At 57.7% G+C, this 57671-nt stretch carries 48 protein-coding genes and 1 pseudogene (2 of these 49 only partly in view); 16 read left to right on the plus strand and 33 right to left on the minus strand.

Features of this window, described 5'->3' with window-relative positions; genetic code table 11:
* From AC07U5_RS17075 to AC07U5_RS17145, 15 genes are all read right to left on the minus strand, one after another.
* Window positions 1–1287, minus strand: the 5' portion of a protein-coding gene (locus AC07U5_RS17075; protein WP_062443612.1) for an ABC transporter substrate-binding protein. Its footprint begins 27 nt before the window's first position; 1287 of the gene's 1314 nt are visible here — the first part of the coding sequence; its start codon is at window positions 1285–1287; its stop codon lies beyond the left edge, outside the window.
* A gap of 141 nt (window positions 1288–1428) precedes the next feature.
* Window positions 1429–2382, minus strand: a complete 954-nt coding sequence (locus AC07U5_RS17080; protein ID WP_062443615.1) for a sugar-binding transcriptional regulator — start codon at window positions 2380–2382, stop codon at window positions 1429–1431.
* 101 nt (window positions 2383–2483) lie between these two features.
* Window positions 2484–4334, minus strand: a complete 1851-nt coding sequence (locus tag AC07U5_RS17085) for an ABC transporter ATP-binding protein (protein WP_494723727.1) — start codon at window positions 4332–4334, stop codon at window positions 2484–2486.
* Window positions 4335–4462: 128 nt separating this feature from the next.
* Window positions 4463–5860: an amidase gene (locus tag AC07U5_RS17090; protein ID WP_494723728.1), complete on the minus strand. Its 1398-nt coding sequence runs from the start codon at window positions 5858–5860 to the stop codon at window positions 4463–4465.
* A 54-nt stretch (window positions 5861–5914) separates the two neighbouring features.
* On the minus strand, window positions 5915–6736 hold the full coding sequence (locus tag AC07U5_RS17095; protein ID WP_494723729.1) for an ABC transporter permease: 822 nt from the start codon (window positions 6734–6736) through the stop codon (window positions 5915–5917).
* Window positions 6733–7683, minus strand: coding sequence for an ABC transporter permease (locus tag AC07U5_RS17100; RefSeq protein ID WP_111849929.1), 951 nt, complete (start codon window positions 7681–7683; stop codon window positions 6733–6735). The genes AC07U5_RS17095 and AC07U5_RS17100 overlap by 4 nt, the downstream gene beginning before the upstream one ends.
* Window positions 7684–7900: 217 nt before the next feature.
* Window positions 7901–9436, minus strand: a complete 1536-nt coding sequence (locus AC07U5_RS17105; protein WP_494723730.1) for an ABC transporter substrate-binding protein — start codon at window positions 9434–9436, stop codon at window positions 7901–7903.
* A gap of 236 nt (window positions 9437–9672) precedes the next feature.
* The gene (locus AC07U5_RS17110) at window positions 9673–10578 is read right to left on the minus strand and encodes a LysR family transcriptional regulator (RefSeq protein ID WP_062443625.1); all 906 of its coding nucleotides are present in this window, start codon (window positions 10576–10578) and stop codon (window positions 9673–9675) included.
* Between the two features lie 95 nt (window positions 10579–10673).
* Window positions 10674–11423 (minus strand): ABC transporter ATP-binding protein, encoded by a 750-nt coding sequence (locus AC07U5_RS17115; protein WP_494723731.1) that lies wholly within the window; start codon window positions 11421–11423, stop codon window positions 10674–10676.
* Window positions 11420–12268, minus strand: a complete 849-nt coding sequence (locus tag AC07U5_RS17120) for an ABC transporter ATP-binding protein (RefSeq protein WP_062443627.1) — start codon at window positions 12266–12268, stop codon at window positions 11420–11422. Before AC07U5_RS17120 ends, AC07U5_RS17115 begins: the two co-directional genes overlap by 4 nt.
* Entirely contained in the window at window positions 12265–13197 is a 933-nt protein-coding gene (gene nikC, locus AC07U5_RS17125) for a nickel transporter permease (protein WP_062443630.1), read from the minus strand. The genes AC07U5_RS17120 and nikC overlap by 4 nt, the downstream gene beginning before the upstream one ends.
* Window positions 13194–14261, minus strand: coding sequence for an ABC transporter permease (locus tag AC07U5_RS17130; protein ID WP_112952865.1), 1068 nt, complete (start codon window positions 14259–14261; stop codon window positions 13194–13196). Before AC07U5_RS17130 ends, nikC begins: the two co-directional genes overlap by 4 nt.
* An 18-nt stretch (window positions 14262–14279) precedes the next feature.
* Window positions 14280–15920: an ABC transporter substrate-binding protein gene (locus AC07U5_RS17135; protein ID WP_112520580.1), complete on the minus strand. Its 1641-nt coding sequence runs from the start codon at window positions 15918–15920 to the stop codon at window positions 14280–14282.
* 34 nt (window positions 15921–15954) lie between these two features.
* The gene (locus AC07U5_RS17140) at window positions 15955–17010 is read right to left on the minus strand and encodes a dipeptidase (RefSeq protein WP_494723732.1); all 1056 of its coding nucleotides are present in this window, start codon (window positions 17008–17010) and stop codon (window positions 15955–15957) included.
* A gap of 232 nt (window positions 17011–17242) precedes the next feature.
* Entirely contained in the window at window positions 17243–18157 is a 915-nt protein-coding gene (locus tag AC07U5_RS17145) for a LysR family transcriptional regulator (RefSeq protein ID WP_494723733.1), read from the minus strand.
* 97 nt (window positions 18158–18254) lie between these two features.
* On the opposite strand from AC07U5_RS17145, the gene AC07U5_RS17150 reads away from it, so the two are divergent.
* Window positions 18255–19442, plus strand: coding sequence for an acyl-CoA dehydrogenase (locus AC07U5_RS17150; RefSeq protein ID WP_062423597.1), 1188 nt, complete (start codon window positions 18255–18257; stop codon window positions 19440–19442).
* Between the two features lie 235 nt (window positions 19443–19677).
* The gene (locus AC07U5_RS17155) at window positions 19678–21114 is read left to right on the plus strand and encodes an NAD-dependent succinate-semialdehyde dehydrogenase (protein WP_153310945.1); all 1437 of its coding nucleotides are present in this window, start codon (window positions 19678–19680) and stop codon (window positions 21112–21114) included.
* 47 nt (window positions 21115–21161) lie between these two features.
* On the opposite strand, the gene AC07U5_RS17160 is transcribed toward AC07U5_RS17155, so the two are convergent.
* Window positions 21162–21884 carry a response regulator transcription factor gene (locus AC07U5_RS17160; protein ID WP_062443644.1) on the minus strand — a complete coding sequence of 241 codons (723 nt, stop codon included), beginning with the start codon at window positions 21882–21884 and terminating at the stop codon, window positions 21162–21164.
* Between the two features lies 1 nt (window position 21885).
* Entirely contained in the window at window positions 21886–23124 is a 1239-nt protein-coding gene (locus AC07U5_RS17165; protein ID WP_494723734.1) for a GAF domain-containing sensor histidine kinase, read from the minus strand.
* Between the two features lie 292 nt (window positions 23125–23416).
* Between AC07U5_RS17165 and AC07U5_RS17170 the strand changes: the two genes are divergently transcribed.
* The 6 genes from AC07U5_RS17170 (at window position 23417) to AC07U5_RS17195 (ending at window position 31387) form a co-directional block, all read left to right on the plus strand.
* Window positions 23417–24430 (plus strand): ABC transporter substrate-binding protein, encoded by a 1014-nt coding sequence (locus AC07U5_RS17170; RefSeq protein ID WP_062423601.1) that lies wholly within the window; start codon window positions 23417–23419, stop codon window positions 24428–24430.
* Between the two features lie 91 nt (window positions 24431–24521).
* Window positions 24522–25985, plus strand: a complete 1464-nt coding sequence (locus tag AC07U5_RS17175; protein WP_494723735.1) for an ATP-binding cassette domain-containing protein — start codon at window positions 24522–24524, stop codon at window positions 25983–25985.
* Window positions 25982–26923: an ABC transporter permease gene (locus AC07U5_RS17180; RefSeq protein ID WP_440598781.1), complete on the plus strand. Its 942-nt coding sequence runs from the start codon at window positions 25982–25984 to the stop codon at window positions 26921–26923. The genes AC07U5_RS17175 and AC07U5_RS17180 overlap by 4 nt, the downstream gene beginning before the upstream one ends.
* Complete coding sequence (locus AC07U5_RS17185; RefSeq protein ID WP_440598782.1) at window positions 26920–27867, plus strand: ABC transporter permease; 948 nt, start codon at window positions 26920–26922, stop codon at window positions 27865–27867. The genes AC07U5_RS17180 and AC07U5_RS17185 overlap by 4 nt, the downstream gene beginning before the upstream one ends.
* A gap of 33 nt (window positions 27868–27900) precedes the next feature.
* Complete coding sequence (locus AC07U5_RS17190; protein ID WP_440598783.1) at window positions 27901–28821, plus strand: SMP-30/gluconolactonase/LRE family protein; 921 nt, start codon at window positions 27901–27903, stop codon at window positions 28819–28821.
* Window positions 28822–29455: 634 nt separating this feature from the next.
* Window positions 29456–31387 carry a methyl-accepting chemotaxis protein gene (locus AC07U5_RS17195; protein WP_494723736.1) on the plus strand — a complete coding sequence of 644 codons (1932 nt, stop codon included), beginning with the start codon at window positions 29456–29458 and terminating at the stop codon, window positions 31385–31387.
* 191 nt (window positions 31388–31578) lie between these two features.
* Here AC07U5_RS17195 and AC07U5_RS17200 read toward each other — a convergent pair whose 3' ends face one another.
* A complete protein-coding gene (locus tag AC07U5_RS17200) occupies window positions 31579–32316 on the minus strand; it encodes an SDR family oxidoreductase (protein WP_494723737.1) in 738 nt (245 codons plus the stop codon).
* Window positions 32317–32418: 102 nt separating this feature from the next.
* Between AC07U5_RS17200 and AC07U5_RS17205 the strand changes: the two genes are divergently transcribed.
* Together AC07U5_RS17205 and AC07U5_RS17210 are read left to right on the plus strand one after the other, a co-directional pair.
* A complete protein-coding gene (locus AC07U5_RS17205; RefSeq protein WP_494723738.1) occupies window positions 32419–33306 on the plus strand; it encodes an AraC family transcriptional regulator in 888 nt (295 codons plus the stop codon).
* Between the two features lie 186 nt (window positions 33307–33492).
* Window positions 33493–33696, plus strand: coding sequence for a hypothetical protein (locus AC07U5_RS17210; protein WP_062423609.1), 204 nt, complete (start codon window positions 33493–33495; stop codon window positions 33694–33696).
* 62 nt (window positions 33697–33758) lie between these two features.
* On the opposite strand, the gene gshB is transcribed toward AC07U5_RS17210, so the two are convergent.
* The 4 genes and pseudogenes from gshB to AC07U5_RS17230 all read right to left on the minus strand — a co-directional run.
* A complete protein-coding gene (gshB, locus tag AC07U5_RS17215) occupies window positions 33759–34715 on the minus strand; it encodes a glutathione synthase (protein WP_062423610.1) in 957 nt (318 codons plus the stop codon).
* Between the two features lie 151 nt (window positions 34716–34866).
* Entirely contained in the window at window positions 34867–35481 is a 615-nt protein-coding gene (locus tag AC07U5_RS17220) for a biliverdin-producing heme oxygenase (RefSeq protein WP_113227101.1), read from the minus strand.
* Window positions 35482–35853: 372 nt separating this feature from the next.
* Window positions 35854–37617 (minus strand): methyl-accepting chemotaxis protein, encoded by a 1764-nt coding sequence (locus AC07U5_RS17225; RefSeq protein WP_443266767.1) that lies wholly within the window; start codon window positions 37615–37617, stop codon window positions 35854–35856.
* A gap of 501 nt (window positions 37618–38118) precedes the next feature.
* Window positions 38119–39144, minus strand: a pseudogene (locus AC07U5_RS17230) (methyl-accepting chemotaxis protein); the annotation flags it as partial.
* 84 nt (window positions 39145–39228) lie between these two features.
* On the opposite strand from AC07U5_RS17230, the gene AC07U5_RS17235 reads away from it, so the two are divergent.
* Window positions 39229–40331, plus strand: a protein-coding gene (locus tag AC07U5_RS17235) for an IS3 family transposase (RefSeq protein WP_113181014.1) whose coding sequence is annotated in 2 segments (ribosomal slippage) — window positions 39229–39490 and window positions 39490–40331 — 1104 coding nt in all. Because the reading frame shifts where the segments join, the coding sequence is not laid out codon by codon here.
* 15 nt (window positions 40332–40346) lie between these two features.
* On the opposite strand, the gene AC07U5_RS17240 is transcribed toward AC07U5_RS17235, so the two are convergent.
* Together AC07U5_RS17240 and AC07U5_RS17245 are read right to left on the minus strand one after the other, a co-directional pair.
* A complete protein-coding gene (locus AC07U5_RS17240) occupies window positions 40347–41792 on the minus strand; it encodes a PDC sensor domain-containing protein (RefSeq protein WP_494723739.1) in 1446 nt (481 codons plus the stop codon).
* A 360-nt stretch (window positions 41793–42152) separates the two neighbouring features.
* Window positions 42153–42596, minus strand: coding sequence for a PPC domain-containing DNA-binding protein (locus AC07U5_RS17245; protein ID WP_494723740.1), 444 nt, complete (start codon window positions 42594–42596; stop codon window positions 42153–42155).
* Between the two features lie 122 nt (window positions 42597–42718).
* Between AC07U5_RS17245 and AC07U5_RS17250 the strand changes: the two genes are divergently transcribed.
* Window positions 42719–43201, plus strand: coding sequence for a pyridoxamine 5'-phosphate oxidase family protein (locus AC07U5_RS17250; protein WP_062423616.1), 483 nt, complete (start codon window positions 42719–42721; stop codon window positions 43199–43201).
* 69 nt (window positions 43202–43270) lie between these two features.
* On the opposite strand, the gene AC07U5_RS17255 is transcribed toward AC07U5_RS17250, so the two are convergent.
* From AC07U5_RS17255 to repA, 4 genes are all read right to left on the minus strand, one after another.
* Window positions 43271–44644, minus strand: coding sequence for a cytochrome P450 (locus tag AC07U5_RS17255; RefSeq protein ID WP_494723741.1), 1374 nt, complete (start codon window positions 44642–44644; stop codon window positions 43271–43273).
* Between the two features lie 138 nt (window positions 44645–44782).
* Window positions 44783–46048, minus strand: a complete 1266-nt coding sequence (gene repC / locus AC07U5_RS17260) for a plasmid replication protein RepC (protein WP_494723742.1) — start codon at window positions 46046–46048, stop codon at window positions 44783–44785.
* A gap of 295 nt (window positions 46049–46343) precedes the next feature.
* Window positions 46344–47357: a plasmid partitioning protein RepB gene (gene repB, locus AC07U5_RS17265; RefSeq protein WP_494723743.1), complete on the minus strand. Its 1014-nt coding sequence runs from the start codon at window positions 47355–47357 to the stop codon at window positions 46344–46346.
* A complete protein-coding gene (gene repA, locus AC07U5_RS17270) occupies window positions 47354–48568 on the minus strand; it encodes a plasmid partitioning protein RepA (protein WP_448745725.1) in 1215 nt (404 codons plus the stop codon). Before repA ends, repB begins: the two co-directional genes overlap by 4 nt.
* A 339-nt stretch (window positions 48569–48907) precedes the next feature.
* Here repA and AC07U5_RS17275 point away from each other — a divergent pair, with 339 nt between their 5' ends.
* Window positions 48908–50332, plus strand: coding sequence for an FAD/NAD(P)-binding protein (locus AC07U5_RS17275; RefSeq protein WP_494723744.1), 1425 nt, complete (start codon window positions 48908–48910; stop codon window positions 50330–50332).
* A 130-nt stretch (window positions 50333–50462) separates the two neighbouring features.
* On the opposite strand, the gene aptA is transcribed toward AC07U5_RS17275, so the two are convergent.
* The gene (aptA, locus tag AC07U5_RS17280) at window positions 50463–51797 is read right to left on the minus strand and encodes an omega-aminotransferase AptA (RefSeq protein WP_494723745.1); all 1335 of its coding nucleotides are present in this window, start codon (window positions 51795–51797) and stop codon (window positions 50463–50465) included.
* 148 nt (window positions 51798–51945) lie between these two features.
* Between aptA and AC07U5_RS17285 the strand changes: the two genes are divergently transcribed.
* A complete protein-coding gene (locus AC07U5_RS17285) occupies window positions 51946–52494 on the plus strand; it encodes a cupin domain-containing protein (RefSeq protein WP_494723746.1) in 549 nt (182 codons plus the stop codon).
* 61 nt (window positions 52495–52555) lie between these two features.
* Here the strand turns inward: AC07U5_RS17285 and AC07U5_RS17290 are convergent, their stop codons facing one another.
* Together AC07U5_RS17290 and AC07U5_RS17295 are read right to left on the minus strand one after the other, a co-directional pair.
* Window positions 52556–53203: a flavodoxin family protein gene (locus tag AC07U5_RS17290; protein ID WP_494723747.1), complete on the minus strand. Its 648-nt coding sequence runs from the start codon at window positions 53201–53203 to the stop codon at window positions 52556–52558.
* Between the two features lie 102 nt (window positions 53204–53305).
* Complete coding sequence (locus AC07U5_RS17295; RefSeq protein ID WP_494723748.1) at window positions 53306–54421, minus strand: Gfo/Idh/MocA family protein; 1116 nt, start codon at window positions 54419–54421, stop codon at window positions 53306–53308.
* A 390-nt stretch (window positions 54422–54811) separates the two neighbouring features.
* Between AC07U5_RS17295 and mbfA the strand changes: the two genes are divergently transcribed.
* Window positions 54812–55795: an iron exporter MbfA gene (mbfA, locus tag AC07U5_RS17300; protein ID WP_494723749.1), complete on the plus strand. Its 984-nt coding sequence runs from the start codon at window positions 54812–54814 to the stop codon at window positions 55793–55795.
* Window positions 55796–55798: 3 nt separating this feature from the next.
* On the opposite strand, the gene AC07U5_RS17305 is transcribed toward mbfA, so the two are convergent.
* Entirely contained in the window at window positions 55799–56236 is a 438-nt protein-coding gene (locus AC07U5_RS17305; protein WP_111847257.1) for an Lrp/AsnC family transcriptional regulator, read from the minus strand.
* Between the two features lie 134 nt (window positions 56237–56370).
* Between AC07U5_RS17305 and AC07U5_RS17310 the strand changes: the two genes are divergently transcribed.
* Window positions 56371–57270, plus strand: coding sequence for a DMT family transporter (locus AC07U5_RS17310; RefSeq protein WP_494723750.1), 900 nt, complete (start codon window positions 56371–56373; stop codon window positions 57268–57270).
* A 61-nt stretch (window positions 57271–57331) separates the two neighbouring features.
* Here AC07U5_RS17310 and AC07U5_RS17315 read toward each other — a convergent pair whose 3' ends face one another.
* Window positions 57332–57671: the 3' portion of a transglutaminase-like cysteine peptidase gene (locus tag AC07U5_RS17315; RefSeq protein ID WP_062423626.1), read on the minus strand. Its footprint extends 275 nt past the window's final position; only the last 340 of its 615 coding nucleotides appear in the window; the start codon falls outside the window, past its right edge; the stop codon is at window positions 57332–57334.

Raw genomic sequence — 57671 nt, forward strand, 5'->3', positions numbered from 1 at the left:
TTCGCGCGTCGCGGTGGACTGAGCGCCTGCGAGCGCATCATCAACCGAAGACTGACCTGCAACGACTGCCGAGAAGAGCTGGCCGACCGTGGTACCGAGCGACTGGAACTCGGGGATCGCCACGAACTGGCCGCCGGTGTAAGGCACAGGCTTGACCGTTGGCTTGGTGATGTCGGCTGCATTCATGGCTGCAAGCGTCGTCTTGGCGAACGGTGCCGCCTTCTCGTAGTCAGCGTTCTTGTAGAGCGAGGTACGCGTGCCCGGAGGGACGTTGGCCCAGCCTTCCTTGGAGGCGACGAGATCGGAATAGTCCTTGCTGGTTGCCCAGGCGATGAACTTCTCTGCCGATTCAGCCTTCTGCGAGCTCTTCGGGATCGCAAGGTTCCAGGACCACAGCCAGTTGCCATGGTTCTTCAATTCGCCATGCGTCGGGAAGAGCGCGTAGCCAACCTTGTCCGCAACCTTGGAGTCCTTCGGGTTCGACACGAAGGAAGCAGCAACGGTAGCGTCGATCCACATGCCGCACTTGCCTTGCTGGAAGAGCGTCAGGTTTTCGTTGAAGCCGTTGGACGCAGCGCCCGATGGACCGGCATCCTTCATCAGATCGACGTAGAACTGCAGGGAGTTCTTCCACTCGGGCTGATCGAATTGCGGTTTCCAGTTTTCATCGAACCAGCGGCCACCGAAGGAGTTGGTGAGCGCGGTGATGAAGGCCATGTTTTCGCCCCAACCAGCCTTGCCGCGCAGGCAAATGCCGTTGACGTCGGCCTTACGGTCGGTGATCTTGCGGGCCGCATCGCCGATGAATTCCCAGGTCGGGTTTTCAGGCATTTTCAGGCCGGCTTTTTCAAACAGGTCCTTGCGATACATGATCATGGCAGATTCGCCATAGAAGGGCGCCGCATAGAGCTTGCCTTCAACCGTCAAGCCACCACGAATGGATGGCAGCATGTCGTTGACATCATACTTGTCGCCGAGCTTTTCCAGCGGCAGAAGCCAGCCTTGCTTGGCCCAGATCGGAACTTCGTAGTTGCCGATGGTCATGATGTCGTACTGGCCGCCATTGGTGGCGATATCCGTCGTGACGCGTTCGCGCAGGACGTTCTCTTCCAGTGTGACCCACTCGATCTGGATGTCCGGGTTCTTGTCGGTAAATTCCTTTGTCAGTCCCTGCATGCGGATCATGTCACCGTTGTTGACGGTGGCAATGGTCAATGTTTCTGCAGACGCGAGGCCGGAAAGGGCGAGAGCCGAGCATGCGCCCAGCAGAAGTGTCTTCAATGTCATGATCTTCCTCCCAGAAGAAAAATGAGCATTCGCTTTGCTCGAGGGCAATTACTCACTTATCCCGACACAAAGTCAAGCATCCTCCTGCGCTGCAGCGCAAAAGAAGGAGCTAATATACTGATTTAAATGAGATATTTTTGCTCAGTGCGTGAGCAGATATTCAGCCGATTGCTCATCGGTGATGACGCCGTTGAGCAACCCACCGCGCAAAGCGGCCAAAATGGCGGGCGATTTCTTTCGTCCCTGAGCGATACCGACCACGGTGCAAGTCTCCCTCGGCGGCACGGGAACGGAGGCGACGCGATCATTGATGGGATTGTTCATGATCTGCCCATCCCCATCGAAGAACCAGCCGCAGATTTCGCCTGCGGCACCCTCGGCGATCAGTTTTTTCATCTCGTCAACGGCGAGAAACCCGTCGAGACAGAGCGGCGCGTTTTCTCCCAACTCGCCAACCCCTACGAAGGTCACATTTGCGGCAGCACCCAAAGCCAGCGTTGAGCGAACCATGGGTTGGTCATGCAGCAAGAGGCGCTCTTCAGACGATGAGCAAAGAACCGGCAGCGGCATGGGAAAGTGGCGAGCCTTGATCGCATCCGCCATGGAGAAGATGACGTTGTAATAGGCGGCTGATCCGTCGGGGCCGATATTGCCGGTGAGTGAGACGATGCGATGCTGCGGACAGTCCATCGGCGGCAGTTGATCCACCGCCGCTTTCAGTGTGCGCCCCGTTCCGACGGCCAGCACGATCGGATCTGGCTGGCGCAACCAGCGCTCGATTTCCGCCGCACCCGCCTCGGCAATTCCAACGGTGGAGGAGGTTCCTGCCGGATCGCTCGGGACGACCTCGACATGCTTTAGCGAAAAGCGTTCGCGCAGCGCCTCTGCCTTCTCCAGACAGGCGGCAATCGGGTGATCGAGCCGCACCTTGATCAGACGCTCGGCCACCGCCAGCGAGACGAGACGCTGCGCAGACTGGCGCGAAATTCCCATGGCAGCGGCGATCTCGTCCTGCGTGCGACCGGCCACATAATAGAGCCAGCCGGCGCGCGCCGCATCGTCTAACCGTCCACCGCTATCGGATCGCCTGGCCATGTCTCTGCCCTAACTTGTCTGCTCCCCAAGTGCTGGCATTTTTTGCAGTAAAAAGTCAAACCATGAGACACGACAGACGGCTGTTGAGCCGCGGCGAGCCCTTAGCTTGCTTCCTGTACGAGATGACCGGCGGAGACCTCGCGGTAATGGCGCGGCGGCGGCACGTAACCGACAGGGCGGATCGGGCTTTTGATCTCGTCGGTCGCCATGTTGCGCCGAATATGCCGTCGTGAAGGATCCGGCACCGGAACGGCAGACATCAGCTTCTTCGTGTAAGAATGCTGAGGATTATCGAAGACGGCGGCGCGCGGACCAATCTCGACAATCTCACCGAGATACATCACAGCCACACGATGGCTGACCCGCTCCACCACGGCCATATCATGCGAGATGAACAGGAAGGCCAGATTGAGGCTCTGTTGCAGATCGAGGAGAAGGTTGCACACCTGCGCCTTGATCGAGACATCGAGCGCCGAGACCGCCTCGTCGGCGACAATCACCTTTGGGTCGAGCATCAAGGACCGGGCAATGGCGACGCGCTGACGCTGACCGCCCGAAAATTCATGCGGGAAACGCCGCATCATATCCGGGTTAAGGCCCACTTTCTCCAGCAGATCCGCAGCCTTGTCACGCGCCTGCTGCTTGCTGCCGAGGCGGTGCTCGATGAAGGGTTCCATGATTGCCGCACCGACGCTCATGCGCGGGTCGAGACTGGCGAAAGGGTCCTGGAAAATCATTTGCACACTGCGGCGCATGGCGCGCAACGTGACCTTGTCGAGCTGCATCACCTCATAGCCATCGAGCATTACATTGCCGGATGTTGGCTCGATCAGTCGGGTGATCGAGCGGCCGGTGGTGGACTTACCGCAACCCGACTCGCCAACGAGTGAAAGCGTTTCTCCTTCGGAAAGATCGAATGATACTTTTTCCACTGCGTGCACGGCACCGGATTTACGACCAAGAAGACCAGAGTGGATATCGAAGCGGGTCGTCAGATCCTTGACCGACAGAATGGGCGTCTTGCTACCCGAAACCGTGTCCTTGACCTCCACCGCAGGCTGGCTCTCGCCTGTCTTGATATCAATGATTGGGAAACGGGCGGGAAGTACACGCTCCTTCATCGAACCGAGCTTCGGGACCGCAGAAAGAAGCGCACGCGTATAGGGGTGCTGTCCGCGGTGGAAAATATCATCCGTGGTGCCGGTCTCCACCACATCGCCGCGGAACATGACGATGGTGCGATCCGCCACTTCGGCCACGACACCCATATCATGGGTGATGAACAGAACCGACATGCCCTCCTCTTCCTGCAACTGCTTGATGAGGTCGAGGATCTGGCCTTGAATCGTGACATCGAGTGCCGTCGTCGGCTCGTCGGCAATCAGGAGCTTCGGCCGGGAGGCAAGTGCCATGGCAATCATCACGCGCTGGCGCATGCCGCCGGAAAACTGATGCGGATAATCATTAAAGCGGCTTGTCGAATTGGGAATGCGCACCTTTTCCAGAAGGCGGATGACCTCTGCTTTTGCGGACGATGAGGAGATATTCTGATGCACGGTCAGCGCTTCGGCGATCTGCTTACCGATCGGAAAGATCGGATTGAGGCTGGTCATCGGCTCCTGGAAGATCATCGAGATCTCCTTGCCGCGAACCTTGCGCATCTCCTCCTCCGGCAGGCTCAAAAGATTGCGCCCGCCGAGCATGACCTCCCCTTCGATGCGGCTCATCTTCTTATCGAGAAGCCGCATGATGGAGAGCGACGTCACGCTCTTGCCCGAACCGCTTTCCCCAACGATTGCCACCGTTTCGCGCGGCGCTATCTCGAAACTCATATTTCGCACCACGGATTTCCATCCGCCATCGACGCGGAAGGATGTGGTGAGATTTTGAACCGATAGGACCGGGGTCACAGACCCGCCGGCTTCTTCCATGGACGTTCCGGCCAAAAGCATGCTGATCTCCTTAAAGTTCGACCGCACAATCGCATGTCGGCATCATGGTATTCCTCGTTTAGGGTGCCACGGCTCGGCTTGAAGCATCGCCCAGCACGCTAACGCTTGCAACCTCGTCACACGCGTGATCAGCCTCGCGCTTTTGGCTGCGGCCACTTTTTCACACCGCCGCTCCAGTCCTCGAACGCCTTGGACAACTTCAAAACAAAGAGATCCTCAAAGCGCGGGCCAACGATCTGCAGGCCGATCGGCATGCCGGATTTCGAGAAGCCGCAATTGATCGAGGAGGCCGGTTGTTCCGACATGTTCCACGGCACCGTGAAGGCAATGTGTTCGAAGGGCAGTTGCGGGTCATTGGTGGGAGAGGCCCAGTCTGCCGGATAGGACACGATCGGATTGGTCGGCGAGATGACGGCATCGACCGTCTGCATCAGCCGCCCGCAGCTCTTGCGCATTTCCATGGTCTGGTTGAAGCCGAAGACCGCGCGCGACCCTGACACGTCCGCACCCTTTCTTGCCCATTCCAGAATATAGGGCAGGATCAAGTCCCGGCGTTCCTCGCTGAGCGCCACCATGTCGCCCCAGAATTTCGCCCGCCAGAAATCATCCAGCCCATCCAGCATGTCGCGCGTCAGCACCGGCTCGACCGGAACGATGATGGCGCCCGCCGCTTCGAAGAGCTTGGCAGCAGAGATGACAGCATCACGCACCTCGTCATCCAAAGGTAGTCCGCAGCCCGCATCCAGCATCAGACCGATCTTCAGGCCCTTCACATCGGCGTTCAGGTCGAGCCAGTCGATTTCATTGGGTGGCAGCGATGTGCCGTCGCGCCAGTCCGGTCGCGACAGCGTTGCCATGGCGTAGGCTGCATCTGTGACGGTGCGGGTCATCGGCCCGGCGCAACGACCGGTGTAGAACGGATCGACCGGAATACGGCCTTGGCTGGGCTTGAAACCAAAGAGCCCGGTCCATCCGGCGGGAAGTCGCACGGAGCCGCCGATATCCGTGCCGATATGGAGTGTGCCGTAACCGGCGGCCCCCGCGGAGGCCGCACCGGCGCTGGAGCCGCCGGGGTTCTGTGTCGGATCCCAAGGGTTGCGGCTGAGCTTGTGAAAGCTGGAAAGGCCCGACGAAAGCATGCCGTAATCCGGGCAGGTCGTCTTGGCATAGAGGATCGCTCCGTCTTCACGGCAGCGCGCCGCCACCGGTGCATCCTCGCCGGCGGGAACCAGTTCGACCGCCTTTGTGCCAAGCGGCACCGGCTGGCCCTTGGTGGCGATGAGCTCCTTGAGCGAGACCGGAAGACCATCAAGCGGACCGAGCGTTTCTCCCTTGAGCCAGCGCTGCGTCGAGGCTGTGGCTTGCCTGCGTGCATCTTCCGGATCATAGGCGTAAAGCGCGTCGACGATCGGCTCGAATGCCTCGATGCGTGCCTCTACTGCCTGCCAATATTCCAGTGGGGACAGTGTCTTGTCGCGGTAAAGCGCCAGAATTTCGAGCGTGTTGAGGTCTATGAGATCGGTCATGGAATCGTCTCGTCAAAAATAACAGGAGATGAGGGTGATATCGTCTTCGGGCGATCAGCTCGTGTCGCGCGGGTCGAGGAGATCGCGAAGGCCATCGCCGAGCAGGTTGAGGCCGAAGACGGCAAGCGCGATGGCAAGGCCCGGCATGATGGCAAGCCAGGGGGCGACGCCGAGATAGGTCTGGGCATCGGCGAGCATCCGTCCCCAGGTGGCCGCGGGTGGCGGCATGCCGAGACCGAGGAAGGAGAGCCCCGCTTCCGTGAGGATCGCAAGCCCAAGCTGGATCGTCACCTGCACGATGATCTGGTTGGAGATATTCGGGACAACATGAAGAAGCGTGATCTTGGCGCTGTTCTGACCGATGCTGGTCGCTGCTGTAATATATTCTCTCGCCCATATCTGCAGCGCGGCACCCAGCGTGAGCCGGGCAAAGACCGGTATCATGAAGGTGGCGATGGCAATGATGGCGGTAAACCGGCCGGTGCCGATAAAGGCACCGAGCATCATCGCCGACAGGATGGGCGGCACGGCGAAGATGATATCGCAGATGCGCATCACCACGGTTTCGGTAAACCCTCTGACTGCTGCGACCGTGACGCCGATGGCGGTGCCGATGAAGGCGCCGATGGCGACGGCAGCAATCGCCGTGGACAGTGAGTTCCACGCGCCGGCCATCAACATGGAGAGCACGTCGCGGCCGAAGTGATCGGTGCCGAGCCCACCATAGACGAAGGGCGATTTCAGCTTCTGAACGATCTGCATTTTGGTGGGAGAGAAAGGCGTCCAGACCAGGGACAGCAATGCGACGGCGATCAGAAAGCTCGTAACAGCAATGCCGATGACGAATGCCGGACGGCGGCGGAGCAGTCGCATCATCGCGCACCTGTCCGCAATCTTGGATCGATGAAGAGATAGGCGATATCGACCAGGAAATTCATGGTGATGACGAGTGCTGAGAAAAACAGCACGACAGACTGCATGACGACGATATCCCGCTGGGTCAGAGCCTGATAGGCAAGCCGCCCAAGGCCTGGCAGGTTGAAGACATTTTCCACCAGTACCGCGCCGGCAATCAGAAAGGTGAATTGCAGACCGATCATGGTGACGACCGGGATCATCGCATTTGGCACCGCATGCCGCCACAGCGCGACCCGTTCGCTCAAGCCTTTTGCCCGGGCGGTGCGGACGAAATCCTCATTCATCACCTCCAGCACTGCAGAGCGGCAGACGCGGGTCAGAACACCGGCCTGCGAGACGGCCAGCGCAATGGCTGGCAGAAGGAGCGCCAGAAGACCGGCGGAAAGGCTGGGCGTCCAGCCGGGAAAACCGCCAGCCGGCATCCAGCCGAGCGTTGTGGAGAAGAGAATGATGAGGAGCAACCCGACCCAGAAGCCAGGCACGGCAATGCCCACATGGGAAAACAGCCCGGCGGCGAAATCCAGCGCGCCATTGCGGTTTCTCGCAGCCGCCACACCGAGTGGAATGGCGATCGCGACCGAAAGGCACACGGCAAGGAAAGCAAGCGGGAGGGTAACGGCCAGTCGCTCGACGATCAGGCCTGCCACGGGCACACCGTAGGTATAGGACTGTCCGAGATCGCCATGCAGCACGCCTATCAGCCAATGGACATAACGAAGCGGCAGCGGCTGGTCGAGGCCCATCTGTTTCTGCAACGCGGCGAGCGTATCGGGGCTCGCAGAGGTGCCAAGCATGATGGCCGCCGGATCGCCCGGCAGCAGGCCCATGATGAAGAAGATCAGGCAGGAGACCGCCAGCAGCGTGACGAACAGACCAAGGATGCGCTTGAGGATCAGGGTCGTCATGATCTGCAATCACTGGTGACGCGTTGTGAAAGGCGCGCGCCCTTCTGTCCTGTCGGACATCTCCCCCTTGAGGGGGGAGATTGGAAAAAACGATACCCATGCCCCATCTCGACCATCCGGGAAAAGCGAGAGGGTGACCGCCAATCGATTTCCCCCCTTGAGGGCGAGATGTCCGACGGGACAATGTGGGCTATGGGTACGCCTCGCTCCATGATGTTCAATCTTCCCAATGAACGTCCGTCAACACGTTCGACGGTATAGGTTCATCCTCCCAAAGTCCCTTGACCTTCTTGTCCCAGACACCGAGCTTCGGCATCACGAAGAGAAAGAGAGCCGGCACGTCTTCGGCGAGAATCTTCTGTGCCTCACCGTAGAGCTTTTCCTGCTCACCGGCGTCGGCCGTCTTCTCGACATTGGCGATGACCTCGTTGAAGGTCGGGTTCTTGTAATTGAAGTAATAGGGGTTACGGGAATAGATATCGATATCCATCGGTTCGGCATGAGCGACGATGGTCATGTCGTAATTGCCGCCCTTGAAGACATCCGCGACCCACTTGGCCGGAAACTCGGTCGTCTCGATGGTCATCGTCACGCCAATTTCAGCCAGCATGGCCTGGAGGACCTGCGAGGTGCGCTGCGCGTAGGCCATTTGCGGGGCCTTGATGGTGAAGCTGAAGCCATTCGGATATCCGGCTTCGGCGAGCAACGCCTTGGCTTTCTCGACATCGTAGGGGTGCACACCGGTCGTATCGATGTAGCCGCGGTCGTTGGGAGTATAGTGGCTGCCGATCGCGGTGCCGAGACCGGACCACGCGCCTTCGATGACGGTGGGGCGGTCGACCGCCATCATCAACGCCTGGCGCACCCGCTTGTCGTCGAAGGGCTTGCGGGCATTGTTCATGCCCGCAACGACCTTGAGTTCGGTGTTGCCGATGAAGGTGCCAAGACGTGCGTCACCCTCGAAGGAGGACATAAGCTCGGGCGCGCCGAATTCCGGGAACGCGTCGATATCGCCGGCTTTCAAAGCCGCCGCCTGGGCCTGCGCGTCTGCGACGAAGCGGAAGGTGGCCTTTTCCAGCTTTACCGCAACGTTCTTGTCCCAATAGGAAGGGTTCTTTTCAAGCTCGACCTTGTCACCCTTTGCCCAGCTGACGAATTTGAATGGGCCGGTGCCGATCGGCGTCGTGCGGTTGTTTTCCGCGCTCTTCGGCGCGACCATGACCGAGGCTGGCCAGCCGAGCCAATAGATGAGGCTGCCGGCGGGCTGCTTCAGTTTCAGCACCAAGGTCTCCGCATCCGGCGTCTCGATGGTATCGATGGAAGCAAAGAAGCGTTTCTGCGGATTGACCGAGCTTTCGCCTCGGGCACGATCCAGCGAAAATTTCGCAACCGAGGAATCAAAGGCCTCGCCATCGTGGAAGGTCACGCCATTGCGCAGCTTGAACGTATAGGTCTTGCCGTCCGGAGAGATCTGCCAGCTTTCGGCGAGCTGCGGCTTGACTTGCCCCTTGCTGTCAATGGTGACAAGGCCTTCGAAAATGTTCTGCCACGTGACCTGACCGATGGCGACCGGGGCTGCGATCGTCGGGTCGAGGCCGGTTGGCTCGATCGCCATTCCAAGTGTCAACGCCGTCTTGGGTGCAGCCTCAGCCTCGACAGCCGAAAGCGGCAGCCAGAGTGCGGTGCCCAAGGCAAGAGTCAGGGCGGTACGGCGAGAGAGCTTCGCCGCCTGCGAAAAATAAGTGCGTGGCATCATTATCCCCTGTCGGACGGCCCGGGCTTTTTGCCCTCTGAAAGACCATCTGTTGCAAAAAGAGTGGCACGGTGACGGCGCACACACAATCTGCATTTTTGTGTGCTCCGCGTAGCGGAAAACGCTACACGGTCTTGGGGAGGAAAATCAACCGAAAGACGGTGATCGAATGGACGACATGCGACAGAAGAAAGACGTAAAGCATCGGGAGCAAATCTGAAAGATCGCGGTGCGCCTTATGGTGAGGTCGTTGCCTCACGCATGAAACGTTCAATGAAGTCGGCGAGTTTGGAGGCTGCAAACGATAGCTGGCGATCCGGTGCGACGCATAGGTCAATCTGTGTGTGGATGCCCTTCTTGCCGGCCAGAGGCACGGCGACCATCTGGCCGCTGCGCAATTCTCGCGCCACCGAAAGGGCGGGCAAAAGCGTCGCGGCAGCGTTCCCTAGGACCAGTTCCTTCAGCATCTCCAGAGAGCTGGTGATAAAGACCGGATCGAGTTCGATGCCGGCATCCGCAAAGAGGGCATCAAAGGCCTGACGTGCGGCAAAGGTCTTGTCCGGCAGAGCAAGCGGAAGCCCGGCCAGTTCCTTCAATGTCACTTCGGCCTGGCCGGCAAGTGCATGCCCCGCCGGGAAGATGGCATCGTAGCTGATACGCGTGCGCGAGCGCACCTTGACGCCGGAGAGCTTCGGCGCAAACAGGCTGACGACAAGGTCGGCTTCTGCGGTTCCCAACGCCTCCATGGCCTGGCGCGCGCTGGTGATGTTGACCTCGAAACGCAGCTTTGGATATTTGAGGCTGAACTGCGCCAGGACGGGTGCCAGCAGATTGGCCACCGTGGCACCATTGGCATAGATCGTGACGCGGCCGCGTTGCAGACCCTTCAGATCGTCAATCAGCTGGTTGACATGGTCCAGCTCGCGCAATGTCTTTCCGGCACGGGCGGCAAGGAGCTCGCCCGCTGCCGTCAGCTTCACGCCTCGGCTGGAGCGCTCGACCAGCGGCGTGCCGAAATAATATTCGAGATTTTCGATCTGACGGCTGACCGCGGTCGGTGCAACATTCAAATTCTCGGCCGCCGCGCGCATCGAATTGGTGCGGACGAGTTCATCGAAATACATCAATGCGCGCAATTGCATGGAGCGATCATCCTCGATGTTCGATCAAAGGCTGTTGGACAGGCTCAACCAGCGGCCCCTCACTGCTGCGGTCATACACCAGGTGTAAGCTGGCCTCAATCGCGCCTGAAACCTTCACTCGCTACCATAAGCTGCCGCGTGTAATCGGCGGAAAACTCTCTGGTTTCCAGCTGGTGGACATCCATCGACTCGACGACCTTGCCGCTTTTCATCACCGCCAGCCGGTCGCACATGTGGCTAATGACGCCGAGATCATGGCTGACCATGACGAAAGTCAGGTTTCTGTCCTTGCGCGCCTGTTCCAGCAGATTGAGGATTTCCGCCTGGATCGATGCGTCAAGCGCCGATGTCGGCTCATCGAGAAGCAGGATCTTCGGCTCGAGGATCAGTGCGCGGGCAATGGCGATACGCTGGCGCTGGCCACCCGACAGCTGGTGCGAGTAGCGGAAGCGGAAACCTGTGCCAAGACCGACCTCATCGAGAGCGCGAGCGATCCGTGCTTCCTTGTTGTCCACCCCATGAATGACGAGCGGCTCCAGCAAAATGGCATCGACCGTCTGGCGCGGATGGAGCGAGCCATAGGGGTCCTGGAACACCATCTGGACATCGCGATAGAAGCTCTTGTCACGTGACTTGCGGCTATAGGTCCGCCCGTCCACCATAAGAGCGCCTTCTTCAAAATGGTTGAGGCCGGCGATTGCACGCAAAAGCGTCGATTTGCCGGAACCGGATTCACCCACGAGCCCGAAGGATTCGCCCTTCGCCACCTCGATGCTGACGCGGTCTAGGGCCAGATAACCGTCGAAGTCTACGACGATATTCTTGGCAGACAGTACGACCGTCATAGACGCCACTCCGCTTGGCGTTGAAGGACCGGCAGCGGATGCCGGTGCTCGCCGATTTTCGGCAGACAGTTGAGAAGCCCTTGCGTATAGGGATGTTTCGCGTTTTGCAGATCGGCGGATGGAAGCTCTTCCACCACGCGCCCCGCATACATGACGAGCACCCGGTCGCAGAAGGACGAGACGAGGCGCAGGTCGTGCGACACGAAGATCAGTCCCATGCCGCGTTCGCGCACCAGCTTGTCGAGAATATCCAGCACTTCCAATTGCACCGTGACGTCAAGTGCCGATGTCGGCTCGTCGGCGATCAGGAGTTCCGGACCGCAGACCAGCATCATGGCGATCATGACGCGCTGTCCCATGCCGCCGGAAACCTCGTGCGGATAAAGATTGAAGACACGTTCGGGATCGCGGATCTGCACCGCCTCGAGCATGTCGAGCGCGCGCTTCTTCGCCTCGGAATAGCCGATCCGCTCGTGCGTCTTCAACGTTTCGACGATCTGGCGACCGATGGTCATGACCGGATTGAGCGAATATTTCGGATCCTGCAGGATCATCGCGATCCGCTTGCCGCGGATCGTGCGACGCTGTTTTGCTGGTGCCGTCAGAAGATCGATATCGCCAAAGCGAAGTGCATCGGCCGTAATCTTCGCGTGCCCTGGTGTCAGGCCCATGATGGCACGACCGGTCTGCGATTTGCCGGAACCGGACTCGCCGACAATGCCAAGACGTTCCTTGCCGAGCGTAAAGGATACCCCTCTCACGGCTTCGACAAGGCCGGTTCTGGTCGGAAAGCTGACGCGCAGATTTTCGACCGTCAAAAGAGGCGTGGTGGAAGATGAAGTCACTGGCCAGCCTCCTTCGGATCGAGCGCATCGCGAAGCCCGTCACCCAAGAGGTTGAAGCCGAGGCTGACGATGAGGATGGCGGCACCCGGCATCGCGGCAACCCACCACTGATCGAGGATGAAGCGGCGGCCAGAGGCAATCATCGCGCCCCATTCGGGGAGTGGTGGTTGCGCGCCGAGACCCAGGAAGCCGAGACCGGCGGCGGTCAGGATGATCCCAGCCATATCGAGCGTCACACGCACGATGAGCGAGGAGAAACAGAGCGGGATGACGTGTTTGAGAACGATGCGCCAGGGAGACGCCCCCATCAGCTTCACCGCAGCGATGAAGTCGGAATTTCGAAACGTCATGGTTTCGGCGCGTGCAATACGGGCATAAGGCGGCCAGGAGGTGACAGCGATCGCCAGCACCGCATTCTCAATGCCAGGACCAAGTGCTGCCACGAGCGCAAGCGCAAGAACGAGCTTGGGAAAGGCAAGAAAGATATCGGTGATACGCATCAGCACCGCATCGATCCATCCACCGGCATAACCTGCGACGGTGCCGACGATCAGGCCGATCGGGGCGGCGATGATTGCCACCAGCACGACGACGAAAAGCGTCAAACGCGAGCCGTAAATCAGGCGGGACAGAATATCTCGCCCCTGATCGTCAGTGCCGAGCCAATATCCATCCGTCCCCGGAGGCAACAAGCGGGCATTGCGGAGATCGCCCTGAACCGGGGAATGCGGCGCGAGGACATTGGCGAAGATTGCGACGAACACCAGCGCCAGGATGATGCCAAGCCCTGCAAGCGCCAGACGGTTTTCGGAAAAGCGCCGCCAGATGACATAGGCGCGCCCGAGCCGCGCCTGCTTTCGCGAGGTCGGGCGGTCGGACAGCAGCCACTCGCGGCTGTAGGGTTTCACAATGGACATGGTATCCGTCATCGGCTGCGCGTCCTTGGGTCGAGCGTCCGGTAGAGCAGATCGGACAGGAGATTGATGCCGATGAAGACGGCACCGATCACGATGGTGCCGCCGAGGACGGCATTCATGTCCGCATTCTGCAGGGAATTGGTGATGTAGAGGCCAAGGCCCGGCCAGGAGAAGATCGTTTCCGTCAGAACCGAACCTTCCAGCAAACCGGCATAGGAGAGCACGATCACGGTGAGCAGAGGGACTGCGGCGTTACGCAGAGCGTGGAACCAGATGATGCGCGTTTCCGACAGGCCCTTGGCGCGTGCTGCGACGATATATTCCTGCGCCAGTTCGTTCAGCATAAAGGAGCGCGTCATGCGGCTGATATAGGCGAGCGAGAAATAGCCGAGCAGGCCGGCGGGCAGGATAATGTGACGGAAGAGATCCCAGAACACATCCCACTGGCCCTGCCAAAGGGCATCGAAGAGATAGAAACCGGTGGTTGGTGTGAAGGTAAACTCGTAGACGATATCCATACGACCGGGATAGGCGACCCAGTTCAACTTGGCATAAAACACCAGAAGCGCCAGGAGGCCGAGCCAGAAGATCGGCACGGAATAGCCGATCAACCCGATGACGCGAACGATCTGGTCGATGATGCTGCCGCGCTTGACGGCTGCCAGTACGCCAAGCGGAATGCCGAAGAGCGCCCCGATCAATGTACCGAGCGTTGCAAGCTCAATGGTTGCCGGGAAGACGCGCTTGATGTCGTCCATCACCGGATTGCTTGTCAGCACCGATGTGCCGAAATTGCCGGTCAGCGCCTGCTTCAGATAGATGAAGAACTGCTGCCAGAGCGGCAGGTTCAGGCCAAGCTCCTCGCGCACGCGCTCCACCACATGGGCAGGCGCGCGATCGCCGACGATCGCCAACGCCGGATCGATGGGGATGACGCGACCAATGAAGAAGGTTACCGCCAGCAAGCCTAAAAAGGTCGTGACGACGGTAACGATGAAGCCGAGAACGGCCATGCGGCGCCTGTTGGCACGGCGTTTGCCGTGCCTCAGGCTTGCGGGGGTTTCAACGATACTCAATGGACCGATCCTGCCGGATCATTCCTTGGAGATGTTGTAGACATAGTTGGTATCGAAGCTCGGGCCGAGCTTCAGACCCTTGAGCTTGCTGGAGTAACCCGCAACTTCCGTCTGCTGGAAGATGATGACGAAAGGTCCGGTTTCGAGAACTTTCTTCTGCAGGTCCTCATAAATCTTGGCGCGCTTGGCGCTGTCCTTCTCCAGAAGTGCAGATTGCGTTTCCTTCGTCAGCTCGGGAACGTCCCAGGCATTGCGCCAGGCGAGCGTCTTGTTCTTGCCTTCGTCGGAATTGTCGTAGTTGATGGTGAAGGTTTCGGCATTCGAGTTCGGGTCGAAATAGTCCGAGCCCCACTGACCGATATAGATGTCGTGCGTGCGTGCACGGTACTTGGTCAGCGTCTGCTTGCCATCGCCCGGGATGATTTCCAGCTTGATGCCGGCCTGCGCCAGCGTTTGCTGAACGTTCTCGGCAATACCGGTCACGGGCTGGGTGTTGCGCACGTCCATGGTCACGGTGAAGCCGTCTTTCAGACCAGCCTTGGCCAGCAGTTCCTTCGCCTTGGCGACATCCAACTTGTAAGGGTTCTCGTCAAGCGCGCCCAGCTGGCCCTTCGGCAGGAAGGTCTGGTGGATTTCGCCGATACCCTTGATCAGGGTCGCACCGATACCATCGTAGTCGACAAGATATTTGAAGGCTTCGACAACTTCCGGCTTCTTCAGATATTCGTTCTTCTGGTTGAGGCTGAAGTAATAGACGGTGCCCTTGGGAGCGGAGGTGACGGAAAGACCTTCCTTCTTGGAAACGGCCTCCATGTCGCCCGGCTCTAGGTTACGCGCCACGTCGATGTCGCCGTTTTCCAGCGCCAGGCGCTGACCGGAACTTTCCTTCATATGGCGATAGACGACGCGCTTCAGCTTCGGCTTTTCGCCGTAGTAGTTCGGGTTGGCTTCAAGGATGACGGCTTCGTTGGCCTTCCAGCCAAGGATCTTGTACGGGCCGGAGCCGGCATAGCCGGTCTTCAGGAATTCATTGCCGAAATCGGTGTCGTATTTGTAGTCGGCGGTCGGCGTCATCGCCTTGGCCTTTTCCATGACGAGCTTCTTGTCGACCACCGATGCGACGGTCGCGGTCAGAACGTTCAGGACGAAGCTCGGCGCATAGGGCTTGTCCACCGTCAGCGTGAAGGTATCAGGCGCGGTCGCCTTGGCCTTTTCGTTGACATTGTCGCCCTTCAGGCCGAACTGCGTGAGAAGGAAGGCGGGCGACTTGTCGAGCTTGACGGCACGCTCGAAGGAAAACGCCACGTCTTCCGCCGTTACCGGATTACCGGATGCGAATTTGAGGCCGGGCTTCAGCTTGAAGGTGTAGGTCAGGCCATCATCCGACGTCGTCCAGCTTTCGGCCAGATCGCCCACGACCTTGGAGGTGTCGTTGAGGTCGATCGAGACCAGCTTGGAGTAGGTGTTGCCGGTAACTTCCGCAGCCGACAGCTCGAACGCCTCGCCCGGATCGAGCGTTATGATGTCATCAATGGCAAAACCTTCCACCAGCGTATCGGCGGGCGTGGCGGCAAAGGCCTGAGGCGCGGACAGCGCGATCAGCGACAACGCGGCGCTGGTTGCCAGAATGCGGGCCATTTTATTGAGCGACTTCGTCATTGTTCTCCCCTTTATAGGTTCATATCACTCTTGATCAGGTCGGCTCATGCCAAGCTTGAGCCAGAACGCGCAGCCAGTTTTCCCGGCAAATTTTAGCAAGCTCTACATCAGAGTAGCCAGCAGCCTTGAGAGCGGCAACCAGATTCTGATTGCCGGCTGCATCGGCGATGTCCGCCGGAACGGTCGCACCGTCGAAATCGGAACCGAGCGCAACGCAATCGATGCCCATGCGCTCAACCATGTAGTCGATGTGGCGGACCATGTCGGAGAGCGGTGTCTTCGCATCGTCGCGCGCATCCGGACGCAGCATGGTCACGGCGTAATTCAGACCGACGAGCCCGTTTCTTTCCTTGATCGCGTCCATCTGGACGTCGGTCAAGTTGCGGGCAACACCGGTCAGGGCATGCGCGTTGGAATGGCTGGCGATCAGCGGCTGATCGCTGGTCTTTGCCACATCCCAGAAACCCTTTTCAGTGATGTGAGCCAGATCGATCAGAATGCCGAGCTGGTTGCAACGCCTGACGAGTTCGAAACCGGCATCGGTCAGGCCGGGCGCGCTATCCGGCGACATGGGAAAGGCGAAGGGCACACCATGGCCGAAGGCGTTATGGCGGCTCCAGACGGGCCCGAGCGAGCGAAGACCGGCGGCGTAGAAAACCTCCAGCGCATCCAGATCTTCATCGATCGCCTCGCAGCCTTCCATATGAAGGACCGCAGCAAAAATGTCCTCGTTCATGGCCTTGCGGATATCGGCTGTCGAGCGGCAGATTTTCCAGCCGCCTGCCCGCTCCACGCGATAAGCGATCGCCATCTTTTCCATGGCGATATCGAGAGAGGGCTGCCGCTGAAGAGGTGCGGCGAGCGGCGTGACATAGTGGCCGTTCTCGTCCGGCTCTTGCAAAATCAAATCGCCGGAAGGAATGTAGACGGCACACAGACCACCAGCCAGGCCGCCGGCCTTGGCACGCGGCACATCGATATGGCCTTGGGACGTTCCGTCGATGAATTCTGCGACTGGGTCCCCGCCTTTTTTGCCGTTGTGCCACAGACGCAGCAACACATCGTTATGACCGTCGAAAACCAATTGCATTTCAAGTTATTCCAGGATTGACGCAGACTTTTATCGTTATAAACCAGAGGCTTATCGACGGATGGGATGATACGAGCAAAGGGTGATCGGCATCGTGCCGCAATTCAACCAGTCCTCGTCGCAGGCGATCTAGGACCATATTCCAGGTCTTCGCAAGCTTAAAATTGATGCAGGATGAAATTCTCGCCACAAGCATCGGCTTGGCCTTGAAACTCTGCAAACAGAGCGAGAACTAGCCAGCTGTCTGCGCGCGAAACGTTTCACTTTCACTGAGCAGCCAGCGCCTGAAGAGGACGACGGGACCGTGGTTGATGCGCGACAGCGGAGCGACGGCATAATAGGAGCTGGGGCTTTTGACCGGGTGATCGAAGGCCTGGACGAGTTGCCCTAACTTGAGCTCGCTTTCGATCAGAAACAGCGGCATCAGGGCAACGCCGAGACCTGCGATGCAGGCTTGGGCAACACTGGAAAACTGCTCGAAGCGCATGGCGGGCGTCTGGTGTGCGACGATACCGACACTCTTGAACCAGTGATCCCACGCACCGGGCCTTGAGGCCATGTGCAGCAGAGCAAGACCGGCAATGTCGTCAGCCCTGGCGATTGGATGGCTGGCGAGGAAAGCCGGGCTGCAGACAGGCGCGACCATCTCGTCCATCAGAAAGACACTCTCTGCCGCAGGCCAGTCCGGCTGGCCGATATGGATTGCCATATCCAGCCCTTCCTTTTCGAAATCGAACTGGCCGATCCGCGTTGCAAAATTCAGCGTGATCTCGGGATGGGCAGCAACGAATTTTGGAATGCGCGGCAACAGCCACCGCGTGCCGAAGGTGGGCAGCATGGCGAGATTGAGCGTATTGGCATGCGTTTTGGTCATGACCTGAAGCGAAGCGGAGCGAATATCGCCAAGCGCAATACCAATCGCTTTCGCATAGGTTTCGCCCTCTCGCGTCAGCGAAACGCCCCGCGCTCCACGCTCGAAAAGCCTGACCCCGAGCTGCTCTTCCAGCGACATGACCTGCCTGCTGATCGCCCCTTGGGTCAGGGAAAGCTCGTCCGCAGCCAGCGAAAAACTGCCAAGCCGCGCCACGGAATCAAAGGCGGCGAGCGCGCTGGTCGAGGGCAGGAGTTTGCGGCTGAGTGACGTCATGGCGCATTCCTATCGGTAATAGCCGGATGAGTAAACATGGCTTGCCCGGCGACGATCGATTGCCAATAATCGCGGCAACAAAAGTGGAGACTTCATCGTGAGCGAACGTGCATCATTCAACTGGCAGGACCCATTTCTGCTTGAGGATCAACTGAACGACGACGAGCGGATGATCCGCGACTCCGCCGCTGCCTTCGCTAAAGCCGAACTTCTCCCGCGCATTCAGGACGCTTATCTCTCCGAAACATCGGAGCCGGAACTCTTCCGCCTGATGGGCCAGGCCGGTCTGCTCGGCGTGACGCTGCCAGAAAAATACGGCGCAGCCGATGCCAGCTACGTCGCTTACGGTCTCGTTGCGCGTGAAGTGGAGCGCATCGACAGCGGTTATCGCTCGATGATGAGCGTCCAGTCCTCGCTCGTCATCTACCCGATCTTTGCCTATGGCTCTGAGGAGCAGAAGGACAAGTATCTGCCGGGTCTGGTTTCAGGCGAGCTCATCGGCTGCTTCGGCCTGACCGAGCCGGATGCCGGCTCTGATCCCGGCGGCATGAAGACGCGCGCTGAGAAGATCGAAGGCGGCTATCGCCTACGCGGCTCGAAGATGTGGATTTCCAACGCGCCGATCGCCGATGTCTTCGTCGTCTGGGCAAAATCCGAAGCGCATAACAACGAAATCCGCGGCTTTGTGCTGGAGAAAGGCATGAAGGGCCTCTCCGCGCCGAAGATCGGTGGCAAGCTGTCGCTGCGCGCCTCCATCACCGGTGAAATCGTCATGGATGGCGTGGAAGTGGGCGAAGACGCGCTGCTGCCGAACGTCTCCGGGCTCAAGGGCCCTTTCGGCTGCCTCAATCGGGCACGCTACGGCATTTCCTGGGGTGTCATGGGTGCGGCGGAAGATTGCTGGTTCAGGGCGCTGCAATACGGGCTTGACCGCAAGCAGTTTGGCAAGCCGCTCGCTGGCATGCAGCTCTATCAAAAGAAGCTTGCCGACATGCAGACCGAAATCGCGCTCGGCCTTCAGGCATCGCTGCGCGTCGGTCGTCTCTTCGACGAGCATCGCATGGCACCGGAGATGATCTCCATCATCAAGCGCAACAATTGCGGTAAGGCGCTCGACATCGCGCGGCAGGCCCGAGACATGCATGGTGGCAACGGGATTCAGATCGAATATCACGTCATGCGCCACGCGCAGAACCTGGAAACGGTCAACACCTACGAGGGGACGCATGACGTTCATGCGCTGATCCTTGGCCGCGCCCAGACAGGCCTTCAGGCGTTCTTTTGAGCCACACACGTCCCCTCGAGACCCGGTCCCAAACCGGGTCTTTTGCACTGCGAAATAAATCATACTTTTAGAAGTTACCGGTTGAAACTGCGACCGGGCGAAATAATATAAGAGGCTCACCACCGTCTTCGGTTTTACCGAAGACATCCCGTTCCGCTTCAGGCGGCAATCGATTTGCTGATTGAACGAAATGCACCGGCGCCCTGCCGGTCGGTAAAATCGCGAAGGTCTTCACATGCACAGCTATCCCGACGTTAAACTCTTCATCAATGGTGAGTGGCGCGACGCGCTCTCCGGCAAAACGATCGCCGTTTCCGACCCCGCGACCGATGAGATCATCGGCTCCATCGCGCATGCGGAAAAGGAAGATCTGGATCTGGCACTTTCAGCCGCAGATAAGGGTTTCAAGGTCTGGCGCGATACCTCCGCCTTCGAACGTTCGAAGATCATGCGCAAGGCCGCCGATCTTCTGCGTGAGCGGATCGATTACATCGCCTGGCTGATGACCCGCGAACAGGGCAAGCCGATCGCCCAGTCCAAGGGCGAAATCAACAACGCTGCCGACACCATCGACTGGTTCGCCGAAGAGGCACGTCGTACCTATGGTCAGGTCATTCCCGCTCGTTTCGGCGGCGTCTCCAACCTGGCGATCAAGTTCCCCGTTGGCCCGGTTGCAGCTTTCACGCCCTGGAACTTCCCGATCAATCAAGTGGTCCGCAAGCTTTCCGCAGCGGTCGCAACCGGCTGCTCGATCATCGTGAAGGCCCCGGAAGAAACACCTGCCTCACCGGCAGAACTCATTCGCGCTTTCGCCGATGCGGGCGTTCCGGCTGGCGTCGTCAACCTCGTCTATGGCGTTCCCGCCGAGATTTCGGAATATCTCATTCCGCATCCGGTCATCCGCAAGATCTCGTTTACCGGCTCGACCCCGGTCGGCAAGCATCTTGCGGCACTCGCCGGCAAGCACATGAAGCGCGCCACGATGGAACTCGGTGGCCACGCACCGGTGCTGGTGTTCGAGGATGCCGATCTCGACAAGGCAGTCGAAGTCTCGGCTGCAGCCAAGTTCCGTAACGCCGGACAGGTCTGCGTCGCGCCCACACGCTTCCTCATCCAGGATAGCGTTGCCGACAAGTTCATCGACGGCATCGTCAAATATGCCGAAGGCCTGAAGATCGGAAACGGTCTGGACGCCGACACTGGCATGGGACCTCTGGCCAATGAACGCCGCATCCCTGCGATGGAAGAGCTGATCCAAGACGCCGTTTCGCATGGTGCCACGCTGAAGACCGGCGGCAAGCGCATCGGCAACAAGGGTAATTTCTTCGAGCCGACGGTTCTGACCGACGTGCCGACAAGCGCCAAGATCATGAACGAAGAGCCCTTCGGTCCAGTGGCGATCGTCAACCGCTTCTCCACGATGGACGATGCGATCGAGGAAGCAAACCGCCTGCCCTTCGGCCTAGCCTCCTATGCCTTTACCGGCTCTGTGAAGACCGCGCACGCTCTCGGCCAGCGCGTCGAAGCCGGTATGCTGACGATCAACCACAATGGCCTTGCCATTCCGGAAGTGCCTTTCGGCGGCGTGAAGGATTCCGGTTACGGCACGGAAGGCGGTTCGGAAGCGGTCGAGGCCTATCTCGAGACCCGCTTCGTCAGCCAGATGAACTGATCATATCGATCGAAGTTCGAAGGCCCGGCCAAAAAGCCGGGCCTTCGTCATTTTCCCCCATGCCACTCGGCCAACTCGCGTTCGGCTCTCTCCAGCGCGCTGTAGTTCAAAAGCTTGCGCAGGTAGGCAATGGTGATGGCGCGGGTGCGCAAATTATATCGCCCTTCCGCCTCGTCCTCCCCCGTCGACTGATGCACGTTCAGTTTCTCGTAAAGGCTCTGCAGGCGGTTCTGCACACTGCGCAGCGACAGGTTCCGACGCCGTGCAATGGCCTTGTCCGTCAACCCAAGCGCCATATCGATCAGAATTTCATATTCCGCATCGGAAAAGCCGTGCGCCTTTCCAAGGCTCTTTTCCTGCAGCCCCCGGACTTCGCGATCGATCACGCATTGCGCCTCGATGAAGATGCTGCGCAGCGCCAGCCGCAGGCGGTCGTCCGAGGCGGATTTCAGCACGTAACCATAGGCGGCCCCTTCGGGCACGATGCGGGAGACGCCGCGCACATAGGCTTCATCTGAATAGTTGGACCAGAAGAGGATGCGGGTATCCGGCCTCTCTTTCCAGATGGTGCGGGCGGCCTCGATGCCGTTTCGCTCGTTCATCTGCAGGTCCATCACAATGTGGGCGGCGCGATTTTCCCGCGCCAGCTTTTCACCTGCCCTTCCGTTCTCCGCCTCCAGTACCGTGCCACATTCCGGCAGAGCCGCCCTCACCGCTTCGTTGAGATAGGCGCGATGCAGAACGTCGTCCTCGATGATCAGAACGTCCATCTTATGCCTCCTCAGGCTTTTCGCCGAGCCCGGTCGGTAAGGTCAGGGTGATGCAGGTGCCGGTCCCCCGAGCGTTGGGGCCGAGATGAAAATGCGCCGAAATCAGTCGCGCACGCGTCTTCATGTTGCCGATGCCAAGGCCTCCACCGGAGCCGCTATCGTCGGGAACGCCGCAACCGTCGTCCGACACCGTGACACGCAGCGCATCATCCGCCTGCGATAGCTCCACCTCTATCATCGTCGGCTGTGCATGGCGGATGGCGTTGTTCACCGCCTCCTGGACGATGCGCAGCAATGAGACGGCGACCGAGTTATCCAGGTTGTCGACAAGCCCGTCCGTGGTATCGGAGACAGACCAGTCGATCGGCGATCCGCTGTCCCTCACCGACCTGTCTAGATAGGTTTCAATCGCCTGAACCAGGCCGAAAAGCTGCAGGATGGATGGCTTGGCTTCCTCGATGATGCCGCGCAAATCCTGCATGCATTGCTGCAGGCTGCGCATCACCGGCTCAAGCATTTCTCCCGACACTTCGGTCGCGTGGCTTATGCGTTCCACTCGACGTACAAGCCGCGTCAGATCCGCCAACGTCTGATCGTGCAAATCCATGCCGATCCGCTGGCGCTCGGCCTCCAGTGCTTCGGTCAGTTGCAGCGCACCGAGGCGCAAGCCCTCCTCCCGGGCATTGGCCTGCGCTTCTTCGATGGCCGAGCGCTTGGCCTGCTCGGCGGCGCGGATCGCATAGAAATAAGGCGCCAGGAGATCGGCGACTGCACGCGCATTGGCGACATCCTCCATCGTATAGGCATTGGACTGATGGCACGAGCAGCTGAGTGCCCCGATGATATCGCCATGCACCTTCATCGGCACATGCAGACGGCTGTGCAGATCGAGTTCGTGGATCGGGCTGGAGAACGCGCCGTCGAAATGAAAGCGTGGGTCGGCGCAGGCGTCCCCACTCAGGAGATAATCGACCTCGCCCGACAGAACCGAGCGTATGGGGCTGCCCGTCAGAAGCGCTGGCGGCTGGAGGCTCCACGCACTGGCGAGGCCACTTTCATAGGCAATATGATATTTGTCATCGAGCTGCTTGATGCAGACATCCATGTGGTCATGGGGGATGATATGGCTGATTTCCGTCGCCACGGCCTGGATGATGGCGTTGAACTCAAGCTGCCCGGCGAGCAGACGCGATATGCCCATATAGTGGTGAAACAGCGTGCTGCTCGGTTTATCCAGCATGTGCCGATGCCCTCCCAAGCATCTTCCTAACGGGCGGCGATCTGTTGAAAGCGCCCGTTTCGCATTCTGCGCTCCGCAACGCTCTTCGTCTTGCGGGAACCCGCAAGCTTTATGCGTAAGTCCGCACGAAGATTGCCGTGATGCGCCTATACAAGCCGGCCCATCTTCGTCATTTTAGCTCTTACTGGGGAAAGGAGCTCCAGTGCAACGGAATTGCGTTTCCGCCGTGGGGAAGGTTTGCGGCGAAACATATTCCAGGCTCCAAAAGAGCAAGCCACAGGGAGGAAAATCAATGGCTTTTAGAAAGATGCTTCTCGCATCGGCGGCTGTCCTATGCGCCGCGATGCCCATCACCGCTCACGCCGATACATCGGCGAAGAAAATCGCGCTCTCCAACAATTATGCCGGCAACTCCTGGCGTCAGGCGATGCTGACGAGTTGGGACAAGATCACCAAGCAGGCGGTTGCCGACAAGCAGGTCGCAGCCGCGGACGCCTTCACCACTGCCGAAAACCAGGCAACGGAGCAGGCAGCCCAGATCCAGAACCTCATCCTCCAGGGCTATGATGCGATCGTCATCAACGCTGCTTCTCCGACAGCGCTGAACGGCGCGGTTAAAGAAGCCTGTGATGCCGGCATCATCGTCGTGTCCTTCGACGGGATCGTCACCGAGCCTTGCGCCTGGCGCATCGCCGTCGACTTCAAGGCCATGGGCGAAAGCCAGATCGACTATCTTGCAAAGGCCATGCCGAAGGGCGGCAACCTGCTTGAAATCCGCGGCCTCGCTGGTGTCTCCGTCGATGACGAGATCCATGCGGGCATCGCCGCAGGCGTTGCTAAGAACCCGCAGTTCAAGATCGCCGGTTCGGTGAATGGCGATTGGGCTCAGGACGTCGCACAGCGCGCCGTCGCCGGCATCCTGCCAAGCCTGCCTGAAATCGCGGCTGTCGTGACCCAGGGTGGTGACGGTTACGGTGCTGCCCAGGCGTTTGCCGCGGCCAAGCGCCCGACCCCGACCATCATCATGGGTAACCGTGAAGATGAGCTGCAATGGTGGAAGCAGCAGAAGGATGCCAGCGGCTACAAGACCATGTCGGTCTCGATTGCGCCCGGCGTCTCGACGCTCGCCTTCTGGGTGGCACAGCAGATTCTCGACGGCAAGGATGTGAAGAAGGATCTCACCGTTCCCTTCCTGCGGATCGATCAGGACAATCTCGAAGAGAACCTGAAAAACACCCAGAAGGGTGGCGTTGCCAATGTGGATTACTCCCAGGCTGATGCGCAGAAGGTGATTGCCGGCAAGTAAGGCCGAACATCGCCTCCTATCCGCTGCGGCTGACTTGTCGCCGCAGCGGCCATCCCTTTTTTCATCATTTCAGATCGTTGGCGTTTTGCTCATGAATGACATCATCGAGACGGAAGAAGTCGTCGCCGCACGCGGCGTCAAAGTCGTCTTCGGCGCCGTCAAGGCACTGGACGGCGCCGATCTCATCATCCGCGCAGGCGAATGTCTTGGCCTCGTTGGCCACAATGGCGCAGGCAAATCCACCATCGTCAATGTCATCAATGGTGGACTGACACCGCATGAGGGCACGATCTCGTATGGCGGAGCACCGGGTCGACAGGGCATTTCGGCAGCACGCGCAGGCGGTGCTCGCTGCGTATTCCAGGAACTATCCCTCTGCCCGAACCTGACGATCAGCGAGAATGTGCGGATCATGCATCCCGGCATGAGCGGCCGGAACTGGCGTGGACGCGCGCTTTCCGCGATACGCCAAACCATCGACGACATCTTTCCAGGCCATGGGATCGATTGCGAAGCGACGATTTCCGACCTTTCCATCGCAGAACGCCAAATGGTGGAAATCGCAATCAATTTCTGCCGCACGCCGGATGCGCCCCGGCTCGTCATTCTCGACGAACCGACCTCTTCGCTCGATGCAGGTCTAGCGGAGCAACTCATGGCCTATGTGCGCCGCTTCGTGCGCGAGGGCGGCTCGGTGCTGTTGATCTCCCACATTCTCGGTGAGATCCTGTCGACCGCCACCCGCATTGTCGTGATGAAGGATGGCCGCGTCGTCGCCAATCGAATTGCAAGCGAATTCACCACACGGACGCTGGTCGAAGCCATGGGCAGTGTCGTCAAGGATCAGGACAGGCAGAAGACTGCCCGCGTCCGGTCTAGTGAAAAAGTTCTCTCCATGGCGCAACGCCGCGGTTCAGAGATCGCGTTTGAGGCCTATCGCGGCGAGATCATTGGTCTTGCCGGCCTTGGCGGTCATGGCCAGACGGAAGCGCTGCTCGATCTTTATCTGGCAAAGAACAGCAGCTGGCTGCCCAACCGCAAGGCCGACCTCGCCTTCGTCGCAGGGGACCGTAGCCTGAACGGCACCTTCTCACTTTGGAGCATTCTTAAAAATCTGTCGGTCGCATCACTGCGCGACATCTCGTCCGGTGGATTGGTGGACAGGTCACGTGAGAGCGAACTCGGCGCCGAGTGGAAGAAGCGGATCGAAATTCGTACCCCCGACATGGGCAACAAGATTCTCTCACTTTCCGGCGGCAACCAGCAGAAGGTGCTCTTCGCTCGCGCGCTGGCGACGACCGCCAGCACCGTGCTGATGGACGACCCGATGCGCGGCGTCGATATCGGCACCAAACAGGAGGTCTACGACATCTTGAGAACGGAAGCCGCGCACGGCCGGACCTTCATCTGGTACTCGACGGAGATGGACGAGATTCGCTTGTGTGACCGCGTCTATGTGTTCCGCGATGGTGCCATACAGGCAGAACTTGTCGGCGACGACATTACCGAACAGAATGTGCTGGCTGCATCCTTTTCCGGGGAGGCGCAGCCATGAAAGTTTCAGCCAACACCCTTCGCCTTGTCATTCCCGCCGCGTCGCTGGCTTTCCTGCTAATTGCGGTCTTCTACATGCAGCCGCGGGCCATGAGCTATACGGGCATGAACCTGCTGTTCAATCTGGCGGTGCCGATTGCACTTGCGACCATCGCGCAGATGCTGATCATGTCCGTCAACGATCTTGATCTGTCGATGGGCACCTTCGTCAGCTTCTGCGCCTGCGTGACCGCAACATTTCTTCAGGATTCTCCCGTCATCGGAATCGGCATTTTCGCAGCGGCGATCGCCGTCTATGCGGTGCTTGGCGCCGTCATTCACCTGCGCGCCCTGCCCTCCATTGTCGTAACACTCGGAATGAGCTTCGTCTGGGGTGGTCTCGCCGTTTTGATCTTGCCGTCCCCTGGTGGACAGGCACCCGCCTTCGTGCGCGCCTTGATGACGGCAAAGCCGCCATTCATCCCGGTCGCCATCATTGCCAGCATCGTGATCGCAGTGGTCGCCCATTACATCGTCATGCGCTCGTCCTTCGGCGTTCTGATGCGCGGCGTCGGCGGCAATCTGCGCTCCGTTGAGCGGTCCGGTTGGTCGGTGGTCGGCATCCGTGCTGCGACCTTTGCACTGGCGGGCTTCTTTGCCGTCCTCTCGGGGATAGCGCTCGTCGGACTGACGACGTCGGCCGATGCCAATATTGCTCTGCGCTACACGCTTTTATCGATTGCCGGCGTCATTCTCGGCGGTGGTGAATTCGTCGGCGGGCGTGTTTCCCCGATCGGTGCTGTGATCGGCGCTCTGACGCTGACGCTCGCGGGCTCTTTCCTGTCCTTCATGCGCATTTCGCCAGACTGGCAGATCGGTGCACAGGGCGCGATCCTCATCATCGTGCTTGCCCTGCGCATTCTGCTCAACCGTCTCGAGAAGCGGGAGAAAAACCAATGAGCCGCCTCGCTGCCTTCACCAAAAAACCGTGGATCTGGTCCTTTGCCGCGACGGTTGCTGTCTGGGTCATCACCGTGATGTTCACCGGCGGCGCAAGCTCCTTCGGGCTTTCCCATGCGGCGCTGACATTCGCGGCCTTCTCGGTCATCGTCGGCATCGGCCAGATGTTCGTCATCACGCTTGGGCCAGGCAATATCGATCTCTGCGTCCCCGCCACCATGACGCTGTCCGGCACGCTGGCGCTAAAGTTCATGGATGTGTCCGACAGTCTTATCCTTCCCGGACTGCTCGTCGCCATCCTCATCGGGATTGCGGTGGGTATCGGCAACTACACCTTGATCAAGCTTTTACGAATCCCGCCCATCATCGCGACACTGTCGATGAGCTTCATCGTTCAGTCGATTGCGATCTGGTCCAATCGCGGGCTGCGGATCAGACCACCTGAAACACTGGCTAACTTCGCTATCTCCAGTACTTTGGGCATACCGAATGTGGCGCTCGTTGCACTTTTCCTTTCGGTCATCGCCTGGGTGCTGCTTGACCGGTCCTTCTACGGGCGCTGGATTTCGGCCATAGGCCAGAGCACCTTTGCGGCCCGCATGACCGGCATTCCCGTCGATGGCGCGCGCTTCACCACCTACGTCTTCTGCTCCGTCCTCGCCGCCATCGCCGGATATCTTCTGGCAAGCTTTTCCGGCGGTGCAGCGCTCAACATGGGGTCGGAATATCTCCTGATGTCGATTGCCGTGGTCGTCATCGGCGGCACAGCCGTTGCCGGCGGCGATTCCAACGTGCCGGGCATCTGGGGCGCATCGCTCTTCATGTTCCTTGTGGTCTCGATGCTGAACACTTATGGGTTCGGTGCTGGCGCGCGCCTTATCCTCACTGGCCTCATTATCATTTCCGTGATTTTTCTGGCGAGCGGCCCCAAAGCCACCCGCTGAACCAACGCAACACTTTCAAGCCGATTGACGCCCATGACCAAAGATCAAAGCTCCGTTTATGACATTCGCGACGACCGCTTCCGACATCTGATCGTCGGCAACGCCGAACTGGAAGAACTCTATTCCGGCTGCCGCTGGAGCGAGGGACCGGTCTGGTTCGCCGACCTCAACTGCCTGCTCTTCAGCGACATTCCAAACGAGCGCATTCTTCGCTGGGTGCCGGATGGCGGAGTTTCCGTTTTCCGCCAGCCGTCCAATTTCGCCAATGGCAATACGCGAGACCGTCAGGGCCGGCTGATCTCCTGCGAGCATGGCGGCCGTCGCGTGACGCGGACCGAAATCGACGGCTCGATCACGGTGCTGGCGGACAGCTATAATGGCAAGCGGCTGAACTCACCTAATGATGTCGTCGTCAAATCCGATGGCAGCATCTGGTTCACCGACCCGACCTACGGCATTCTTTCCGACTATGAAGGCTATAAATCCGAGCCGGAACAGAAGACCCGCAATGTCTACAGGATCGATCCTGCATCCGGCGAGGTGGAGATCGCCGTCGACGACTTCGTGCAGCCGAATGGCCTGGCATTTTCCCCGGATGAAACAAAACTCTATGTTGCCGACAGCTCCTACAGCCATGATGTCTCACGCCCGCGTCATATCAGGGTGTTCGACGTGGTCGATGGTAAGACGCTGACGAACGGCAAAGAGTTCTGCCACCTGGATAGTGGCCTGCCCGACGGCTTCCGCCTCGATACGGCCGGTAACCTTTGGACGAGCGCCGGCGACGGTGTCCACTGCTTCTCACCAGAGGGTACGCTTCTTGGAAAGATAAAGGTGCCGCAGACGGTGGCGAACCTGACTTTTGGCGGTGCGAAGAAGAACCGGCTCTTCATCACGGCGACCAAATCCCTCTACTCCGTTTATCTCGCGACGACGGGTGCGCAAACGCCGTGAGGCCAGCCCGCGTCATCGACGTCGTTGGGTCAACTAGGGCACCAAGGGTATCTTTTAAGAAGTCGTCGCGGCCCTCAAATCGAGGGCGAGGTTCCTGGCAACAATTGTTGTTTGCCAAAAGCAGTAACGTTATTTTTACCACAAACCGATAAATTGATTCCATTCAAAAGCTACCCTTGAAATCCTTCAAGGATTGTCTTCCTCGCACGCATGATGCGCACGGGTCTCCTTTAAAGATGCCGCTTGATCCGAGAGCGCCGACCATCCTGGAAGGGTCGATGCGGAGTTTCTAACTCTCATGCGATGAGAAAATCATGCCGACCACACTGATCGAAACACGTCGCTTTGCTGCCTTAGCGTCTGTGCCCTGCGCAGCCGATAAGCCCGATCAACCGCCCTCCAACGCTGTTTCGTAAGCACCTAGAACCACCTTAACTGAATGGCTTTCCTCAGCACTTAGCTGCTTGGTGCCGGGTTACGGGCGCGGAATCTACGACTACCCTTACATAGTATTCATCCCGAAGCCCACTTAGCTGCGAACTTCAACATTCCAGTCGGCGCCACCCACAGCTCGAGCCAATGGCTCTGGCCTGGTGTCTTCTCGACAATAACCTCGCGTTCAAGGACGTCTGATATGCGGTTCACCATCAAAACAAAACTGGCTCTCGCCTTCGGTCTTCTCATTCTCATGCTAGCGGGCACCTCAGGATATGGGATCTATAGCCTGGGCATAGCAAGAGACGCGATGAACGAAGTGGTTGAAGGCACCGTTCCTCGTCTCGACAAGGTCCACCAGATAAATGCCTTGTCGCTTGTGACGATCCGGGCGCAGAAAAACATGATCCTGGCGAAGTCCCCTGCGGAAATGCTTCAACACAAAAAGGTGGGTGATGAAAGCAAAGCCCATCTCACGGAACTCTTGAATGAGATGGCGGCAACGGCAAGTTCTGAGACGCGCTCCTACTGGGCGGATCTGCAGACGATCACAACAGCCTTCGAAGCCAGCGACAATCGCGTGCGTGCTCTGATAGACGAAGGAAACACCGATGCTGCCGAGGCTTATTCTGCCGGAGAAGGACGCGACGCCGCCAACGCCCTGACGAAGAAGCTCGATGAAGGCGTCCAGATGAACAGGGCACGACTGCAGGAGTCTAAACAGGTAGCTTCAGACGACTATAATCAAACCAGATTTATGCTGATTTCATGCTCTGTAGCAGCGATTCTCATTGCAGTCCTCACCGCCTTTTGGATTGCCCTGGGTATCAGCTCGGGGTTGCGCAAGGTTATGACGGTAGCAGAAGCAATTGCTGTGGGCGACCTTGAGCAGAATGTTCAGATCCGTAGCAACGACGAGATCAAGGACCTTGTCGATCGCGTTAACACAATGACTCGTAATCTCCGTGCAACAGCCGATGTTGCTGGCACGATTGCGGCTGGCGATCTGTCAAAGGACGTGCAGCCTCTCTCCGAGAAGGACACGCTTGGCATCGCGATGCTGAACATGGTGACCAATCTGCGCGAAACCGCAAGTGTCGCGGATAAGATTTCGAACGGTGATTTGACCGTCACTCCGAAGCCTCTATCGGAGCGTGACACGCTCGGCATCGCTCTTCAGTCGATGGTCGAACGCCTGCGCGGCGTCGTTAGCGATGCGCTGGCCGCAGCAGACAATGTCTCCTCCGGCAGCCAGGAACTGTCTTCGTCTTCCGAGCAGCTGTCGCAGGGAGCAACCGAACAGGCATCCTCTGCCGAAGAAGCCTCGGCTTCGATGGAAGAAATGGCAGCCAATATCAAGCAGAACGCCGACAATGCGGCTCAGACCGAAAAGATCGCGCGTCAGTCCTCCAAGGATGCAGAGGCCAGCGGTGAAGCGGTTGGCCGTGCTGTGGTCGCCATGCGGACGATTGCGCAGAAGATCTCCATCGTTCAAGAAATTGCTCGTCAGACCGACCTTCTCGCACTGAATGCTGCCGTCGAAGCCGCGCGTGCCGGTGAGCATGGCAAGGGCTTTGCCGTCGTTGCTTCCGAAGTTCGCAAACTGGCAGAACGCAGCCAGGCGGCAGCCGCTGAAATCTCCTCGCTCTCCGGCGAGACGGTTCAGGTCGCAACCGAAGCCGGAGAAATGCTGAACCGTCTGGTTCCAGATATCCGCAAGACCGCGGAACTGGTGGCTGAAATCTCCGCAGCCTGCCGCGAGCAGGATATCGGTGCCAGCCAGATCAACGAAGCGATCCAGCAGCTCGACAAGGTGACGCAGCAGAACTCCGGTGCTTCCGAAGAAATGTCCGCCACCTCGGAAGAACTGGCCGCACAGGCCGAAGAACTTCAGGCCAGCATCGCCTTCTTCAAGGTCGAGCGTGCCCATACGAATGGTCGCGCCGCCCCGGCTCGCCCTGCGGCTCCATCGGTAGCGCACCGTCCTGCGGCAAAATCTGCTGCTCCGGTTCGTCGCCCTGCACCGTCGCAATCCGTCCACGCCCAGCAGGCCCGCGCCAACGGCTTCGCACTCGACATGTCGATGGGTGGCCCGGACGGTGCAGACGAGGAATTCCGACAAGTCGTCTGATCGGCAAGCGCGTGAGCCGTAGATGATTTTCGAGGATCGCTACGGCCTCAAAGCCATTGTCTTGAGACGAACCCGCGCTTGCGCCTGCATCCGGAGGCCCCCGGATGTGGGCGCAATGACGTTTTGAGCGATGTCACGTTCATATAGCCAAGGCGAGCAGTCCGTAGCAGTGAGCAGAACCATAACCGGCCCTAATCTTGTGCGGTCGGACGGACAACGACGCTGCCAATCTCGACATCCTCGGGCTGCTCTATGGCAAAGGCGATAGCACACGCGATAGCGTTCGGCGAGATCGCCAACCGCTCCTTCTGCTGGTTGATCATGGCTTTTACGTCCGGATCGGTGATTGATGAATCGGCAAAGCTCGTGTCGATGAAGCCGGGAGAGACTTCCGTGACCCGCAGCTTCGCGCCGGCTTCCTGCCTTAGCGCTTCGGTCGCGGTGCGTAGCGCGTTCTTGGTAGCGGCGTAAACGCCCATGGTCGGCACGATTTTCAGACCCGCCGTGGAAATGACGTTGATCACATGGCCTTTCCCTTGCTGCGCAAAGACTGGGAGCGCAGCGGCAATTCCATAGAGAGCTCCGCGCAGGTTGACGTCGATCATCGCGTCCCAGTCCTCCACCCGCAACGCATCGAAGCGGGAAATCGGGCCGATGCCGGCATTGTTGACGATAACGTCAACCCTGCCAAACCGGTCGCTGCCAAGACGGATGAGCGATTCAAGGTCAGCTCTCCTCGTCACATCGGTGCTGCGCAACGCCGCCTCACCACCCGCTCTTTCGATCTCCTGTGCCACGTCGAGGAGTTCTGTCTCGCTACGCGCCCCAAGCACCACGCGCGCACCGCGTGCGGCCAGATGAAGCGCCGTCGCCCGTCCAATTCCGCGTCCGGCACCCGTAATCGCGACAACCTTGCCCTGAATGGTCATGAGATTCTCCTTTCTGACTTAATAGCCGTCAGGATAGGATGGCATTCTTGGACGATCTATGCTCGATAGGTTCGATCTTTGTCGCAATCAGCCAAAATAGAAATGAATGATCCTCTCTCCGATGTCCTGACCGTCCTGGAACCGCGCAGGGTGCGTGGGACGAGCCTTGAGGCGGGTGGCACCTGGGCCTTATCGTTCGACGGAAGGCAGCGCTTGAAATTCGTCGCCGTCCTGACGGGACGTTGCTGGCTTGTGCTGCCTGGTCGTGATCCGGAAGCGCTGGTTGAGGGAGATGTCATCCTGCTCAGCAACATCTCCTACGCGGTGGCAAGCCACCCGGACATTGAGCCCTCCGATGGTATGGCGCTCTATGCTCCTCCCGGTCACAACACAGTGCGTCTAGGAGATTGTTGCGACACGATGCTGATCGGCGGCGGCAGCGGGTTTGCCAGTGTGAACGCGTCTTTTCTCCTCGATGCACTCCCAGCATTTCTGCGGGTCGATCCTGGCTCACCAGGTGCCCGATCAATCGCTCGGACCCTGTCCGCGCTGAAAGAAGAGGCCGATGCCGGTCAGATCGGCGGAGATCTGGTGGCTGGGAAACTCGCCGAAATCCTTATTATTGAGGCCGTCCGTTCCTATATCTCCAGCGCTCCGGTTGCGAATGTCGGTTGGATTACGGCGCTTGGGGACGCTCGTGTTGCAAAGGCGATCAGGCTTATGCATGCCGATGTGGCCCGCCGGTGGACGATCGATGCTCTCGCAAGAGAAATCGGCATGTCGCGCTCCGCCCTGACACTGCGCTTCTCACAGCGCGTCGGCCGCGCTCCGATGGACTATCTGACACGCTGGCGTATGGTCCTGGCACAGCGGCACTTGGCGAATGGGGGCAGCATCTCGGACGTGGCACTTGCCGTCGGCTACAGCTCGCAAAGCGCCTTCGCCCACGCCTTCAAGCGCGTCACAGGACATACGCCAAGAGGGGTATAACAGCTATGGCTCTCCGCACCGGTTCGAAGCATCACATGATAGACGCGATCAATCGATGGCGCGTTGGTTTGTTTGTATGTTAGCGGTCTATCATGGACGTGGTAATGATACCGACCAAAGGCTTCAGCACGTCCGGCAGTACGTTTTCACAAACTGCCGGAAGCGGCTGGCCGAAAGGAGAGTGAGGTGAAGATAATATTGCTGATCGCAGGGGCGCTACTCGTCTGTCTGACCTTCGTCTGGTTCTTCTTTTTTGTCCCGCTTGGCTGCGGCATGAACCCGACAGGTTGCAGGCAAGAGTTTCCCGTCTTCAGCGCGATCGGCCTCATGCACTTATGGCTGCCGCTCGCGGCCGCCTTCGTGCTAATCCTTCTGGGATTGAGGCGCTAAGATAGAATACCCCATCGAACCGGCTGAGACGGTCTGATGGCAGTTGCGTTGTGGTGGTGGCTTCAGCCCTGAGCGTCGCGCTTGCGCTCGATCGCATCCCAAAGAAGGCTGGCGACATCGGCGCCACCGAACTTCTTCACTTCGCGAATGCCGGTTGGAGAGGTGACGTTGATTTCCGTCATATAGGTGCCGATAACGTCGATGCCGACGAAGAGGAAGCCACGTTCGCGCAGAGCTGGACCGATGCGCTCGCAGATTTCCTTTTCGCGCGCCGTCAGTTCAGTCGGCTCGGGTCGACCGCCAGCATGCATGTTGGAGCGCGCGTCGTTTTCCGCTGGCACGCGGTTGATGGCGCCAACGGGTTCGCCATCTACCAGTAGGATACGCTTATCGCCCTTGCGCACGTCCGGCAGATATTGCTGCGCGATATAGGGCTCGCGGAACATCTGGCCGAACATTTCCAAGAGCGAGGAGAAATTGCGGTCGTCACGGGTGGAGTGGAACACCCCTGCCCCACCGTTTCCGTAAAGGGGCTTGAGAATGATATCGCCCATCTCCTGACGGAAGCGGGCAATTTCGGCAACGTCCTTGGTGATCAGGGTTGCGGGCATCAAATCCGCAAACTCCGTGACGAAAATCTTTTCAGGCGAGTTTCTCACCCAGGCCGGATCGTTGACGACAAGAGTCTTCGGGTGAATGCGCTCCAAGAGGTGCGTGGAGGTGATGTAAGCCATATCGAAGGGCGGATCCTGGCGCAGATGGATCACATCCATTGTCGATAAATCGACCCGCTCAGGTTCGGACAGCGAAAAATGGTCGCCGTTGATATCGCGCAGTTCCATCTGCTCGACGGTGGCGTAAATCTTTCCATCGCGCATCGACAGGCGGTCTGGCGTATAGTGGAACAGGCGATATCCCCTCGCCTGGGCTTCAAGGCTGATGGCGAATGTTGAATCCCCGGCAATGTTGATGCCGGAAACATGATCCATCTGGATCGCAACGTTCTTGATCTTCGCCATGCGCAATTCCTTTTCAAAAGCCCGTCTGATGTAGGATAGAGCACCTTTAAAGACAACCAGCGCTGCAAGCGTGATCTGTGAGTTTTATTCACACAGGTCTGCTCCGTCACTCAGACGTTTGGCAAGATGTTCTCATGATGATCGAAGCAATTTAAGCCATCATCTGACGGGCGTAATTGTGAACCGCGACGAAGGCGTCTTGCGCACCCGAAACGACACGGCGCTCCTCCTCTTCCGTCAGCTCGATCTCATCGAGCGCTGCGGTAAACGTACGCCAATGCAGGCCCCTGCCTTCCGGAGCACCGGCAAGGTGGCGTGCGCCGAACTCTTCTCCAAGTCCCAGTTTGGCAGCGTCTTTCAGCAGAAAAGCAGCACCGAGATTGGAACCCTCTACCACGTAGAGCCAGCCCATTGCCTCCGGCAGATCGAAATTTTGGTCATCCTGCTGGAAGCGAGCACCCTGATTTTCCGGGGCATCGAGGGACAAATCTTGAAGGTCCTGTTCGATCAGCCCGATTCGACGGCGTCCTTTCAGATCCGGCAGAAGACCGTCAAGCGTCGCATTGAAGAAGAGCGCGTCGAGATCTTTGTGAAAGAGATATTGCGTCTTTACGAACTTGCCGAAGTTTTCGCGGCTTTCGAACGGCTTGGCGGTCATGATGAAGCTGTCGAGCGCACCATGGGCGTCACGCGTGCTCGCTTTCAGACGCTTCGTGCGGCTGGGTTCGATTTGGCTCTCATCCACGATGGGGCTCACGCTGTTCATATTCTGTGATCGTCCTGTTTATAGATTTGCGCTTTCATCAGCGTTTTTGCACATAAAAATCTTTCCTTTTAAAGTCAAATTTAAATGCGCCATATACACGGCCTTGAGGCGGGAGAGCCCCGGGGACGCTCCCTCGCGATTGGTGAGACAATCCCGTGCAAAGTCAAGCTGTGGCGTCAAGAGCAGCGTTTCTCCTGAGGCTTAGCACTTTTTATGATCCCTACAGCATCGGCTAGAAGTTCGGACTCGATTTTTGGAAAGCACGATGCGTCGATTTAAAGACGATAGAGCGCAGTGCGTCCAACAGGACGCACTGCGCTCTAGACGATCGGAACTGTGGGAACTGATAGCGCCAGACCTGAGATGGCCGTATCAGAACTCCGTCCATTCAGCCTTCACCGCGGCATTGCCATGCGAGGCGAATTTTGGGCTGGCGCGCTGGACCGGCGGTCTGGCCTGAACGGGTTTGGACGTCACCGGGTTTGCCGGCGGGCGGTCATCGAAACGGAACTGCTCCAGCAAAGCGAAGAGTGCCTTCGCTTCTGTTGCAAGCCCGTGGCTTGCTGCTGTCTGTTCTTCGACCATGGCCGCATTTTGCTGCGTGCCCTGGTCGACGAGGTTGATGGCGCGGTTGATATCGTTGAGAGCGGTCGACTGCTCACGGGCGGACTCGATGATGGCACCGATATCCTTGTTGATGTCCTGAACATTGCCGGCGATTTCCTGCAGCGCTTCGCCAGCCTTGCCAACCAGCGTGACACCGTTAGCAACCTGTGCACCGGAAGCAGTAATCAGCGTCTTGATTTCTTTCGCCGCCGAGGCCGAACGTTGCGCCAATTCTCTGACTTCCTGGGCGACGACGGCAAAGCCCTTTCCGGCTTCTCCGGCACGCGCGGCTTCCACGCCCGCATTCAGGGCAAGCAGGTTCGTCTGGAAGGCAATCTGGTCGATGACGCCGATGATATTGGAAATCTCATTCGAAGACTGATTGATCCGGTCCATCGCCACCATGGCTTCGTTGACGATCTCACCGGAACGGTCCGCGTGGGCCTTCGCACGCCCGACCAGTTGGCCGGAGTCTTCCGCGCGTTGGCTCGAATCCTTCACCGTCGTGGTGATTTCCTCAAGCGCCGCGGCTGTCTCTTCCACCGAAGCTGCCTGTTGCTCCGTCCGTTTTGCCAGATCGTCAGCGGAGATGCGGACTTGATGGGCGCCGGCGGAAATCGTCTCGGCATTGTTGCGCACGGTCGCCATGGCATCCCGCAGCCTGGCCGATGCGGCATTGAAGTCACGGCGCAGTCGGTCTAGTGCCGCCATGAAGGGCTTATCGATTGTTTGCGACAGATCGCCATGCGCCAGGCTCGTCAGAGCATTGGCAAGTCTCTCGACGTTTTCGACGCGGTCCGTCACATCCGTTGCGAACTTGACGATTTTGATGACCCGCCCCTTGAAGTCGAAAACCGGATTATAGGATGCCTGAATGTGGACGTGGCGGCCGCCTTTGCCCACGCGCATGAACTCGTCGGCGATGAACTCGCCGGCGTTGAGCTTGCGCCACATCTCTGCATAGTCAGGGCTTGCCGCAAAGGCTGGGTCAACGAACATGCTGTGGTGCTTGCCCACAACCTCCGAGGCCGTGTAGCCAAGCGCCTGCAGGAAGTTCTGGTTCGCAGAAAGGATCGTGCCGTCGGTCTTAAACTCGATCACCGCCTGCGCTCTTGAGATCGCCTCGATCTTCGCACCCGTGTCGATACCATGCATCTTGGTTTGCGTGATGTCGTTGGCAAACTTGATGATTTTCAGCACTTTGCCGGAACTGTTCTTGATCGGATTGTAGTTGCCGCGAATGAAGATCTCGGTCCCGTCCTTGGCAAGACGGGTAAACTCGCTGCAAACAAATTCTCCGCCGCGAAGCTTGTTCCAGAAGGTCTTGTAATCGGCAGACCGCGCATAGTCATTGTCCAGGAAAATACTGTGATGCTTCCCCCGAAGCTCCGCTTGCGAGTATCCCATCAGGTCACAGAAGTTTTTGTTGGCTTTAAGGATGTTGCCATCCACGTCAAACTCGATGACTGCAAAGGAAAGGTCCAGTGCATTTAATATTTTTGCGGCATCGGAATTGAAGAAAAGCGCCATGGTCTTTGTTCCTGAAGTGCGGTTTGGACGAACCTCTCATATTGAAGTTAATAATTTAGTCGTGAAAAAATTGGTTCCTACTAATTTAGATCAGTACTTCAGCCTAAAGCATGTCGCGAAGTTTCAGATTACCTCCTTGTGCCTCTAGGCTTTTTTCTGTCGAATGTCGTTATTGCGATACTGGCGACCACAGTTGCGCGACATGCTTTGAAAGCGTCGTTGGCGCGAGAAATAGAAAATCCCGAGGTCTCGCTCGTCCGCCGGTGGAGACACATACCGCAGCATTCTATTTGCAGCGACAAAGCCTTTCCAAGTCGGTGGTCGCTATCGAATGGTGCGGCCCAGGGACGGGTCGAAACATCGTCCCTGGGCACAGAATAAATGTCGTCGGGTATCCTTAAAGTTTGTCGCGATTTCTCAGATTCGCTCATTACGCTCTAGGCTCTTGTTTTGTCGCATCGTTATCTCAAAACCGCTCTGCACAGTTTTGCGCGACATGCTTTAAAATTCTTCCCAGCTTTCAGCAGCGGCCTCTCCACGCAAACCGACACCACCTGCTACTTTGGCGAGGAGACGCCGCGCTGGCGATTGCGTTGCCCTATGGTCATAGCGGACTGCCTCGGGCCGGGCTGCGGCGGTCTGCCGGGATAGCGTTCCGCCTGTCTCGAACTGCGCGACCAGCCGGCGCAGCTTATCTGCTTCGTTGGCAAGCGAGGTACTGGACGCGCTTGCCTCTTCCACCATCGCGGCATTCTGCTGGGTTGTCTGGTCCATCTGGTTGACGGCGGCATTGACCTCTGAGAGACCGAGGGACTGCTCCTGTGCAGACGTTGCGATCGCATCCATGTGGTGATTGACAGTCGCCACATAGTCTTCGATCGCTTTCAAAGCGGCCCCGGTTTCCTGAACCAATCTGACACCGCCCTCCACTTCCATCGATGAATTGCGGATCAGCCCTTTTATTTCTTTCGCCGCTTGCGCAGAGCGCTGGGCGAGTTCGCGAACCTCCTGCGCAACCACGGCGAAACCCTTGCCTGCTTCGCCAGCACGAGCCGCCTCTACACCGGCATTAAGGGCCAGGAGATTGGTCTGGAAGGCGATTTCGTCGATCACACCGATGATATTGGATATCTGGCTCGACGACGTCTCAATGCGCTTCATGGCATCCACGGCGTCCGCCACCACAACTCCGGATTTGCGCGCTGCCTCATTCGCATCGATCGCAACGGTGCGCGCTTCCTGCGCTCGCTTGGTTGAGCTTGAGACGTTTGCCGTAATCTCATCAAGAGCCGCAGCGGTTTGCTCAAGCGCCGCAGCTTGTTGTTCCGTCCTCCTGGAAAGATCGTTGGCAGCTTGGCTGAGTTCACGCGATCCATCGTCGATTGCGGTGGTGGCCGCCGCGACGGAAACCATCGCCTGCCTCAACTGTGTCACCGCTGCATTGAAATCTCGCCGCAAGCTTTCGTATTCATCGGCGAAGGCTTCGCCGAAGCTGAAAGTCAGATCGCCTTCGGCAACCCGCTTGAGACTGATCTGAACCCTTCAAACTGGACCATTTTTGGCTAGAGTTTTCCGGTGCATTTTTCCTGGCTGTGAAAGGAACGGAAGACGATGAAGGCATCGCAGTTTTCGGACGCACAGAAGGCGTTCATTTTAAAGCAGGGTGATGAAGGCGTTACGGTTGCGGAAATCTGCCGGAAGGCAGGGATCAGCCAGGCGACCTATTTCAACTGGAAGAAAAAATACGCGGGCATGTTGCCGCCGGAGATGAAGAAGCTGAAGCAGCTCGAGGACGAGAATGCACGGCTGAAGAAGATTGTCGCGGATCTGACGTTGGACCGCGAGATGTTGCAGGACGTCATTCGCCGAAAGCTCTAAGGCCTGCTCGCAAGCGGGAGATGGTGAAAGGCATGTGCCAGGACTGGGCGATCTCGATCCGGCGTGCCTGTGGGGCGCTGGACTTCGATCGGTCGACCCACCACTACATCTCCCGCCGTGCCGATCAGGCCGGTCTTGAGCGTCGTATCCGTGAGATCTGCGAGACCCGTGTCCGCTATGGGTATCGTCGTGTGCATGTGCTGCTGGAGCGCGAGGGTTGGGGTACCAATATCAAGCGTACCTACCGCATTTACAGGGACTTGGGCCTGCAATTGCGTAACAAGACACCGAAACGCCGGGTGAAAGCCAAGCTGCGGGCGGATCGACAAATGGCCGTCGGGCCGAATGATATCTGGGCGATGGACTTTGTTCACGACCAGCTCGCCACCGGCAAGAAGCTACGCGTTCTGACCGTGGTGGATACCTTCTCACGCTACGTCCCGGTGCTTGATCCAAGGCACAGCTATCGCGGTGAAGATGTTGTGCAAACGCTCGAGCGGGTATGCCGTCAGGTCGGCTATCCCAAGACGATCCGAGTCGATCAGGGCACCGAGTTCGTATCCCGCGATCTCGATCTCTGGGCCTATGCGAAAGGCGTCACACTGGACTTCTCACGCCCTGGTAAACCGACCGATAACGCATTCATCGAGGCATTCAACGGCCGCTTCCGGGCAGAATGCCTGAACCAACATTGGTTCCTGACCCTTGCGGATGCCCGCGAAAAGATGGAGGATTGGCGTAGAGACTACAATGAGGTTCGGCCACATGGTGCGATCGGCAACAAGGTCCCGATCGCACTGATGAATCCGGGAAGCGTAACCAGCCCGCCTCCCTGACTGAAGCCGGAAAACTCAAGCCTCCGCTGGTCCAATGTCTGGGAGCAGTTCAAGACCCTTAGCGAGATTTTCGGTGGCGTGACGCATCTCGTCGTTCCGCTTGGCATCACGTTCTGCACTGCGACGCCGCTCCTCCTCGGTTTCACGACGATTGCTTTCAGTCTCCTTTTCCAGCGCCCGTGCGCGCAGGCCATTTTCCTTGAAGACCTGCACGGCTGCGGCCATCTTTCCGATCTCGTCAGGTCGTCCAATACCGGGAATGACGGCGTCGAAATTGTCATTTGCAAGCCTGCTCATCGCCGATGTCATGGAACTGATCGGGGCTGCGATGGAGCGGGCCACATACCACATTGTGGCGACACCGAAGAGCAGGACTGCGAGACCTACGGCCGCCAACATCCAGCCGTCACGCGTACTCATCTGCGCAAGCGTATGATCGAGGTCGGCAGCTTTGGCGAGCGCCACCTCGACGGGAACCTCGATCATGACGGACCAGGGCGTTTTTGTCCGTCCGATCATGATCGGCGCGATGGCGCGCAGTTCCTTTTCGTCGTTATAGACATTGGCTTCACCGGCCTGGATTTTTTGAAGGACGGCGCGAAGTTCAGGATCGTTGCGGTTAAATGGTTGACCGATGAGGTCCGGATTGCGGCTGGAGGCGACGATCAGGCCCTTGTGGCTGATAATTTCCACGACGGCCCGGCCACTGTAGATTCCGGCTTTTACGGACTGTGCCAGTTCCTGAACGGAAGACAGGTCAAAATCTGCGCCGGCTACGCCCGCGAAGCGGCCGTTGACCGTCATCGGCACCGACATGGTGGCAAGATAGACATTCTTGCCTTGAACGACATAGGGCAATGGATCGAGAATGCTCTCGCCCCCACCGCTCTGGGGACCGAGATACCAGCCCCCTTTCGTGACGCCATTGGGATGTAGATCCCGGCTGTCATATTCCACCAGAGGCTGGATATCGATCTGACCCGCGGCGTTTCGCGTCCAGTAGGGCAGAAAACGGCCCGTCGCGTCTGAGCCAGCCTTGCGATTGTCCTTGAAACGCTCGTCCATCCCATCCAGAGCACCCGGTTCCCATGCACTATAGGTGCCGTTGAACGCTGGATTGTCCTTCAGCACATTCAGCAGGATCTGATTGAGGCGACCTCTGCGCGTCTCTGGGGGAATAGAGGTATTGCCATCCGTCAGGGCTTCGAAGCTACGCGCCATGTTGCGGGCGGCATCGAAAGCTTCGTTGAGCGACCCCTGAATCTTACTAGCCTGTGCTGTGGCAAGGCGCTGCAGGCTTTCCTTCGTCAAGTCGCGCGTCAACTCCGACACGCTCTCTGCGACGACCGCTTGACTGTTCTGCGTTGCTATGAGGCTATAGGTCAACAGTCCACCCACGGCCGCGAGAACACTGAAGGCGGATAAGACTGCTATTTTACTTTTCAGGGAACGGAACTGCATGGGATTTCCTCTCGTTTGAATTCGAGACAAGTTCCCAACGAAACGTCTGACGAATGGTTAACGTCGAATATTACCGGTGAATTCCATAACTAGAAATTCAATATAAAAATCATTACATTGCTAAAATGATCGTCTGTTCGTCTCACAATTGCGTCTTTTACAGGGAAAGTATTTTATAAAAATTTGATAATTGTTATATCGGCATCTGCGCGTCTTTTTAGAAGACATTGTCTATCTGAAATCATTAGATGATTCACAACGGCGGTTAAACGCCAAGGTTTATTTAATGATTTCTTATATTGAGCTTTGAACAAGCGCTAGACGAGACATCGCCGGGGCACGCGATCCGAAGCAACCCCGTCACACATCGAGAAGCGCGATCCCCAGATCAGGCCTCTTGCGTCGACGCAAAGCGACGGCACTTTCGCGGATGATGATCTCCAATGTCGGATGAACGATGCCACTGATGAAATGCCCTCCTTTGGTTGAACCATCGGCAAAACCGAGGACAGCATGCATATGGAGGCTGGCTTTTCCTTCGTCGTCGACGGCCATATCCCCGATGGCGCTTAGAACTTCCGACTGGGTATCGACCGGAATGTCGATATAGCGTTTCTGGGCGAAGTCGAAAAAGCCGAGCTTAGCGCGTTTGAAAGCACCGATTGCGGTGAGTGATGCTCCGGTGATGTTCTGCTCCTCGCAGAATTTGGTGATGGCGCCAAACGCCTCTTCGCCATCGTCCAGGACGAGCACGAAGTTGCGTTCGCTCCATGGATCGCTTTTACCCAGTTCTTTGCTTTGCATGTGATTGTCTCTCTCTACCGATAGGACCTGAAGGAAAAATGGCCGTGTGCGTTCGAAGTTCCTTGAGAGGAACGATGTCATAGCGAAGCTCGTTGAGGGAGGATCGATCAGAGGAGGGCCAGATGGCACATATCGAAGACGACACCACCAAGGTTTGGGATCTGGCTGAAAAGATCGGCTTTTGCATGCTGACAACGCAGACCGGGTCCGACCTTCGCGCACGCCCCATGGCGGCGCATGCAGAGCGATTGGAGAATGCTTTTTACTTCCTCACCGATGTTGCTAGTCACAAGGATGAGGAGATCGCCCGACACCCGAATGTCTGCCTCGCCTTCGCCGACTCGAAGGGACAGAAATACGTCTCGATTTCCGGTACCGCTGAGGTTCAAAACGACCGTGAGCGGATCAGAGACCTGTGGTCGACGCCGGCGAAAGCGTGGTGGGACAGTGCGGAAGACCCGTCCATTCGTGTCCTGAAAGTCATGCCTTCCTCCGCTGAGTACTGGGACAGCCCCGGCACCGTCATTAGCTACATCAAGATGGCCGCCGCAGCCGTCAGCAACACGCGTCCAGATATGGGCGAAAACGCCAAAGTCGATATGTGAAACCATTATGGCCAGCGACGACCCGCTGGCCATTTTCTCGCGAGCCTGCAGATGGCTCTCAGCCCAGTATCACGCCGATGCCACCTTCATCTTCAGGCTGGTTTTCGGTCTCAGCGTTACCTTCATCAGCGGCTCGGGCGTGATGCCGTCCGTTCTCAAGCGCATCTTCTGCAAGATAACGGCCAAAACCGCGACGGCTTCCATCACGGCGAAAGCGTTGCCGATGCACACGCGCGGGCCTGCCCCAAAAGGCATATAGGCATAACGGTGCCGGGCCTTCGTCGCATCAGTCAGGAATCTGTCGGGATCGAATTTCTCCGGTTCATTCCAGATTGCGGCATGATGATGGACGGCATAGATTGGAACAAACATGACGGTGCCTTCCGGCACAAGATAATCTCCAAGCTTGAAGTCCTTTAGCGCCGTCCGCGTGATGATCGGAGCTGGTGGATAAAGCCGCATTGCTTCGGAAAACACCTGCCTCGTGTAATCGAGTTCCCCGATGTGCTCCGGCCTCACCTCCCCGCCTCGCGTGACCTCTTCGATTTCCGCCAACACCCGGGCCTCGCATTCGGGATTTCGCGCCAGAAGATCGAAGGTCCAGGCGAGACCAAGAGCTGTCGTTTCATGGCCGGCCGTGATGAAGGTCATGAGATTATCGATGATCTCGACATCGGTCATCATACGCCCGGTTTCGGGATCGCTCGCGGAGATCAGCATGGAAACGAGATCCTGACGATCCGACGGGTTACACCGGCGCTCTTCCAAAACGCTCATCAGGCTCGAGCGCAAAAATTCCACCGCCCTCATGGCCCGCTGTCTTCCCGGATAGGGAGTCCAGTCCGGTGCGCCGACGACACCAAGTGCAAAGGTCCAGCCGCTAGGGCGAAGATAATCGGTGATGCTGCGCTCAACCCGTTCAACATCAATGCCATGACCACCGGACATCATCGTTTCGACAATGATATCGAAGGTCGTCTTCATCATCTCGTGGCCAATATCGACCGTTCCACCTTGGTGGCCCAACAATCGGTCGCGCGTTTGTCTGGCAGCGTCGAGCATGGTGGGTTGAAGTGCCGTCAACGAAGATGGGCGAAACGCGCTGGCGACTGACTGGCGTTGCCATTTCCAGTGTGCCCCGTCGGCCGTCAATAGTCCTGACCCAAGCGCGGGGCCAAGTGCACGACGAACCTGATCCCCCTTTCCCAACACATCCGCATTCTTCACAAGCGCCTCATGGATCAGCGTTGGGTCGGAGATGTAGATGCTGACCCGCCCGGCGACTTTTGAAAACACCAGGGGTTCGGTGAAGACTGCAGGTGGCAGTGCTTCGAGTGGGTTGCGGATAAGCGCCAGCAGCGCTCTGGCCGTCGACGCTTCCGTCACAGGTCCCATGGGCTTCAGTGATACGCTCTGGTCGTTCAATGGGCTGCTCCGTGTCATTGCTCTTCTTGTTTCTGATATGGGAAGCCCAATGCAGATTGCGAAGGGATGGGGTGTCTACGGTACTCGTTTTGATCTCGGTCGTTGTCTTAGCTCTTGTGGTTCAGCGGGCCGAATATGCGTCATGGGAGGTGTTTTTCAGCAACGAAGTGATGCTGGAGCCAGGTTGGTTGACATTTTGGACCGGAGAAGCGCCATCAGCATCGGTTTCACACTGAAGCTGTTGGTATGCTTCTTTTTGATCAGGCTTCGCAGATAGCCACCGGCGGAATTGATCTGTCCAGATCTCTCCAGAATACACGCTATGATTGCACTGGTGGCTTGTGGGCCTACCTGTCTCTCTGCTTCATCATAAGCCGATTGACTGATAGAGAGCATGGTTTTCACCACATTGGCTGCAGTTTTGAGGTCCATCCAACTCCTCACAGTGCCATTGGGGCCGTAAAGCGCGATCTCAGGGCAGGCTCGTAGCACCGTCTGGAGATCATACTTCTCTTCGCTGAGGGTTCCCTCGCTTTTCGAGGATTGGTTTGCGTTGATCGCCAATGGATGTGCCTCTGCCATCTCCGCTTCCGGAGTGTTCGCGTTTTCCACAGGGCTGCCATCTTCAAAATAGGATTCGGATTCTGAACTCTGTATAAGCCGCTCATTTTGATAGGCATTGGCGCTTATTTTTTCGATTTCTAGCTGTTTTTCCAAAAGCTTAGCAATATCGTTCCGGATTTCGCTCAGTTCATCGAGAATAAGGTTGAGCTGCGGTGCCTTTGTCTTGCGATCCATCTTTGCAGTGACGACGATTTGACGTGCGTGAAAGACATCCAGTCGATCTTGGTCGGTGCAGTCGGCAAGAAGTTCGATGAGTTTGACAATGTCACGCCGGCACAGGCTGATCTTTTCACGCATGCGCTGGAGCTGAAGGTGCTCCTCGGCCAGCATGTCCGCAATGGCTTCGATCTCGTCAGAGCGTGCGATGAGAGGTGCGAGCGAGAATCCGAAAGCATCGCTGATACTTCCAGCGCGATTCTTCCTGGCATAGCGTTTTCCGTTTGGACTATCCTTGCGCAGAATGAGACCAGCATCAACGAGCGCTGCAAGATGCCGGCGCAATGTCTGCTCCGACATTCCATGGGCCCGCAGTGACAGTTGGTCATTGGATGGGAAGACCACCAAACCATGTTCGTCGGACAGTTCTGTTTTCGGATAGAAGCTGAGAAGTGCGTTGAGAACGGCCAGAGACCGGTCCGAAACGCCTAGGACGGTTCTTGCTTCACAGATCCGACGGAAAAGTTTCCACTTGTCGATGGAATGTTCCGTATTGATGCGTTGAGACGCAAATTGATGTGCGAGTTGGGCATAACTAACCCCTCGCCGCCCAAAGGGCGTCGTTACAGTATCGCTATTCATGTCTTTCACCTTCAAAAAGGCAAAAGAAAATCGCTCACCGAAAAGAATTCGATGCCAAGACTCTTGACTATGATTCGCGGAAATGAGATTCTTCGGGTGCTTAAATCAAAGAAAGGCTTCCGCGCGGCAACGTTCGGGGGCTTTTTTCTTTTGGGCCAGATGCTCCTGTTTCTGTTTCACTCGTTGGTTTCGTTAAAGCGCGTCGAATCTTGAGAAAGCCGTCTCGCGCTTGGATGTCGTGTTCGAACCTGTTGCTATCGCAAAGCCTTGGTTGACCTCGCGCAGCAGACGGGCTCTATTGTTTAGAGCGGTGCTCCTCAAACAGAGCCTGCAGGTGCTCCAGAACGAAAGACGCGAACTCAGGAGCTTCCTTGCGGTCGATGGAGATGTCGATCTTGCGGTCCGTCTCGACGATCTTCGCGAGTTTTTGACCGCTCTTCGACGCCAGAACACCGCTGCGCTTGGGTTCCACCTTCGGCTTGAGATATTCCAGCAGAGCCTTGAAACGTTCTTCAGAGGCGAGCCTTTCGATGCGATCGTCCTCAAGGAAGGACCGAGCGACATCATTCACCTTGGATGACGTCAACTGATCAGCGAGATCCATCCAGTTGCGGCGGCCGACGCCAGGAGCAGGACCAACCTTGTCCACGATATCATCGGGAATACGGCCTACGACCGACAGCATGTTGGAAAGATCGCTCTTATAGAGAGACATCGCCGCCATGATGGTCTCACGCGAAAACCTGAGCTGCAGCTTCTGTGCAAAGCGCGCTTTCTCGATGTAGCTGAGATCGCGGCGTTCGTTGTTTTCCTGGCCCTGTGCCACGACAAGCTGCTCGTCTGTCAGATCACGAACAACGGCACGAACAGGAATACCGATTTCCGCGACAGCACGCAGACGACGATGTCCGAACGCGACCTGATAGCGGCCGGGCCTATCTGGATGCGGGCGAACCAGGATCGGGACCTGTTGGCCCTGCTCACGAATGGCTTCGACCAGGCCCACATCTGCCTCACGCGATGCCGGCATGCGGTCGGGAATAAAGGATGGATCGATATCTGCAGGATCAAGCGCAACGATCGCCAGGCCTTCAGCCAGCTTCTTTTCGATTTCTTCGGCACGCTTGCTGCGTTCGGAAACCTCGTTGAGTGACTGACCGATCATTCCAACGGGCGAGTTCACGGTGTCGGTCACCAGATCCGGCGACCCGAGAATAGGACGAATGCGTGGGCGCGGACGGTCCGCAGCGGCTTCGTTGTTGTCGGCATTACTGCCGCCGAGATTGGCGAAGATTTGCTTTCTGCTCATGCGTTTCTACCCCACGCTTTTTTTATCAGGCCTTCAATTTCGGCATTTACGTTAGTCATGGCTTCCAAAGCACGGTCATAAGTCGACCGGGTGAAGAGGGTCCGTTCAACTTCAAACAAGGTCTGATTGGTCAAACCGGCGTCGGAGATCGCCGTGCTCTTCAGCATTGGATGGTTCAGAACGTTCTCACCGAAGATGGAACGTAGAAACGCCACCATCTGGTTCTGTGGTCCGTCGCTCGGTTCGAAGCGCGTGACCAGATAACGCATCCAATGATAATCCGAGCGCGCACCGGCACGGCCGATTTCAGAGAGAAGATCGCCGGTCATTGCCAGGAACTGGTTCATCGACATTACGTCGAGCATTTGCGGATGAACGGTCACGAGAACCGAGGTCGCAGCCGTCAGGGCAGACAGTGTCAGATAGCCGAGCTGAGGAGGGCAATCGATGACAACGACGTCGTAGAAGTTCTGCACCTGAGCGATTGCCTGACCGATGCGGGCGAAGAACAATGTGTCGCCAGGCGCGCGGCGCATCAAAGCACGAGGCGTGTCATGCTCGAACTCCATAAGCTCCAGATTGCCAGGAATGATGTGGAGGTCAGGGATGTAGGTGCCCCTGACAATTTCTGCGACCGGACGCTGTTCATCGTCGTAGCGGATAGCACCATATAGTGTTTCGTTTGGACCGACATCCAATTCAGGCTGGTGACCGAAGAGGGCAGACAGACTGGCCTGCGGGTCAAGGTCGATGGCGAGAACGCGATAGCCGCGCAACGCCAGATACTGAGCGAGATGCGCGGAGGTAGTCGTCTTGCCTGAGCCGCCCTTGAAATTCATGACTGCGACGACTTGGAGCGCCTCACCTTCACGGCGATGCGGCAGATAGCGGCGTGTACCGCGGGCACCCTGATCGAGGTGTTTGCGGATCGCGTGGATGTCGTCGACGGAATAGCTACGGCGACCGCCGCTCTGCGATGCGCTGAGGTCCGGCATCTCGGCGGCGATCTGGCGAAGATAGGCCTCACCAATACCGATCAGCTTTGCTGTCTCGGAAGGAGAGAATGTGCGCATGGTCTTTTCGGACAACGGCGCAAATGTGTGAGCATTGTGCGCCTGAAGCTGTGCAGACAAAGCTGCCGAATGCTGTAAGATGAGGCTCGTGAGATCGGGCGCTCTCTCAGCAATGTTGGGGTCAGCACCAGGTGTCATTTCTCTCTTTTCCGCTCGTTAGATCAGTTGCGGTTTTTTCCGTCGAAATCGGATTTTTCCGCAACTGGGATATAAGCGCCGATTCTCTTTTTGACGCAATAGGCATTTCTTAAGCCAAACATGAATCTTTTCAGCGTCATACAACGGCATTTTGAATCAGAAATAGAGTTTGGTGGCTCGGCAAATGCGCGAGGCGGAACCTCCATTATGCGTTCACCGTGTTAGCCGCGGCTAACCGATTTCTGGAGCGCTGCCGAGCGACCCCTATGTGTCGATGCTTTCATTTGCTTTTTGAGTTGGCGTGAGCTTTGTTGTTCATGCAATGCCAAGGAGGCCAATATGATCTATGACGTCGCGGTGGTGGGATCCGGATTTTCAGCGATCAGTCTGGTGACCAATCTTTTGCAATTGCTTCCGGCAGGGACATCGATTGCCATCGTCGGCGATGATGCGAGCTTCGGAAGAGGAACGGCATATCGCACTGAACTGCATCTTCATCGGTTAAATGTACCAGCAGCGCGAATGAGCGCATTTGTCGATCGTCCCGACGACTTTCTCAATTGGCTGAGTAGCCGAGGACGGGACGTAGACGGGTCTGGCTTTGCCAGCCGAAATGACTACGGACTTTATTTGCGCGATACACTCGCCGCCCTTCTTCGAGATCAAAGGCAGCGAATCCGAGTCGACTTTATCAAGGCCAAGGCGATGTCGTGTGCAGCCATTAGTGAGGGCCGTGTCACCTTTCGGCTTAGTGACGGAACGTCGCTGATTGCCGAAAGGGGGGTCCTGTGTCTTGGCGTCGGGACGGCAAGTTTACCGAGGCTAACTCGAGAAGCCGATATGGCGCTGCTGCGCCGCGTCGTCCGAAACCCATGGCGTCTCAACTGGCTCTCCAGAGTTCAGCCCGATGACACGATCTGTATCTTGGGGTCCGGCTTGACGATGATCGATCAGGTTTTGTCGCTCCGGAATATGGGGCATCGCGGAAAGATCCATGTAATCTCCCGCCGTGGCCTCGTCCCGCATGGTCACAGCACATCGCCCGTCACCCCTGTAGACCCGAAGCTGAATGCAGGCCGCAGCGAAATCAGTCAAATCCTGGCCGACCTTCGGCGCGTTGTAAGAGCGGGCGCTGAGTGGCGTGCCGTCATGGATGGTTTGCGTCCACAGACCCAAAAGCTCTGGCAGTCCCTAGATGAGCCGAAGCGGGCGCGGTTCCTTCGCCATGCCCTTGCCTGGTGGAATATTCACCGGCACCGGGTCGCGCCGCAAGTGCATGAGGTCTTCGATGGATTGCTGAAGCAGGATGTGGTCAAAGTTCACGCTGGTTTCGTACAAAGTATTGCCAGGGCGGAGGAGGGGCCTTTCCTGACCTACCGTAAACGAGGTGAAACGGGCCAGGTCTGTTTGCCGTTCGACTGGCTGGTAAATTGTACCGGCATGGAACGAGCTGGGATCGCTCACTCTCCGCTTCTGCAGCAGATGGTCACAGATAAAATGATCGATACCGACCCACTTGGATTGGGCATCAGGGTCGATGCGCAGTCCCATGTTCTCAAGCCTGATGGGCATGCGCAGTCTGACCTATTCGCTGTGGGTGCCTTGACAGCGGGGCAGTTTTGGGAAATTACTGCTGTGCCTGACATACGTGTGCAGACTCGCAAAGTCGCCGAATCGATCCAACAACGTGTTCAAGTCGAGGCATCGCAAAGCGATCAAAATCCTGCAAAAACAGCTATACGAAGTGCAGAAAGCAAAGCGTGACTTTGCTTTGATATGAGGATTTTTGTCGTTATATTACAACGGGATGAAAATTCTTAAATTTTGACTAAATCTGGTCAGATACGGTCCGGGGCGGGTTCCTCACCCCGGACCTTCTTCACACCTTGAGCGATCACGCAGCTCGCTGAAGTGCATCCTCGATCATGGAGACGATCGTATCGATCTGATGTTCCTCGATGATCAGGGGAGGAGAGAGCGCTATGATATCTCCCGTAACGCGGACAAGAAGGCCCTTCTTGAAGCAATCGACAAAGACGTCGTAAGCGCGTGTTCCTGGAGCACCGTCGCGCGGGGCAAGTTCGATGGCGCCGACGAGGCCGAGATTGCGGATATCGACCACATGTGGTGCACCCTTCAGTCCATGGAGGGCATCTTCCCATTTCTGCGCCAGCGATGCCGCGCGTGTCAGAAGGCCTTCTTCCTCATAGATCTCGAGCGTCGCGATGCCGGCGGCGCAGGCAACCGGGTGGCCTGAATAGGTGTAACCGTGGAACAGTTCGATCTGGTTTTCTGGGCCGTGCATCAGCGCATCATAGACATAGCGCTTCGCGAACACCGCGCCCATCGGGATCGAGCCGTTGGTGATACCCTTGGCGGTCGTGACAAGATCCGGAACGACGCCGAAGTAATCGGTGGCGAATGGCTGACCGAGACGACCAAAGCCGGTGATGACCTCATCGAAGATCACCAGGATGCCATGCTTGTCGGCAATGGCGCGAAGCCTTTCCAAATAGCCCTTGGGTGGCAGGATCACGCCGGCCGAACCCGACATCGGTTCGACAATCACTGCGGCAATCGTCTCTGCGCCGTGAAGAGCGACGAGACGCTCCAGATCTTCCGCAAGCTCCAAACCATGCTGTGGTAGACCCTTGCTGAACGCGTTGCGCTCCAAGTCGAGTGTGTGGCGCATATGGTCGGCGGGGATCTGCGGGAAAACGCGGCGGTTGTTGACGAGACCGCCAACCGAGATGCCGCCGAAGCCAACGCCGTGATAACCCTTCTCACGGCCGATGATGCGTGTGCGTGTTCCCTGGCCGATGGCGCGCTGATAGGCGATCGCAATCTTGAGCGCTGTGTCTACGGATTCAGAACCAGAACCTGTGAAAAAGACACGATCGAGTTCGGCAGCGGTACCGCCTGGTGCATGCGCGGCGAGCTTTTCGGCAAATTCGAAAGCGATGGGATGGCCCATCTGGAAGGTGGGCGCGAAATCCATCGTGGAGAGCTGTCGCTCGACAGCCGTCGAAATCCGCTTGCGGCCGTGGCCCGCATTCACGCACCACAAGCCTGCCGTGCCGTCAAGGATCCGGTTGCCGTCAATATCGGTGTAGTACATGCCCTCAGCACTCGCCAGCAGACGGGGTGACGCCTTGAACTGGCGGTTCGCCGTGAACGGCATCCAGAAATTGGCGAGGTTTGGCATATTGGCTTTGGTTTGATGGTCCATGAGGGTCCCCTTGACTTGGATGATGCATCCATCCGCGACTTTATGGCTGTAAACAAGTCCTTTTTTGTTCAGTCCTAACCTATTGTTTTAACTGAGTAGAAGGGTGTATGTTTGCGCTATACCGAACATGTGAAACGCGGAGATTTCAATGAGCGTCGATATTGGCAACAGATTGCGTCATCTTCGGTCGATGCACAAGTTGTCGCAACGCGAGTTGGCCCGCAGGGCAGGCGTAACGAACTCGACGATTTCGCTGATCGAGTCCAATTCGGCCAATCCGTCCGTTGGTGCCCTGAAGCGGATCCTGGACGGCATTCCGATTGGCCTTGCAGAGTTTTTCGCCTTCGAGCCGGACAAGCCGCGCAAGGCGTTCTATGCTGCGCAAGAGCTGGTCGAGATCGGCAAGGGGCCGATTTCCTACCGGCAAATCGGAGATAACCTGTTCGGCAGGAGCCTGCAGATTCTCAAAGAGTGTTATCAACCCGGCGCCAGCACCGGACGTGTGCCTCTGGTGCATGAGGGGGAGGAGGGTGGCATCGTGCTCTCTGGCCGGCTGGAGGTCACCGTCGATGACGAACGCCGCATTCTTGGGCCGGGTGACGCCTACTACTTCGAAAGCAGGCGCCCCCATGTCTTTCGCTGCGTTGGGCCGGTGCCCTGCGAGGTGATCAGTGCCTGCACGCCTCCGAGCTTTTAAAGAACCGATCAAGGCGCTTTTATTAGCCGACTAATTAACGGTATGATTGAGACCCGAGGTGTCACTCGCTTGATGCAGGAAGATATGAATACCCGTTCTCACGCTTCACCGGATAGGGGTTTTCTTTGGTCAGCCTTGCCAAATGCACGGTGTTGCGAGCCAGCATGTCGACGGCCTTCGTCACTGTTTCTGGGATATGCTCCAGATCGGAAAAGTTTGTGCTCCCCATCGCTTCGCCCACCCAATAGGCCACCGCGTTCGGGGCGATCGTAAAGCCGACATCGTTCAGGGCCTGATAGAGTTCGGCGCAAACATGGTGGGCGCCATCTTCATTGCCGACAACGGCTGCGGCAGCAACCCGCCCGTAAGATACCATCCTGCCCGCGTCATCGGTTTCTTCAAGAAACGCGTCCATTCGCTCCAACGCACGCTTCGACACGCTGCTGGGCTGTCCAAGCCATATTGGTGTGCCGAGGATGAGAATATCTGCGTCGAGAACCTTTTGACGAATTGCCGGCCAATCGTCTCCGTCGCCCTCATCAGAGGACACGCCGGGCTTTATGTTAAAATCTGCAAGCCGGATAGTCTCTGTCTCCACACCGACTTTTGACATCGCCGACGCAATGAGTGCGAGCATGCGATCCGTCGATGATGGCTCGCCGCCAGATGCCTTCAAGGTTGCATTAAGCGCGATTGCTTTCAAAGCCATTGTCGTCTCCTCCAAGGTGAACATCGTCTCGTAACCGCGACACGAAAGGCTTGTTCCCGTGTCGCAGATTGCTCGTGACGCATGGAGGCGCGTGGATTTGATTTACTTCGATTGGGGAACGATGCTGATCATCTCGTCTTCCGATGGTTGCTCAGCGGGGTCCAGGTGAAGCGCCTGGTCGGCTTCGACCCTGCGAGATCGTGAAGCTGCGGGTAACGTGATGGTCTCCCCAGTCTCAAGCGATCGCTCAACCGCAGCCAGGACACGCATGTCCATCAAGCCTTCCTCGCCATTGGCTTCTGGATCGCGGTCGTTCAGAATGCAGTCGGAAAAATACTGTGTCTCGTTACCAAACTGGTCTACCGGCTCGAAGACGTGTTCCTTCGTTCCCTCGTCGGTGATTTCGCGGTAAGCGATCCCCATGGAAGGCCCGAACATGTAGCAGGGCGAAGCCTCGACCGTCGCCTTTGTTCCGACCAGTGTGAAGTTTTCGGCCGATGCGGTGGCGTAACTCACCGTAAACTGCGCGGTGCGCTCTTGCGGAAACAGCAAAGTGACCGCGACTGTATCATGAAAGTTGAAGCCGCGATCTTTGGCCTTGGTTCCAACCGCGTGAACCGCGACGGGCTCGCTGCCAAACAGGTTGCGCACTGCATTGAGCGGATAGGCACCCATGTCTGGCACAGGGCCGCCCCAATAGCCGTTATGACCACGAGAGTTTTCTTCTGCGACATTCTGGGCGAAGGTTGAGGAGAAGCTGCGCAGATCACCAAAGTCGCCATTACGAGCGCGTGTGAAAAGCTCGACATTGCCGGGCTCGTGATGAAGACGATAGGCAATCATCAGCTTGGCGCCGCTTTTCTTTTGTGCTGCCAGGATCTGTTCAGCCTCCTCGACGCTCGACGCCATCGGCTTTTCCAGAAGCACGTGAATGCCAGCCTCGAGAGCGGCAACGGCGAATGGGGCGTGACGGAAGTTTGGGGTGGCAACATAAACGGCGTCGATTTCGCCGGACTTCAGCAGCTCATCATATTGCTCGTATGACAAGGGTTTTATTCCGTAAAGTTTTGCAAGCTTGTCCGCTTTCACCGGATCACCGGTTACAAGCGCTGCCAGCTCGGAATTGTTGGTTTGCTTGATGCCGGGCATGAAGGCCTGCTGTGAGATTTGGCCTCCGGCGACGACGGCGTAACGGATTTTCTTTTCTGGTGATGGCATTGCGCTCTCGAAATTCGCTTGATTGGGAGCAACGCAGCTGGGTGCGGCATTGCCAATGAGGAATGCCGAACCTTCAGCAATGTTCCGGATCAAGGACATGATGGTCTGCCCCAAGCGTGTCGGATTCGGACTCCGTTTGGCAGTCGGTTCAATAAGCGGGGTGCTGCAAATGGGGTGATGGCTGTTGGGCCAATGTGCTGCCTGCGCTTGTGTTTTGTGGCGCTTTGCTCGCATGCCATCATTGGTCGAATACCGGCGGCACCATTGGTGTGCGAGACATGTCCTTCAGCTTTCCGGCCATGCAAAAAAGACCTACTTAGAATTATTCTAAAACGACTTGCGAAGCACGGATCACAGGAGTAATTAGAATCATTCTAAAAGGATGGCACGATGTTCCGCAGTCTCTTCTCTTCCTCCAAACGTCCCTTTTCCTCTCTCAACGAGCAGGAAATCCTCGCTCTGGCCATCTCGTCGGAAGAGGATGATTCACGGATCTACCGGTCCTATGCGGATCATTTGCGCGCTCAATATCCGCAATCCGCCAAGATTTTCGACGACATGGCTGAAGTGGAGCACACGCACCGCAATGTCCTGATCGACATGCACAAGCGCCGCTTTGGCGATGTCATTCCACTCATTCGGCGCGAGCATGTGCGCGGCTTTTATGAGCGCAAGCCGGACTGGTTGATCAATACGCTGTCGCTAGACCATATCCGCGAGCAGGCCGAAGAGATGGAGCAGCAGGCCATTCGCTTCTATGATGAGGCAATTCGCCATGTGACCGATGCAGAAACCCGCAAGCTTCTCGGCGATCTGGCCGAAGCGGAGCGGGGGCATGAAGACATTGCCGGCATGCTCAGCGACAAGCATCTTCCCGAAGATGCGCGATCGGAAGAAGATGAGACCTCCAAGCGCCAGTTCTTGCTGACCTATGTACAGCCGGGCCTTGCGGGCCTGATGGACGGCTCGGTGTCGACGCTCGCGCCGATCTTTGCCGCAGCTTTCGCCACCCAGGATACATGGCAAACCTTTCTGATCGGTCTTTCCGCCTCTGTCGGTGCTGGCATTTCCATGGGCTTTACCGAAGCCGCTCATGATGACGGCAAGCTTTCAGGACGCGGATCGCCGATAAAGCGCGGCTTCGCGTCCGGTATCATGACGGCTGTCGGCGGTCTCGGTCACGCGCTTCCCTACCTCATTCCGCACTTCTGGACGGCAACGGCGATTGCCGCCGTCGTCGTGTTCATCGAGTTGTGGGCGATTGCCTTCATCCAGAACAGGTTCATGGAAACACCGTTTCTGCGCGCCGTGTTTCAGGTGGTCCTCGGCGGCTCGCTGGTTCTGGCGGCCGGCATTATCATCGGGCACGGATAAATTTCAGGACAGAGGAAGCAGCCGGCGTTTGACCGGCTGCAGCTTTACGATCGATGTGTTGGTTTCCGCCTTGTCGGCGATCCGGTCGAGGATCGTGTCCAACTCCTCGATCGAGCGGACATGCAGACGGGCAATGAAGCAATCGTCTCCCGTCACCTTGTCGCATTCCGAAATCTCAGGGATTGCCTCGATGAGTTGCTGAACAACATGCAGCTTGCCAGGCAACGGGCGAACACGAATGATGGCCTGGAGCGTGAACCCGATACTCGCCGGGTCGATTTCCACTGTAAAGCCGCGGATGACGCCCCGCTCTTCCAGTCGCTTGATCCGCTCGGATGTACTCGGCGCCGACAGTCCCACGTGCTGCGCGAGATCCTTGACAGACATTCTTCCATCATTCGACAGAAGCTCCAGAATGCGCTTGTCGACATCGTCGAGCATTTGCTTTGTCCTTTAAAGCGAAGGCCAATTCCAGCCTTCTTTTGATAGGATTTCTTGAGGTAACGCCTTTTAAAATTCAAGGCAATCTCCAATCAAGTCCATTAGGATCCCTGCATCACAATGAGGGCCTGACCATGACTGAAAAGATGCGCGGCGTAATTGAAATGGCAAGCGCGATGGTGATTTCCGGCACCATCGGCCTGTTTGTTGTCTTGTCCGGCCAACCTGTGACAAGCGTCGTATTTTGGCGCTGCGTTTTCGGCGCGGCGATCCTGCTGCCGATCTGCGCAGCAATGGGATTTTTCCGGCTCGGTATCATGTCGCGCAAACAGTTGGGTTTCGCAGTGCTCGGCGGAATGGCGATCGTCACGAACTGGCTGCTGTTATTCGCCGCCTATCCACGCGCTTCGATTTCGATTGCGACCGCGGTCTACAATACCCAACCCTTTATACTGGTGTCCATGGGCGCGCTCTTCCTGTCAGAGCGGCTGACGCTCAATAAGATGTTGTGGCTCGCCATCTCGTTTCTCGGCACGCTGGCCATCATTTATGCGAAGCCCGGTGCCGGATATTCTGGTGAAAACTATCTCGCCGGAATTGCGCTCGCTCTCGCCGCCGCCTTCTTCTATGCGGTGGCCGCCATCATCGCCAAGACATTGAAGGGCGTTCCGCCGCAACTGATCGCGCTAATTCAGGTGGTCACCGGCATTTTTCTGCTCATGCCATTCTCGGCAGAGGGTCCTCGCATCGAGGCGCAGGCTTGGATGATCTTGGTGACGCTTGGCGTCGTTCACACCGGACTGATGTATATTCTGCTCTATGGCGCAATCCAGAAATTGCCGACCAACCTCACCGGCTCCCTGTCCTTCATCTATCCGGTGGCGGCGATCATGATTGATCGTATCGCCTTCGGCCATCACCTGCAGCCACTGCAGATCATCGGCGTGGTTGCCATTCTTGTGGCCGCCGCAGGTTCGACATTGGGCTGGTCTGTTTTTCCCCGCCTGAAAGCAAAGCGCGACGCCTTGGGGTAAGACATCGCGTTCTGCGCTTCGATAACGCTATACTTAAGCGGCGTTTGCCAATGCTGTCTGTTTAGCGCAGTGCGCCAACCAGAACATCGCGGCCATCTTCGATGGAGACCCAGCGACCGGTGTTGAAGGAAGCCTGACGCTTCAAATAGGTGTAGTTGGTGTCGGTCCACAGCTTCACCTCGTTCGACAAATTGTCGAGGATGAAGTCGCCGTCATTGGTTCGCACGGTCAACACGGCGTGGCCTTCGCCATCGGGCTTGCGCACGACGGTGATGAGAAGATCGGAGACGGCAAAGCCCTTCTCGATCAGCTTCTTGCGCTTCAACAGCACGAAGTCTTCGCAGTCACCTGCGGTCTTGGGATATTCCCAATACTCGTCCTTGCCATAGACTTCCTGGTCG

Source organism: Agrobacterium sp. GW821-FHT02D03 (assembly GCF_059421725.1).

Bases quoted from the DNA above. Each gene is read 5' to 3' on its own strand.
- AC07U5_RS17100 (WP_111849929.1), bottom strand. From the start codon at position 7,683: ATGACGACCCTGATCCTCAAGCGCATCCTTGGTCTGTTCGTCACGCTG.
- AC07U5_RS17095 (WP_494723729.1), bottom strand. From the start codon at position 6,736: ATGATGCGACTGCTCCGCCGCCGTCCGGCATTCGTCATCGGCATTGCT.
- AC07U5_RS17135 (WP_112520580.1), bottom strand. From the start codon at position 15,920: ATGACGAAGTCGCTCAATAAAATGGCCCGCATTCTGGCAACCAGCGCC.
- repB (WP_494723743.1), bottom strand. From the start codon at position 47,357: ATGAGCAGAAAGCAAATCTTCGCCAATCTCGGCGGCAGTAATGCCGAC.
- repA (WP_448745725.1), bottom strand. From the start codon at position 48,568: ATGACACCTGGTGCTGACCCCAACATTGCTGAGAGAGCGCCCGATCTC.
- AC07U5_RS17110 (WP_062443625.1), bottom strand. From the start codon at position 10,578: ATGCAATTGCGCGCATTGATGTATTTCGATGAACTCGTCCGCACCAAT.
- AC07U5_RS17275 (WP_494723744.1), top strand. From the start codon at position 48,908: ATGATCTATGACGTCGCGGTGGTGGGATCCGGATTTTCAGCGATCAGT.
- AC07U5_RS17165 (WP_494723734.1), bottom strand. From the start codon at position 23,124: ATGCTGGATAAACCGAGCAGCACGCTGTTTCACCACTATATGGGCATA.
- AC07U5_RS17190 (WP_440598783.1), top strand. From the start codon at position 27,901: ATGACCAAAGATCAAAGCTCCGTTTATGACATTCGCGACGACCGCTTC.
- AC07U5_RS17220 (WP_113227101.1), bottom strand. From the start codon at position 35,481: ATGAACAGCGTGAGCCCCATCGTGGATGAGAGCCAAATCGAACCCAGC.
- AC07U5_RS17090 (WP_494723728.1), bottom strand. From the start codon at position 5,860: ATGACCGATCTCATAGACCTCAACACGCTCGAAATTCTGGCGCTTTAC.
- nikC (WP_062443630.1), bottom strand. From the start codon at position 13,197: ATGACGGATACCATGTCCATTGTGAAACCCTACAGCCGCGAGTGGCTG.
- AC07U5_RS17145 (WP_494723733.1), bottom strand. From the start codon at position 18,157: ATGACGTCACTCAGCCGCAAACTCCTGCCCTCGACCAGCGCGCTCGCC.
- AC07U5_RS17310 (WP_494723750.1), top strand. From the start codon at position 56,371: ATGACTGAAAAGATGCGCGGCGTAATTGAAATGGCAAGCGCGATGGTG.
- mbfA (WP_494723749.1), top strand. From the start codon at position 54,812: ATGTTCCGCAGTCTCTTCTCTTCCTCCAAACGTCCCTTTTCCTCTCTC.
- AC07U5_RS17085 (WP_494723727.1), bottom strand. From the start codon at position 4,334: ATGCTTTTGGCCGGAACGTCCATGGAAGAAGCCGGCGGGTCTGTGACC.
- AC07U5_RS17225 (WP_443266767.1), bottom strand. From the start codon at position 37,617: ATGGCGCTTTTCTTCAATTCCGATGCCGCAAAAATATTAAATGCACTG.
- AC07U5_RS17290 (WP_494723747.1), bottom strand. From the start codon at position 53,203: ATGGCTTTGAAAGCAATCGCGCTTAATGCAACCTTGAAGGCATCTGGC.
- AC07U5_RS17185 (WP_440598782.1), top strand. From the start codon at position 26,920: ATGAGCCGCCTCGCTGCCTTCACCAAAAAACCGTGGATCTGGTCCTTT.
- AC07U5_RS17245 (WP_494723740.1), bottom strand. From the start codon at position 42,596: ATGCAAAGCAAAGAACTGGGTAAAAGCGATCCATGGAGCGAACGCAAC.
- AC07U5_RS17305 (WP_111847257.1), bottom strand. From the start codon at position 56,236: ATGCTCGACGATGTCGACAAGCGCATTCTGGAGCTTCTGTCGAATGAT.
- AC07U5_RS17140 (WP_494723732.1), bottom strand. From the start codon at position 17,010: ATGCAATTGGTTTTCGACGGTCATAACGATGTGTTGCTGCGTCTGTGG.
- AC07U5_RS17195 (WP_494723736.1), top strand. From the start codon at position 29,456: ATGCGGTTCACCATCAAAACAAAACTGGCTCTCGCCTTCGGTCTTCTC.
- AC07U5_RS17170 (WP_062423601.1), top strand. From the start codon at position 23,417: ATGGCTTTTAGAAAGATGCTTCTCGCATCGGCGGCTGTCCTATGCGCC.
- AC07U5_RS17250 (WP_062423616.1), top strand. From the start codon at position 42,719: ATGGCACATATCGAAGACGACACCACCAAGGTTTGGGATCTGGCTGAA.
- AC07U5_RS17175 (WP_494723735.1), top strand. From the start codon at position 24,522: ATGAATGACATCATCGAGACGGAAGAAGTCGTCGCCGCACGCGGCGTC.
- AC07U5_RS17105 (WP_494723730.1), bottom strand. From the start codon at position 9,436: ATGCCACGCACTTATTTTTCGCAGGCGGCGAAGCTCTCTCGCCGTACC.
- AC07U5_RS17285 (WP_494723746.1), top strand. From the start codon at position 51,946: ATGAGCGTCGATATTGGCAACAGATTGCGTCATCTTCGGTCGATGCAC.
- AC07U5_RS17080 (WP_062443615.1), bottom strand. From the start codon at position 2,382: ATGGCCAGGCGATCCGATAGCGGTGGACGGTTAGACGATGCGGCGCGC.
- AC07U5_RS17255 (WP_494723741.1), bottom strand. From the start codon at position 44,644: ATGACACGGAGCAGCCCATTGAACGACCAGAGCGTATCACTGAAGCCC.
- repC (WP_494723742.1), bottom strand. From the start codon at position 46,048: ATGAATAGCGATACTGTAACGACGCCCTTTGGGCGGCGAGGGGTTAGT.
- AC07U5_RS17205 (WP_494723738.1), top strand. From the start codon at position 32,419: ATGAATGATCCTCTCTCCGATGTCCTGACCGTCCTGGAACCGCGCAGG.
- gshB (WP_062423610.1), bottom strand. From the start codon at position 34,715: ATGGCGAAGATCAAGAACGTTGCGATCCAGATGGATCATGTTTCCGGC.
- AC07U5_RS17160 (WP_062443644.1), bottom strand. From the start codon at position 21,884: ATGGACGTTCTGATCATCGAGGACGACGTTCTGCATCGCGCCTATCTC.
- AC07U5_RS17180 (WP_440598781.1), top strand. From the start codon at position 25,982: ATGAAAGTTTCAGCCAACACCCTTCGCCTTGTCATTCCCGCCGCGTCG.
- AC07U5_RS17240 (WP_494723739.1), bottom strand. From the start codon at position 41,792: ATGCAGTTCCGTTCCCTGAAAAGTAAAATAGCAGTCTTATCCGCCTTC.
- AC07U5_RS17200 (WP_494723737.1), bottom strand. From the start codon at position 32,316: ATGACCATTCAGGGCAAGGTTGTCGCGATTACGGGTGCCGGACGCGGA.
- aptA (WP_494723745.1), bottom strand. From the start codon at position 51,797: ATGGACCATCAAACCAAAGCCAATATGCCAAACCTCGCCAATTTCTGG.
- AC07U5_RS17295 (WP_494723748.1), bottom strand. From the start codon at position 54,421: ATGCCATCACCAGAAAAGAAAATCCGTTACGCCGTCGTCGCCGGAGGC.
- AC07U5_RS17115 (WP_494723731.1), bottom strand. From the start codon at position 11,423: ATGACGGTCGTACTGTCTGCCAAGAATATCGTCGTAGACTTCGACGGT.
- AC07U5_RS17155 (WP_153310945.1), top strand. From the start codon at position 19,678: ATGCACAGCTATCCCGACGTTAAACTCTTCATCAATGGTGAGTGGCGC.